Origin of the sequence: Pseudomonas sp. RGM2987, from assembly GCF_022952855.1 — a bacterium.
GTDB lineage: Bacteria > Pseudomonadota > Gammaproteobacteria > Pseudomonadales > Pseudomonadaceae > Aquipseudomonas.
Genome location: NZ_JALJDX010000222.1, coordinates 114,867 through 172,537 on the forward strand (window position 1 = coordinate 114,867; position 57,671 = coordinate 172,537).

Below are 57,671 nucleotides of genomic sequence, written 5' to 3' on the forward strand. Positions count from 1 at the left end.
CTGCAAGGCGCCTTCGCCGGGTACATCGCTCCGGCGCAGGCCTACGGGGTCAGTATTGAAGTCCCTTCACGGCGGGCGCGGTTGTTCGCGATCCTGCAAATTTCCACCAATGTCGGCTCGCTGCTCGGCGCGGTGCTCGGCGGGTTGATCCTCGACTACGCGACCTTTTTCTGGATCAACATCATCGCCTCTGCACTGTGTGCGATTTGCACCGTGGTGGCCGCTGTCACACTGCCGCGGGTGCCGCCAGCGAAGAAGCCCCCGACCGTCAATGCTCGTACGTCGACGGGCCAGGCTGCGAGTGTCTGGCAAACATCACCGCTGCTGTCGTTGCTGTGCGTCATGGGTATCCTGCTGCTGGCGCGGATGCTGCCGCAGACCTCATTTTCGTTATATGTGAGTTCGGTGTTTGACGTCAGCAACTCGGTCGTCGGCCTGTGCTACGGCTTGCTGGCGCTGGGCTTCATTTTGTCCGCCACGGCCTGGTCTCGTTACTTCGAGCACCAGGACCTGCAAGACACACTGCAGCGCATGACCTACGTCGTGCTGGGCTGCATCGCCCTGACCGCCATCGCGGGGTTGACGCGCAACGCCATCGTATTCGTAATCGTCTACTTCGCCTGGGGGGTGTTGCTGGGCGCAACTACGCCAGTGCTGATGGCCCTGATTTCGAAAGCCGCCGACAGCTCGCGCCAGGGTCATGTGTTGGGTATCGCCCAGGGCACCGCACAGTTCGCCTCCATCGCAGGCATTTCAGTCGGTGGGTTGCTCAGCCAGGCCTACGGCTTGCAATACACCTACCTGTTCGTCTGCCTGGCCTATGGGCTGGCGCTGCTTGCGGTGGTCGCCTTGCGCTGCCGGTCGACAAATCTGCGGCCACACCGAGCTCCACCCGAGGCTGATCAAGGCTGAACGAGTTGGCGAATCGCGCTTGCGTCGCGAGAGAGTTGTCAATTAGCATTGGGAATACTTCTCAATTGCAAAAAACTGCAGCCATGAGCGAAACCCTGCCCGCGAACAAAGACCATCATCTGCGCGTGATCGAGGCGCTGTACGCCGGCCATCATGGCTGGCTGTACGCCACGCTGAAGAAAAAACTGGGTAACGCCATGGATGCGGCGGATCTGGCGCAGGACACCTTCACCCGTATCCTGGCGTCCCAGGTCACGGCCATCGAGCAGCCACGGGCCTACCTGAGTTGCGTCGCCAAAGGCATCCTCATCAACTGGTACCAGCGCAAGGCACTGGAGCGCGCCTACCTCGACGCCCTGGCACATGTGCCGGCCCAGGAAGTGCCCTCGCCCGAAACGCGCTTCATGGTCCTGGAAACCCTGCACGAAATCGACGCGATGCTCGATGCCCTGCCACCGCTGGTCAAGCGTGCTTTCCTGCTGTCGCAGATCGGTGGTCTGAAGTACAACGATATCGCCGAACAGCTGGACGTCTCGCTGATCACGGTCAAGCGCTACATGAAGCAGGCGTTCGTGCAATGCCTGTTGCTGGTGGAATGAATGCTGACTCGCCGTCAGGAGCCGCCGCTCGACCCCGAGGTCCTCGAAGAGGCCGCCGAGTGGTTGATGCGTTTGAGTGAGGGCGATCTGAGCAGCACCGAACAGGCCGAGTGGGAGTGCTGGAAAGTCAGCAGCCCCGAACGGGGCCGGGCCTGGTCTCGTGCGCAGCTGCTGCAAAGCAAACTCGGCGGCCTGCCGCCGTCGCTGGCGATGTCGACGCTGGACCGCCCAAGCAACCCCGAACGTCGCATCGCCCTCGGCAAACTGGCGATGCTGCTGGCAGTGGCTCCCGCTGGCTGGGGCAGCTGGAAACTGGTCCAGTCGCAACAATGGTCGGCCGACTACCGCACCGCGGTCGGCCGGCGCCGCGAGTTGACCCTGGCCGACGGATCGCGCCTGACCCTCAATACCGCCACGGCGGTCGACGTACTGTTCGATGCCAACCAACGACTGATCAAACTGCGCGAAGGGGAAATACTGGTGCAGACCGCGCCGGATGTCTCGTCCCAAGCCCGCCCTTTCCTGGTCAGCAGCCAGGACGGCCTCATGCAGGCCATGGGCACCCGCTTTACCGTTCGCCGGACGCAAGCGCGCACCCAACTGGCAGTCCTCGACGGCGCGGTGCGGGTGGCACTGGCTGACAATCGCCAGAGCGCGCCAATCATCGTCAACGCCGGGCAGCGCACCGACTTTTCCGCCCAAGCCTTCGGCCAGTTGAACCCTACTGACCCTAACGTCGGCGCCTGGACCCAAGGCATGCTGATGGCCGACAAGATGCGCCTGGCGGACTTCGTCGCCGAGCTGGCGCGCTATCGCCCAGGCTTCGTGCGTTGCGACCCGGCCATTGCCGAACTGCGCATTTCCGGCGCGTTCCCCATCAGCGACACCCAGCGCAGCCTCAACATGCTGGTGCAAACCTATCCGGTGCTCGTCAGTGGCCGCTTGAACGGATATTGGGTGACGCTCTCTCCCGCCTGACCTGCGGAAAAATAAATGCCTGGGCAGGTGATACTTTTTCCGGTTTCAGCTGGCTAGGAAAGGAATAACCCTTTCATCTTGCCCATAGGGTCACCCATCCATGCTTGTTGCACGGCCCCTGCGTCCGGATCGTCCGCCCAAGCCCGTCATCCGCAGTGTGCTGTTCAGCCTGGCTCTGGGCATGGCCAGCGGGTCGTTCGCCCGGGCCGCCGAACCGTTGAAGCTGGAGGCCGTCGCTGTGCGCACCTACGACATCGCCCCGGGACCGCTGGGCGCCGCCCTGTCGAGCTTTGCCGTGGATGCCGGGATTGCCCTGTCGTTCCAGCCTTCGATCACCGAAGGCCTGCTGAGCCCGGGGCTGTCAGGCACTTACCCGGCCCAGGAAGCCGTCGCCCGACTGCTGGGCGACAGCGGCGTACAAATGGTTGCCCGGGATGACGGCAGCTACACCCTGGTGCTGCGCCAGCTGTCCCTGCCACAGATCACCGTCGCTACCCCCGGCCTGCGGCCAAGCGATCTTCCTCCCACTTACCTCGGCGATCAGGTCGCCCGCGGCGCACGCCTTGGCCTGCTGGGCAACACCGACGTGATGGACGCGCCGTTGAGTATCAATAGCTACACCTCGACGTTGATTAAGGATCAGCAGGCGGTCACCGTTGGCGACGTGCTGGAACGTGACCCTTCAGTGCGTTCCACGGGCCAGACCGGGGGAATTGTCGACTCGTTCTTCATCCGCGGTTTTCCAGTGGGCGAAGGCAACCTCGGTGAACTGACTTTCGACGGGGTGTACGGCGTGGCCTCCAATTACCGAGTGTTCACCGACTACGCCGAGCGGGTCGAACTGGTCAAGGGCCCGGGCGCGCTGCTCTATGGCGTGTCACCCAACAGTGGGGTCGGAGGGGTGATCAACCTGGTCCCCAAGCGGCCCCTCGACGAAGACCTGACCCGATTCAGCACCCGCTATGCCATGAACTCACAATTGGGTGGACATCTCGACCTCAGCCGACGCTTTGGCGAAGAACGTCAGTTCGGTCTGCGGCTCAACACCAGCACCCAACAAGGTGACACCGCGATCGACAAGCAGACCCGTGACGTCGGCATCGGCGCGATTTCTCTCGACTATCAAGGGGAGCGCCTGCGCGCCACCCTGGACCTGATCAACCAGAAGGAAAAGTTCGACGCGGCGTCCCGGCCGTTCCTGATCGAACCCGGTATTCAGATCCCCTCCGCCGCCAACGGGCGCACCAGCGTCAGCCAGGACTGGGGCCGGTCGGAAACCCAGGACAAATCGGCGCTGCTCGGTGGCGAGTACGACCTCAGTGACACCCTGACGGTCTTCGCCCATGCCGGCGGCGGTCAATCCAATGTCGAACGGCTCTCCGACCAGACCCCGACCATCATCAACGAGGCCGGCGACACATCGTCGACGCCCGGTTACTACAAGTTCAAGGTCCAGCGCTACACCGTCGACGCCGGGGCGCGCCTGGCTTTCGACACCGGACTGGTGAGCCACAGCGGCGTCCTGCAAATCACCCGCTATCGCGATGAGCTGTCCCGGGGAATCATTTCCGGGCCTGGCATCCTGTCGAATATCTACCATCCGATCGATCGTCCGCGGCCAACCATCGGCGAGCCGGATACACCGAAGGTCTCCGAGAGCGAGCTGTCGGGCGTGGCGCTCGCCGATACGCTGTCAGTGCTCGACGAACGCTTGAAAGTCACTGTCGGGCTACGCAGGCAAGACATCAAATCGGATAACTACGACGCGGCCGGCGCGGTCACCACGGCCTATGACAAAAGCGCGACCACGCCACTGTTCGGTGTCGTCACCAGGCCCTGGGAACATGTCTCGCTCTACTACAACTACGTCGAAGGCCTGGGCAAGGGCGACATCGCGCCGTCCGCCGCTTCGAATGCCGGCGAGATCTTTTCCCCCTACCGCTCGCGGCAGCAGGAAGTCGGGATCAAGCTCGACTACGGCAGTTTCATGTCCACCCTCGCGCTGTTCCAGATCAAGAAGCCCAGCGGCGAGCTGGCTTCCGGAGTGTTCTCGGTACAAGGCCAGCAGCGTAACCGCGGCGTGGAATGGACGATGTCGGGGGAGCTCGCCCCAGGCACCCGCCTGCTCGGTGGCATCACCTTGCTGGATGGCGAACTGACCAGGTCCGGGGTCGCGGCCAACCGTGGCAACCGACCGGTGGGCGTACCGAAGGTCCAAGCCAACCTCTGGGCCGAGTGGGACGCACCCGGCGTCGATGGCCTGACGCTGACCAGTGGCGTGATCCACACCGCCAGCCAGTACGTCGATCAGGCCAACACTCAAGAGCTGGATGCCTGGACCCGCGTGGACGTCGGCGCGCGCTATGCCACCCGGATAGCAGAGCGGCCCACCACCTTTCGCGCCAGCGTCCAGAACGTGTTCGACCGCGAGTATTGGTCCGGTGTTGCCTCCTATGGCGCGTTCTCCCAAGGCTCGCCGCGTACGTTGTTGTTGTCTGCCACCGTTGATTTCTGAAACGTCCGGTCCGGGTCGGCGCCTGTCGCCAATGCCCGACCTGACCTTTGCAAAGGCCTGAACCATGGTTACCGTTTTTCGCCGTCGACACACCCTCACTGCACTGCTCTGCGCAGCACTGATGTCGCTTCTATGCCTGGCGCCACGCGGTGCGCTTGCCGCTGAAGCGGACCCGGCCCTGGGTACCGTGACCGACCTGCTCGGGCGCAAGGTCAAGGTCCACCTGCCCGTGCGCCGCGTCATCCTCGGTGAGGGCCGCCAGCTGTACCTGGTGGCGGCGCTGGACACGCAAAACCCCATCGAGCGCATCGTCGGCTGGCGCAAGGACTTGATCCAGTCCGATCCGGACACCTACGGCGCGTACCTGCGGGCCTTTCCCGCCGTCGCCAAAATCCCCACGTTCGGCGGCTTTGAAGACGGCACCTTCGACATCGAGCAGGCGATTTCCCAACGCCCCGACGTGATCGTCCTCAATATCGAAGCCCAGCACGCCACCGAGGATGCGCGCTACATCGAGAAGCTCGACGCCTTGGGAATCCCGGTGGTCTACGTCGACTTTCGCAACAACCCGATGCAAAACACCGAGCCGACCATGCGCCTGTTTGGCCAGTTGTTCGGCAAAGAGCAGCGTGCCGAGGACTTCATCGAGTTTCGCAAGCAGCAGATCCGCCGCGTCACCGACGTCATCGAGGCGCGCCACCCGGCCCGCCCGAATGTGTTCATCGAGCGCATTGGCGGCTACACCGACGATTGCTGCCTGAGCTTCGGTAACGAAAACTTTGGCCTGTTTGTCGAAATGGCCGGTGGCAACAACATCGCCAAAAACATCATTCCCACCACCTTCGGCCAACTGAACGCCGAGCAGGTGATCGTCGCCAACCCGGACCAGGTGGTCGTGACCAGCGCCAATTGGGAGGCCTTTGCCCCCGGCGGCCATTGGGTCGGCGTTGGCCCGGGTGCGGACATGGCCCAAGCGAGGAAAAAGCTCGCCTGGTACATCCACCGTCCCGCCTATGCAGGCATCAAGGCCCAGAATGACCAAGCCTTCCACGCTGTCTGGCACCAGTTCTACAACAGCCCCTATCAATTCGTGGCCATTCAGCAGTTGGCGAAATGGTTCCACCCGACGCTGTTCGCCGACCTGGACCCGGATGCCGCGTTCCGTGAGTTGCACGAACGATTCCTGCCGGTGCCCTATGAGCCGGGCTACTTCGTCAGCCTGGACAAGACGCAGGTGAAACAATGACTTCGTTGAACGAGGCACTGGTGGTGCAACGGGACGCCTACCGGCGACTGGTCTTGCGTAAGCGTCTGATCCTGGCGGCCCTGGTGCTGTTGCTGCTATGCAGCGTCCTGCTGGACCTGGCCCTCGGCCCGGCGAGCTACAGCCTCGATGAAGTCCTGGGCGCGCTGTTGTCCCCGCAGAGCGCTTCACCCCAGGTCCGGGTGGTGATGTGGGACATCCGCCTGCCGGTGGCATTGATGGCCGTTGCGGTGGGCGCGGCACTGTCCCTGGCTGGCGCGCAGATGCAGACAATCCTCAATAATCCGCTGGCCAGCCCTTTTACCCTGGGCATTTCCGCCGCCGCCGGTTTTGGCGCTGCCATGGGCCTGGCCTTCGGAGTCGCGCTGTTTCCCTTGGCGGCGCAGTACATGGTGCCGGTGAACGCGTTCATCATGGCGATGCTTTCGGCGCTGCTGATCCACTTCCTGAGCATGCGTCGCGGTGTCACCGCCGAGACCATCGTGTTGCTGGGCATCGCCCTGGTGTTCACCTTCAATGCACTGTTGGCACTGGTGCAGTTTTTCGCCACCGAACAAGCCGTCGCGGCCGTGGTGTTCTGGACGATGGGCAGCCTGACCAAGGCCACCTGGCCCAAGCTCGGGGTGATTTGCCTGGTGATCCTCATCACCCTGCCGATCTTCGCCAGGCGCGCCTGGGCCCTGACCGCCCTGCGCCTGGGCGATGACAAGGCCGCCAGTTTCGGCATCAACGTGCGCAGCCTGCGCTTTCAGACGCTGATCATGGTCAGCCTGCTCGCCTCCTTCCCGGTGGCCTTCGTCGGCACCATCGGCTTCATCGGGCTGGTGGGGCCGCACATCGCCCGGATGCTGATCGGCGAAGACCAACGGTTCTTCCTGCCGGCTTCCCTGCTGACCGGCGCGCTGATCCTGTCCGCCAGTTCGGTGGTCAGCAAAACCCTGATCCCGGGCGCGATTTTTCCCATCGGCGTGGTGACCTCGCTGATCGGCGTACCTTTTTTCATATCTCTGATTCTCGGCGGGAAGAAAAACTCATGGTGAAAATCCAGTTGGAGAATCTCGGTGCCGGCTACGGCCAGCGCACCGTCATCGAGGGCGTCACCACGACCACCTTCCTCGGCGGCCAGGTCGTCGCGGTCGTCGGCCCCAACGCCGCGGGTAAATCCACCTTGTTCAAACGCATGGCCGGGCTGATCGACGGCCCTGGGAAGGTGATCCTGCAAGACTCGCAAAAGGGCCCCGAGGGCATCAGCTACATGCCCCAGGGCCTGAATGCCAGTGCGCGGTTGACGGTCTACGAGTCGGTGCTGTTGGCACGCAAACAACTGACCCCGGGCTGGGTGGTCCACGACGAAGAGCTGCGGCTGGTGGATGAGATCCTCGAGGCGCTCGGCATGACCCCGCTGTCCTTCCGCAACCTCGGCGAGCTCAGCGGCGGCCAGCAGCAATTGGTGTCCATCGCCCAGACCCTGGTGCGCGAACCGGAAATCCTGCTGATGGACGAACCGACCAGCGCCCTGGACATGCATAGGCAGGTCCAGGTGCTGAACTTCATGCGGGCCCTGGCACGCAAACGCGAGGTCATCGTGTTCATTGCCATCCACGACCTGAACCAGGCTCTGCGCTTCGCCGACCAGGTGCTGGTCATCGCCGACGGCACCACCCAGGGCAGTGGCCCGAGCAGCGAAGTGATCAGCGAATCGATGCTGCGCAAGGTCTACAAGGTCGAGGCGCGGATCGAGCGATGCAGTCGCGGGCAGGCGCATATCCTGATTGACGATATTGTGTAACGGCTCAGGTGGCTAACGGCGCGATAAGGCGACACCTGCTCGACACCCAGAGAACCGCCAGATCATCTCACCCGCCGTCGCTCCATCGAGGGACGGTAGCCGAAGTACGCGCTGTAGCACTTGCTGAAATGGCTGGGTGAGACGAAGCCGCACGCCACCAGGACCTCGGTCTGGGACAGCTCGGTATGCTGCAGCAGACGCCGCGCCTCGGTGATCCGCAGCTCCAGGTAATAACGCTGGGGCGGCGTGCCCAATTGTTCCTTGAACAGCCGCTCCAACTGGCGCCGCGAGCGCCCGGCATAGAGCGCCAGTTCATCGATCTCCAACGGCTCTTCCAGGTTCGCTTCCATCAGCGCAATGACCTCGCGCAGCGGCGCGCTGACGCACACCATGGGCGAAACCTTTACGCGACGGTAGCGCGACTCCTCGAACGACAGGATGTCTTCGATGCCTTCCACCAGGGCTTTGCCATGCAGTCCCCCGATCCAACTCAGCGCCATCTGGAAAGCCCCCGCCGGACTCGACGCCGTGAGTCGATCGTTGTCGATCACCAGCGCCTCGCTGGTCACCTGTGTTGCTTTGGCGAGCTCCGCCAGGGCCGGTCGATGCTCGGGGTGAATGGCGCATCGGTAGCCGTCGAGCAACCCGGCGACGCCCAAAAACCATGAACCGTTCCACAAGCCCGCCAGGCTGATACCCCGCGCTGCGGCACCTCGCAGCCATGCAATCAGCTCCTCATCGGCGTTGAGTTCGGTGCGATAGCCGCCGCAAATCACCAACAGGTCCAGCCCCTTCAGCGCATCAGGGCCCAGCACCGCATCGGGACGGATCACCAACCCCAGGTCACTGACGATCTCTGCGCCGTCCAGGCCGAAGGTGGTGGTCGAAAACAGTCCGGGACGCAGCAGGTTCGCGGTGACAAGGGTATCCAGAACCTGCGTGAAGGCCGGCAACGAAAAATGCTCCAACAGCAAAAAGCCTGCGCGAGTCTGTCGCGCAGGTACCGCCTTGTCCGCTTGCAGGAAACGCAGGTTCTTACCCTGCATCACTGCGCTGAACTGACGTCTTGTGTTCACACCCTGCCCCGTCTCATGGCGAGCCCTGTTCAGACCAGCCTACGAGGCGAATGGCGCTGCAACGCGCCGCGCGACAGCCGATCGAGCAGCAACGCCACCGCGACAATCGCCAGGCCGGCGCGCAAGCCCAGCCCCATCTCCATTCGCGTGAGGCCCCGCGTCACTTCGGCGCCCAATCCACCCGCCCCCACCAGCCCCGCCAGTACCACCATTGCCAGCGAAAGCAGGATGCACTGGTTAAGGCCCACCAGAAGGGTCGGCGCAGCCGTTGGCAGTTCGATCTTGAACAGGATGTCTCGCGGCGATGCGCCTGAGGCCTGGCCGAGTTCCAGCAGGTCCTTGGGTAGTTGCTTGAACGCCAGGGTGGTCAACCTGAGCATCGGTGGGATGCCGTAGACAATCGTCGCGATGATCGCCGGCACGCGCCCCAGGCTGAACAACATGACCGCTGGAATCAGGTAGACCCAGGGCGGCACCGTTTGCATGATGTTCAGTACCGGCAGCAGCGCTGCATCGACACGCTTGACCCGCGCCGCCAGAACGCCTAATGGGAAAGCAATGGCGACCGAGATCAGCACTGCCACCGCCACCAGGGCGATGGTCTGCATCGAGGCACTCCAGAGCCCGGAAAACAAACAGAAGGCCAACATCACTGCGGCATAGGCCGCCACTTTTTTGTTGGCGAAAACCACCGCGGCGATCACCACCAGACCAATCAGGACGTAAGGGTGCGGAGCGAGCAACAGGCTTTCCACGGCGCCGAGGACGGTCTCGATGACCTTGCTGATGACCACGAACAGTCCGTGGAAATTGGCGTTGAGCCAGTCGACGGCGGGGGCCAGAAAAGCGCCAGGAGAAAAGTTCATGGTTGCTCCCCTTTGGTGGGTCGAACGGCGCTTTGCGCCAGTCGGTCCAGAATCATGGTCAGGATCACAATAGCGATGGCCGCGTTGATGGACTTGGCGATATCCAGCGTGCGAACCGCACCATAGATCGATTCGCCCAGGCCTCCGGAGCCGACGATGCCGGCAATCACCACCATCCCGAACGCCATCATCAGGCTCTGGTTCACGCCGGCCATGATGCTCGGCAGCGCGAACGGCAGGCGGATCTTGTAGAACATCTGCCACCCGGTCACGCCGCTGGCATCGCCCAGTTCGATGAAGGCCTTGGGCGTCATGCGGATTCCCAGCGACGTCAGGCGCAGCGCCGGCGGCACCGCCACGATGAACGTCGCCAGCAGCGCGGTGGCCGGGCCATACCCCAGCAAGGCAATGGCCGGCAGCAGATAGATATACGGAGGCATCGTCTGGATCAGGTCCAGGCACGGATCGACGACCCGATCGATCGACGGCGCCAGCCCCGCCAACACGCCCAGCGGGATCGCCACCAGCAAGGCCAGGAACGTCGCGGTCAGGACCAGCGCCAGGGTGCTGACCGTTTCCGTCCACAAGCCGATAAAGGCACAGAACAGCAACGCCAGCCCGGACAGCAGTGCGAACCGCCAGCCAACGGCGCGCCAACCAATCAGTGCGATCAGCAGCACGATGACGTAGGACGGTGGTGATGCGATGCACCACAGGACGCCTTTATAAACCCCGGCGAGCGCCGCGTTCACGGCATCGAATACGAACTCACCGTTGTCTGCAAGCCAGCCAAGCCCGGCGTCTACCGCTGAGTCGAACTGGCTGGAAAAGTCGGGCGTGGTCATGGGGAAGTCTCCACCAATGCGCTGCGCGAATGTTCAGTGAATTCATTGGGGATACCCTGGACGCCCCGCAGCAAGTCACGGGGCGTGATAATCCCGACCACCGCGCCGGCATCGACCACGGCCAGTGCATCGCGCTCGGATTTCATCGTCAGGCCGATCAACTCGTTGATGTCGGCGTTGAGCGTGGTCTTGAGCAACCTGGAGGTGTCACAGCCGGGATTTGCCGCCCGGTAAGACTCCACCGGCGTCATCACCGAGTGGGCCTTGACCAGGTGCAGACGTGAGATGCCTGCGACAAATTCGGCGACGTAATCGTCCGCCGGATTGAGGACGATTTCTTCTGCCGTGCCGACCTGAATGATGACGCCATCCTTCATGATCGCGATGCGATCACCAATGCGGATCGCTTCATCCAGGTCGTGAGTAATGAATACTGCGGACTTTCCAAGCTCCTTGGTCAACTGGCGGAACTCGTCCTGCAGTTGCCGACGGATCAACGGATCGAGCGCACTGAACGGCTCGTCCATCAAAATGACTTCGGGGTCCGCCGTAATCGCCCGGGCGAGCCCGACGCGTTGCTGCATGCCGCCTGACAGCTCGCTGGGGTAACGCGAAGCCCAGTCGGTGAGCCCGACCTTGGCCAGGGCACGCTCCGCGACCTTGTAGCGCTCGGCCTTGCCGACACCCTGGACTTCCAGGCCGAAGGCGGTATTTTCCAGCACGGTTCGGTTGGGCAACAACGCCACACTCTGGAAAACCATGCCGATGTTGCGCGCCCGCACATCGCGCAACTGCGCGGGGGTCAACGAGGAAAGATCCTTGCCTTTGACCAGCACCTTCCCGGCGCTGGGTGTGATCAGTTTGTTGAGCAGCCTGATCAGCGTGGATTTGCCACTGCCGGACAACCCCATGATGCAGAAGATCTCTGCACGGCGAACCTGAAGACTGACGTCAGAGACGCCCACCACGCAGCTGTAGTCTTGCAGGACCTGGGTCTTGCTCAGGCCCTGCTCAACCACGGCCTGCATGGCCGCCGGAGCCCTGGGGCCGAAAATCTTCCAGACTGCCTGGCAATCTATCAGTACTTCGTTGGTGTCGATATGAGCCGTTGTCATTTGGTAACCCATCGAGCCAGTGTTGCTGGCTTCTCTCATTGAACGAAAGGCGGCAGTGGCAAACTACTTACGTTTTAATTCTTGATATTGGCCCAACGCTTCATCAGCTCGGCATGGCTGTCGGTCCAACCCTTGACCGCTTCATCCATGGTCTTGCCGTCCTTGACCTCGCTGTTGATCTGGGTGATATCGGCCAGGGGAACATAGACACCCGCCATTACTTCCCGGGCGTGAGGGAAGGCTTCGGAAAAGCCCTTGTGGCCGACCCAGTAGTAACCCTGTGCCGGTGGGAAAACACCTTTCGGATCCTTGAGGAACTTGAGGTCATATTTCTGCGCCATCCACGACGGCTCCCAGACGGTTACCGCTACCCACTCCTTGCGGTCCACCGCCGATTTCAGCGCAGCGGTCATCGCCGCGGTACTGCCTTCGAGCAACTTGAGCTTGAGGCCATAGCTGCCCACCGCCTGGGTGGCATCGCTCATCAGACCCGAACCCGGTTCAATACCGATGATCTTGCTGCTGAACTTGTCGGCGTTGTCGTTAAGCTGGTCGATGGAATCGATGTCCACGTACTTCGGTACCGCAATGCCCTGGTAGAGCCCGAAGGAAACCGGCGAGAGTTTTTCAAGACGGTTCTTGTTCTTGGTCCAGTAGTCGTAGGCCGCATAGTCGGTTTGCGACGCCAGCACCTGGATGTCGCCCTTGGTCAGTGCCGCATAGGCAATGCCCCACTCGGAGAACTCAACGACCTTCACGGTGTAGCCGGAGTTTTCCAGGGCCTTTTTCGTGATGCCGGTGATCGGGGTCAGGTCTTCCCACGACAAGGTCCCCATGGTGATGGTTTTTTCTTCCGCCTGGGCGGACATGCTCATCAAGCCCACCATTGCAATGGCGCACAGTGCCTTCCACATTTTTTTCATGGTCTTCCTCATCTACATGTCAACAGAGAGTGATGGCTTCCAGGGACGAAAGCCGTTGTGGTACAGGGCAGTCAACCTTCTCGACCGGCTCTGAGGGCTTGCCAGCGAATGACCGAGCCGACCCCCAGGCTTGTTATTATTTTGGGCGGCAGCCTGCTGGGTTCAGGGCTGCGGCTGAAGGTTTCGAGAAACCTTGAATCCGTCCCGGTTGCCAGCTCGGCGGCCATGACACCTGCCAACGTGCTTTTCACGGTACCCAGACCGTTTTCGCAGCACGCCGAATACAGGTTTTGCTCCACCTCTCCAAACGCCGGGGCACTGTTGCGGCTCAGACACAGACGGCCGGCCCAACTGAACTCCAGCGGTGTCGATTTCAATTCAGGAAAGCGCACGTCCAGGGAATGCCGCTGCTCCTGGGCCACCTGCGCGACCCGCTTGAGCGAGACCTGGATACTCGGGTCATAAGTGAATCGGGTGCGGATGACGATACGCGAGAGCCCGTTGGCGCTGACTTTTCGCACGGTGGCCCCCATCGGGTCGGCGGGCAACAATGCCCAGCGGGCGTGACCGGTGACTTCACGATTGAACTCAGCATGGCTGTAGGCCGCGGTCATCGAGGCGTAGGTGAACACGTGCAACAGCCGCCCCTGAAAGTGGCCGAAATCCTCGACATGGCCGTTGACCGCGAGGATCACTTTGGCCGCGCTGACGCGACCGCGATGGGACCTGGCCAGCCAACTGCTGCCCTGTCTGGACAGCTCGACCACGGGAGAGCGCTCGAACAGAGTGATTTTGTCAGCCAGGCCCTGGGCCAGGTCCCTGATGTACTGCGCCGGTTGAATCATCACCGCACCCGGCGTGCGGAGCCCACCGTGGTAATAATCCGAGCCGGTGATCTCGCGCATCTGGGCCGCGTCGAGCAGCTCGTACGATTCGCCAATGCCTTGCAGCGACCTGGCGTAGTTGAGGTTGAGCTTCATACCCCGTTCGGTCGCCGCCGCATTGATCTTGCCGGAGGGATCGAACGTTTCGGCGGTCATGCCGTATTCCTGCGCCGCTTGGGCTGCGAATCCAATGGCAAAGCGGTTCTGGGTAATTTCAAGGGCCGTGGCGGACTCACCGGCCACCGAATACTCACCCGATGACAGGCTGTGGGGCACATCGATCATAAAGCCCGAGTTGCGGCCAGCCGGCCCCTTGGCAATCTCCAGGGCATCCACCACCACGATGGAATCCTGGGGGCGCAGCTGCGAGAGCCGGCGAGCGGCCGACAGACCGGCAAACCCGGCGCCGATGATCAACCAGTCCGCCGTGACATCGCCATCAAGCATGCGCACCGGTGTGACACGCGTCGAGATGGCTTCCCACCCGGAAACCCCGGTATCCACCGGCAGGCGCTTGATGGAATGTTGGCTCATTTTACGGTCTCGTCCACTGAGCGATCGGACATGTCGATCCAGATGGTTTTCAGTTCCGTGTACTGGTCATGAGCGAAGACGGATTTATCCCGACCGCCGAAACCGGACGCCTTGTAACCGCCGAACGGCGTGGAGGCATCGCCTTCGCCGAAGCAGTTGACGGTGACGATACCGGCGCGGATTTCCCTCGACAGCCGGATCGCTTTGCGCAGGCTGCCGGTATAGACCGAGGCCGCCAGGCCGTATACCGAGTCGTTCGCCAGGGCAACCGCTTCAGCGATCGAACTGAAAGTCGTGACCGAAAGCACCGGGCCGAAAATCTCTTCTTGGAACAGGCGGCTATCGCGATCGACCCCGACCACCACGGTAGGCTGGACGAACGCATCGCCTTCGGTTTCACCGCCGTAGGCCACTTCAAGATTTGCGGCGGTGGCGTACTCAAGGTACGACTTCACCTTTTCGAAGTGTTCCGGGCTGACCAGAGCGCCAACGCGATTGTGCGGGTCCAGCGGGTCGCCCATCTTCCATTCACGGATGTAAGCGCCCATGCGCTCCAGCAACTCGTCTTTCACCGACTCGTGCACCAGCAGGCGTGAGGTCGCCGAGCAGTTCTCGCCCATGTTCCAGAACGCCCCATTGACCACCTGTTCGGCCACCAGGTCGAGGTCTTCGGCATCGTCCATGACCACCGCAGGGTTCTTGCCACCGCACTCGAGCACGATGCGCTTGAGGTTCGAATCCGCGGCGTAGTGCAGGAAACGCCGGCCGGTGGCAGTCGAGCCGGTGAAGCTGACCATGTCGACATTCTGGTGCAAGCCGATCGGCTCGCCGACTTCCCTTCCGGTGCCGGTGACGATGTTCAATACACCGGCCGGCACGCCGGCTTCGAAGGCCAGCTCGGCAACCCGTAACGTGGTCAGGCTGGTTTGCTCGGCGGGCTTGACGATGACCGAGCAACCGGCGGCCAGCGCCGGGCCGATTTTCCAGGCCAGCATCAGCAATGGGAAATTCCAGGGCAACACGCAACCGACCACGCCGATAGGCTCGCGCACCACCAGGGCCAGCGCGCCACTGCCGACAGGCGCGGTGTTGTCGTAAATCTTGTCGATCAACTCCGCATGCCAGCGCAACGTATGGATGGTGTCCGGCACATCCACCAGCTGGCATTCGCGCACTGGCTTGCCGCTGTCCAGGCTTTCCAGCACCGCCAGTTCATGGCTGTTGATCTCCAATAGCTTGGCAAACTTCAACAGCACGGCTTTGCGCTCACCGGGCGGCAACGACCGCCAGCGCCCATCTTCAAACGCTTCCCTGGCCTTGCTGACGGCCAGGTTCACATCGTCAGCGTTACAGGCGGCGACTTCGGCAAGCACCTCGCCCGTGGCGGGGTTGATGGTGGTAAAGGTATTGCCCGAAATCGCCGGTTTGAACGAGCCATTGATAAATGCGTTCGACGCAAACGTCATCGATTTCGCGATGGCCGCATATTCGGCCGCAGTCAGTAGATCACGCATGGTTGGCTCCCGAGGTGATGTGGGCGACGGTGCGCTTCACATTGGCGATAACGGTCTGAAGGCTGCGCTGGTCGTCTGAATTCAATGGCCGCAGCGGCGCACGTACATCGCCTACTTTGAGCCCATTCAATTCGCAACCGAACTTGATGGACTGCACAAACTTTCCGCCATCCAACGCATTCATCAAAGGCATCATCGCGGACATGATCCGACGGCCCTTATCGAAGTTCTTTTCAACAACGCAGGCCTCGTATAATGCAACATGTTCTTTTGGTAAAAAGTTGGAACCCGCACACACCCAACTTCTCGCCCCCCAGGCAAAGAACTCCAGTGCTTGATCATCCCAACCGCAGGAAAGCGCAATATGTGGAAACTCACGGGCAAGCAAATGCACACGCCCCATATCACCGGAACTTTCCTTGATCGCAACAACGTTCTTCGACTTGCCGACGCGCGCCAGATACTCCTCATTCATCTGTACGCACATACGCCCCGGATAGTTGTACAACATGATCGGCATGTTGGCGGCACGGTCGATGGTCAATGCATGGATCGCGTTTTCCTGATCGGTCGGCAGTGCATAAGGCGGGGTTGTCACCAGGATGGCGTCGGCCTTGATGGCCTTGGCATCCTGGGCAAACAACACGGCGTCTTCGGTTCGGATCGCACCGGTACCGATAATCAGCTGCACACGGTTGTTAATGACGTCTTTGGCGTGAGCGGCAAGTTTCAGACGTTCTTCTGCGGTTTGCGCATAATATTCACCGGTAGAGCCGCCAATAATAATGCCATGCACGTTCGCTTCTACCAGATATTCCAGAACGTCTGAAAATACCTTCCAGTCAATTTCACCACCGGGCGTATGCGGCGTGACGGCGGGTGTGTATATGCCTTCGAATCTCAAGACGATTTCTCCGAATAAAAAATGACCGGAAGTATCAACAATCAGTACGACCTGCGTTTTTTCGCACCTGGGGACCTGGCCCATCATGTAATCGGAACAGTCGCTATCCGCTGGCAAGCGTCTTTCAATGCAGGCAGGATGGGTTCATGCAGCGTTCAGTATTTATCAGACCGTATCTATCCCAATTGGCAGTGACGACGGCTTCTTATTTTAAAACCTAGGACTATGGTAGTCGTAAGTTCCAGATCTTATTTGAACTAATGCCGAAGGGTGCTTGCGGCCTGGATCAAGATTACGTCGCGCACTTGCGCCTCGACAAGAAACCTTTACGCCGATCAATGCATAACAAAATGTTATCGATCGAGCCGGGACGCTGGCCCGTGCGGGTTTATTCACTGAATTGAGAAAGCAGCCAGTCCCTCAGGCGACAGCAGGCATCATCGCTCTGGCGGTCCTCCCTGAAGGTCAGGTAATGCTGGCTTTCCTTGAGCACCATCTCGTCGGCAACCGGACGCACCAGCGTGCCGTTTTCGATCAGGTGCGCCACCAGATGGTCCCAGCCGAGCGCCACGCCCTGATGGGTCAACACCATGCTGATGATGAGGTTGTAGTCATTGGCATTGAGTACGTGCGGGCTGTCATGGGGACGTTCGTCCATGACGATACGGTGGAACGCAAACCAGACCCCCCAGTCAACGTGCTCGGCGACCTGGGCGCGGCCATAGGGGCTCAGGTTCAACAGAACACCATCGCGCAGGGCTTCCAGGCTCGACAGCTCAGGATGATCGGCTTGGTATCGGGGCGTGCATACGGGGTAAATGACGTCGTGAAACAACGGATAGCTACGATAGCCATCCTGGATCCTGGCCATCTTGGTGATGAAAATATCCGGCTTGATCCCAGGCTCCATCGACAGGAAGTTCTGGGTGGTGATGAGATTCAGGTCGATGTCAGGGTTCTGGGAAAAAAACGTCGGTAACCGTGCTGACAACCACAGCGCGGAAAACGCCGGAGAGCAGCAAAGCGTCAGGATCTTCTTGCCGGAGTTTTTCGTCCGGATGCGTTCTGCCGCTTGTGAAATATTGACGAAAGACATCTGGGCCGCATCGAAGAAAATCACGCCGGCCTCGGTCAACTCGACCGCCCTGCCGACCCGTTTGAACAGGTTGACCCCCAGGTATCCCTCCAGCTCACGGATCTGCCGGCTGATGGCGGCCTGGGTGACGCACAAGGCTTCTGCCGCGCGGGTGAAGCTCTGGTATTTGGCAGCCGCTACGAAGGACTTCACCGCTTTGAGTGACGGCATTTTCAGCAGCGTCATGTCTGGATCGATGTGCTTGACCATAACCTGGAGTATTGATTTCCGGCTGGAGGCCCGCGGGCCTGTATGAAAAGGGGCGACTGTTGGCTTGCAGCGCAGGGCCGAGATTAGCGGAAAACGTCCGGCTGGCTATAGCCCAAAATCGGGCGGCGTCCGGACGCCTGGGCCTGCATCAACGGGAAACGGGGCAGCTGGCTCCAGATCCTCTGCCGCGAAAGCGCATCGTTGCGGCGAGCAATGTAGGAATATTCCCCAAGCGTGCCCTCCGCTCATTATCCGCGGCATTACCTCGTTTAATAATGAGCAGTCCAAAAACGGCCTGTAAGACGCTGTATTTGCAACAGCACAGAACCAGGATAATCACAAAGAGAAGTCGATCCGTTTAATTGTCGCAAACATACCAGTACGGACACGTTTAAATACACTCAAGATTACGCCCTAAAGGCTACGAAACCTTGCGCCGTTCCTTACGCGTGCGTCAGAATCCGCCGGCTTGTGCGCTTTGCCCCCGGGCTCTATCGTTTGCCTGCCACTGCCCATCAGTGGTCGGGTTTAGTAGCCCCCAGGTTTGGTAAGGTGCACGAGCACCATAATAGTCAGGTCAGATCCTGCACTTTATGGTGGTTGTGCGCAGGGCGCCCTCGGGCGCGCCGGTTTTTGCCAATTCCTCCGGTCTACTAACCTGCGCACAGCCGCCACCCTTCTTTTAGTAGAGAACGGTTGCAGCTCCACTATAGGAATTGTCATATGTTCAAAGTAACGCCCAACCCCCCGGACATCGGTCCGGTACCCTTCGACGCCTCTCTCGATCCTCGGAAACTAAAAGAGGCGGCAGACCGTGCACTCAACTTCTACCTCAACCCCGGGGCGACGAAAACGCAGATACCGCCCCGCAAACCCAGCGCTATCTTCACCATCGACGCAGCGGTGGATGACGAAACGTTGCTCGTCGAGGCATGCGAATCCCTGGCATCCGCCAGTGTGTTGGTCAACGATCTCGCCGAGTTGACCGACGGTCCACGACGACAAACGATGCTGGTGCTGCAACGGGTCATCATGTTGGGCGAGTTAGCGGTCAATCGCGTACTGGATAACCACAAGCCTGGGTAGTTGTCAGGCGGGTAGCGAGGGCGCTTGCGCCCTCGCTGTTTAGAAGCACCCAAGGACTGCTGTTATTTCTTTGCGGTAATGCTACCAACGTAAGATCGCAGATGCTGGCGCGCGGCGCGCTCCGGGCTCAGGCCACACAGGCCGCTAGCTCGCCCGAACGCTCATCCCTACACCCTTCAACCGGATGAACTCGTCCAGGCCAGCCTTGCCGCCTTCTCGCCCGAAGCCGGACAAGCCCACGCCGCCGAAAGGGGACGCTGCCAGGGAAGCGGGCGTTGCCTGGTTGACGAATACCGTGCCTGCGTTCAACTGGCGCACCATCCGCTGGGCAATGTTCAAATCATTCGTCTGCACGTAGGCCGCGAGCCCATATTCGGTGGCATTGGCAAGCGCCACCGCCTCGGCCTCGTCGCGGAATTTGAAGGCGCACAGGACCGGGCCGAAGACTTCCTTCTGGGCGATGGTGCTGTACGGATCGGCCTCGGAAATCAGCGTTGGCGTGACGAAATTGCCTCGGCCATCGCCGGCCGCTTCACCGCCCGTGAGAAAGTGCCCGATCTGCTGCTCGCGTGCTTCGCCGATCATGCCCTGTACCCGCTCGCATGCGACAGCGTTGACCATGGGCCCCACAATCACGTTCTCGTTGAGCGGATCGCCATAGGGCAACTGCTCCATCGTCGCCTGAACCGCCTGAACGAACGGCTCGTATATCGATTCATGGATCATCATCCGAGTGGGCAAGGCACAACCCTGGCCACTGTTGGAGAGGCCGAACGCAGCGCAATACGCGGCCGTGCCGGGGATGTCGATGTCTGGGAACACCAGGTTCGCCGACTTGCCGCCCAGCTCGAATACGCAAGGCTTCAGCGTTTCGGCAGCGGAGCGCATGATCGAGCGCGCCCCGACCGGGCCACCGGTAAAGGAAATCTTGTCGACACCGCGGTGGCGAACCAACGCCTCCCCGGCGGCTATGCCACCTGGAACCACATTGATCACCCCCGGTGGGACGCCCGCTTCCAACCCTAGTTCGACGAAGAGTTGCGAGCTGAACGGCGTGAACTCGGCCGTGATGACCACCGTATTGCCGGCGGCGAGCGATGGCGGAATCTTCATGGCAAGCGACAGCAACGGCGCGTTCCAGGTGATGATATGGCCGATCACACCGTACGGCTCCGGCACAGTGTATTCGAAGTTGTCGCCGGGATTGATGCCGGTGACGACTCCCTCGATTTTGTCTGCCCATCCCGCGTAGTAGCGCGTCCAGCCGAGGATGCGCGGCGCCATGCCGTGCACCATGGTACTCATTGGAATACCGTTCTCGACCACCGCCATGTTCATGAACCGCTGCATGTTCTGTTCGATCAGGTCGGCGAAGCGATCGAGGATCTGCCGACGGCGAAACGGCTGCATGTCCCGCCACGCTGGAAAGGCCGCGCGTGCGGCGAGTACAGCTGCGTCGACCTCTAGCTGAAGGGCGACATGAGGAACTCAGCGTCCGGCCGCGTCGCTTGTTCGGTAGCCCGAAAAAACGCGCCCACCTCATGCGAACCCCAGCTCAATACCCCGCTGCGCGTCAGCAGATACCGAAGCGACGTGGCAGCCAGCCGCATGCCGTGAAATTGACAATTCTGCGAAGCCGACTGTGGCAACGACAAGCGTTGCCTGAACATGATGCCGCGGTGCTCGCGCTTCTCGAGGCCGGAGCATTGGCGGAAGTCGACCTGACGATCCCCGGCCTGCGAACCGCGCACGGTGCTGGGAGCTGGCGCCAACGGCTACTGGGGGGAACTGCTCTGCATGAAAGGATTGGAGCGTAAGGAGGGCTAAAGCGTAATACCAGTCTGTCAAGCCATAACCCCGTGGGAGCAAAGCTTGCTCGCGATTGGGGTAAGTCAGTCGACACCTGAATAGGCGGGTCCACTGCTATCGCGAGCAAACTTTGCTCCCACCGTTGGGCGGTGTTTGCGACATCTCTTTTCGTATAGAGGCTAGAGCACGAAGCCCCTCATCATTTCACGCAGGTTATGCACCACCTGGTTGAGTTCCTTGGTCGTCGTGAAAGTCTTGCCTGCCACTTCCTGCGACTCGACAGAAAAATCCCTGATGTTCAGCAGGTTGTGATCCACCTCACGCGCGACCACCGCTTGCTGCTGCATCGCACTGGCGATGGTCTGGTTGCGTTCGGAGATCAACTCTACCGCCTGGGCAATCTCATCCAGCGCCCCACCCGCTGAGCGGGCAACGTCCAGCGTGCCGTCGGCTTTCTGGGTGCAACCTTTCATCAGCAGCACCGAATCTTCAATGTCGCCCCGGATGCCGGCGACCATCTCCTCGATTTCGACAGTCGATTGCTGGGTGCGATGCGCCAGTCCCCGCACCTCGTCGGCCACCACCGCGAAACCGCGACCGGCATCGCCTGCGCGAGCGGCTTCAATCGCGGCGTTCAAAGCCAGCAGGTTGGTTTGTTCGGCAATCGAGCGGATCACTTCCAGGACCCGGCCGATGTCCTGGCTTTTGCGGGCGAGCTCGCCGACCTGCGTGGAGGTCTTCTGCACCTCTTCGATCATCTGCTGGATCGCGCTGACAGTCGCGACCACCATCTCCCGTCCTTGCCTGGAAGAACTGCTGGCGGTTCCGGAGGCCTCGGAGGCCAGGAACGCGTTACGCGCCACTTCCTCCACCGCGGCGGTCATTTGCGTCACGGCGCTCGCCGCCTGCTCGATTTCCTGGGTCTGGCGCTGCAACCCCGTCGAGCTCTGCTCGGACAGGTTCTTCATGTCTTCGGAGGTATGGGACAGATGATCGGCGGACACGTAGATACTGTTGATCGTATTGCGCAGGCTGTGTTGCATACGCTCCAACGCCTTGAGCAAACGGGCAGGCTCATCGGTACCATCGGTGTCCTGGCTCGAGGTGAGATTGCCCACCGCGACCGCCTCGGCAACCGCCAGCGCCCGGGTCAGCGGACGCAGGAAGCTGCGAGCCAACAGCCAGGCGACAATGCCGCCCAACAGGATGAGCGCGGCCGTCGAGCCCCACATCAGGCGGCTGAACTCACTGGCCACCGCATACGCTGGGCTGGCGGCCTGTTTGCTCATGCCCTCCTCCAGGTCGATCATCTGGTTGATCGAACGCAGCCATTCCACGAACGCCGGGCGGGCTTGAGACAAGAGCAGGTCGAGGGCTTCGGCATTACGACCCGCCAACCGCAGCTCTGTTACCTTCGCGATCAGCGGCAGGGTCTTGGCCTCGATCTGCTTGATGGTGGCGAGTGCGCTGCGTTCCTCAGCGGTGATGTCATTACGCGTCGCGAACATCTGGTCGAGCTTTTCGGCCGACGCCGCATAGTCCGCAGCGAGTTTCTTGATTTTCTCGAGCTCGGGAGGCAGTTCGGCGTCGTTGGCGATCAGCAACGTGTCGCGCAAGACAATCGCCCGGTCATGCACGCTGCCGCGAAAGTTGATCGCGTAGCGGGACTTGACGTTGTTCACGTCGTTGATGCTGGCCAGGGTGTCCTTGATATAGGTGACCTGGGAGGTCGCCAGCCACGTCAGGACCGTCGACATGACCAGGATAAATGCAAAGCCAAAACCCAACCTTGTACTGACATTCAATTTCATCATAACGATTCCTGAGGCGTGCTCGCGAATAGCTGAACGGGAAGATGCACTGGTAAACCGTCGAAAGTTCACCTGTCCGTGAGGCCTGCTTTCGTTTGATCCAGAATCGCACGCGCATGCAGCCTGACAACATCAGGCTGCCCTGCTTTTCAGGTAGGTTTTCAGGCTGGCCTGGTAGGGGCTTGCTTACCCCGCCAATAGAGCCGGGTCAGAGCAGTTTTTGCGTCATGGCATAGCGCACGATATCGGCCGTGCTGATGAAGCCCATCTTCTCCATCAAGCGCGCCTTGTGGGTGCTGACCGTCTTGTGGCTGATGACCAGCTCGGTCGCGATCCGCGAGACGTTCATGCCGCGGGCCAGCAGGCGCATGACCTGCAGCTCCCGGTCGGTGAGCACATCGTGCTGGCTGCCAGGCCCCAGGCCCGAGGCGGCGAAGGCCATTTGCTCGGCCAATGCTGCGTCAATGTAGCGACCCCCGGCCGCCACCCGGCGGATCGCCGCCAGCAAGGTCTCGGGGTCGCGGTCCTTGGTGAGGTAACCGGACGCCCCGGACTTGAGCGCACGCTGGGCGATCTGCACTTCGTTGTGCATGCTCAGCACCAGGATCGGCAGCTGTGGGTAGTGAGCGCGGATGCGCGCCACCAGGTCGTCGCCACTGATGCCCGGCATGCTCATGTCCAGCAGCAACAGATCAATGCCTCCCCCGCGCAACTGTTCAAGCAGCAGGACCCCGTTTTCCGCTTCAGCCACGACTTGCAAGTCCCCGGCGAGTGCGAACAGTTGCTTGAGACCTTCGCGCATGATGGCGTGGTCGTCAGCGATCATCAATTGGATCATGGCGCCTCTGGATTAATGTGAAAAGGAATGTTTACCCGCACACGTGCCCCTTGCCCCGGGGCGCTGTCCACGGTCACCGTACCGCCGAGCATATGCCCGCGTTCGCGCATGCCGAGCATACCCAGCGTGGCCTTGGACAGACGTTTGGGGTCGAAGCCCTTGCCGTTGTCCCGCACCTCGATCAGCACGTTTTCATCGCCGCATTCCAGGTCGATCTCCACCCTGCTGGCCTGGGCATGCCGGGCGACATTGGTCAGCGATTCCTGGATAACCCGGAAGATCGCCGTGGCCCGTTCGTCGTCGAGCTCCAATCGGTCCGAAGGCGCTCGCAAGCCACAGGGGATACCGGTGTTGTGGGAGAACTCGGAAACCAGCCATTCAAGCGCTGAGGTCAGCCCCATATCCAGCGCCGACGGACGCAGGCTGGTCGCCACGTTGCGAACCACCTGGATGGTTTCGTCGATCCGTCCCATCAGTAGCTGGATGCGTTCCACCAACAACGGCTGACCGTTGCCAAACTGCAGCCGCAGCATCGAAATCCCCATGCGCAGCGCGGTCAGCTGCTGCCCAAGTTCGTCGTGGATCTCCCGGGCGATGCGCTTGCGTTCCTCTTCACGCGCACTTTCGCGATAGCTGGACAACTGGCGCAGTTGCTCATGGGACTCCTTCAGGCGCAGCTCCGCTGCACGCATGGCGCTGACATTACGCCCTACCGCCAGGACGCTGACCAATATGCCGTGCTGGTCACGCTCCGGTACCAGGCGAATCTGGAAGCTGGCAATCCTCCCGCCTTGCGCGGTCGGGATGTCCAGCGACAGTTCCGCCTCGGAGGCGTTTCGAGTCTGGATGACATTTTCAAGCGCATGCTGAAAAAGTCGAGCGATGTTCATGTCCGAGGTCACGTCCCACGACCTTTTCCCCAACAGCGCCTCCAGCGAATAGCCTAACGCGCGTTGTGCCGCGGGATTGGCATACAGGAAGCAGCAATGCAGGTCGAAGCGGGTGATGATATCCGGGGAGTTTTCCACCAGCGCGCGGAACTCCTGTTCGCGGGCATGCAGCACACGTTCGGCATATTTGCGCTGGGTAATGTCCCGGGCAATACCGACGATTCTGCGCACACTCCCACAGGCATCGCGCACCGGGATCAGCGTGGTGTGAAAGGTCAGTCGCCCGCTGACCAGATCCAGTTCATCCTCTTCGTCGATCGGCATGCCGCTTTGTACGCAGCGCCGGAACTTGGCGTTCTCGACGGCGGCGACATAAGGCGGCAGCACTTGCTCGACCGTCTTGCCGATCAGCCTGGCACGGGGCATCCCTACACTGCGCTCGAAGGCCGGGTTGACCTCGATATAGCGCAGACATTCATCGCCTTTCATTTCCAGCAGGAACAACGGATCCAGGGAATTATCGAAGATGTCCCGGTAGCGTTGCTTACTGGCGACCAGCAGGGTCTCGGCGCGCTTGCGCTCGATGGCGATGGCCGCCAGATGGCTGGCCTGGCGCACCAGTTTGAGGTCTTCCTTGGTGGGCTTTGCCCGCTTGCGTAGAAAGATGCAAAAGGTGCCCAGGATCTTGCTGGCAGAGTCCTTGATCGGCTCGGACCAACAGGCGCACAAGCCGACTTTGGTGACCATTTCACGGTAGTGAGTGCAGTAGGGATGCGTCAACATATCTTCGGCAATGACCGTAGTACCGCGCCAGGCGGCGGTCCCGCAAATCCCCATGCCCTCGCCGACCTCGACGCTTTCCAGCGCTTGAAGACATTCAGGCGGCAAGCTGGGTCCGGAGCCCAGGCGCAGGTAGCGACCGTCGTCGTCCGCCAGCATGATACCGGCCAGGAAGTCAGGGTTATCCTGCTCGATATAGTTGATCACCAGCGACAACACGCCCACCAACGGAGCGCCCCGGGCAAGCTGCTCGAAAATAGCCAGCCGGGACTCCTCCTGGCGCTCGTGGCGCTTCAAGGCGGTGATGTTGTGCCCCTTGGCCAGGACGCTGACCACCGAGCCATCCAAGCCTCGCTCGGCAATGAACTGCATGGCGTGGGAACCGGTTTTCCCGGTGACAGGGCATGCCCACTCCAGGAGGGTGTCCAGCGGCTCCCCGGTCTCCATCACCTGCTGCAGCAGCTCCCGGTATCGGCTGACCGGGTTATCGGCGCTCCAACTCTCTTCGAGTGGCAGTTGCAGCGCCTGGGCAGCCGCGATTCCGGTTTCCCGCTCGAACGCCGGGTTGACATAGGTTCGCCGAAAGTTCAGGTCGTAGCGGATGATCATATTCAGCGAGTTTTCCGCCAGGGCCCGGAATTGCTGCTCGCTGGCCAGCAGCCGGGCTTCCATCCGCTTGCGTTCGCTGATGTCGCGGCTGATTCCGACGATGCGGTAGATGTTGCCCTGTTCATCGCGCACAGGGATGAACGTCGACAAGGTGGAGATATTGCCCGCCGGCAGTTCGAGTTCATCTTCACACTCGACCATTTCACCGCTGGCGAGGCACTGTTCGAGCGGGGCGAGGATTTTACGTGCTGTCTCTGGTACGCCGGTCTCACCGACATATTTTCCGATCAGCTTCTGACGCTGGTACCCGGACGAGTGCTCAAACGCGCTATTGATCTCGAGGTAGCGCAAGCGTTTGTCTTCGGTCACTTCCATCAGGTACAGGCAGTCCGAGGAGTTATCGAACACCTCCTGGTAACGCCGCTCGGTGTACCACTGCTGCGCCTGCTGGAGCTTGCGCTCGGTGATGTCCCGTGCCAGCGCCAGGTTGTAGTTCTGCCCATCGAGCCCGATGAAAGAGACGCTGATTTCGACCGCAAACGTGTTGCCGGCCTTGGTTCGGTGACGGGTTTCGATGAGTTCGGATGGAAACGGCGGGGTGTTCAGCGGGTTAAACCAGAAGTCGATGACCCGTTCGTTGCTCCAATCAGGATCAATGTCGCCCACGCTCATGCTCAGCAACTCTTCGCGGCTGTAGCCCAGGGCTCGACAGGCTTCTTCGTTGACATAGCGAAAGCGCGCCTGGCTGTCGACCAGGAAAGCGGCCTCGTGCACATGGCTCAGGGCAAAATCCCGCAAGGAAACACGTCCCTCGGCTTCAAGCAGGCGGCTGAGGTCCTCGATCTGGACGATATAGTACGAAACGCTGCCGTCCTGGCTATGGACCGCACTGGCGGTCAGTTGCACCCTGAAGTACTGGCCGTCGCGATGCCGGTAGCGTTTTTCCAGGCGGATATGAGGCACCGTATTATCGATCAGGCGCTGGAAGTAACCGCGTTCCCTGGACAGATCGTCCGGATGGGTCAGCGAATGGCAGGTCGTCTCCAGTAACTGTTCCTGGTCCCGTCCGAGCATTTCGCAAAGATATGGATTGACCCGTAGCCAACGGCCGCCGGGAGCGATCAAGGCCATGCCGATGGCCGCGGACTCAAAAGCCAGGCGAAAGCGTTCTTCACTTTCCCGCAAAGCCCGCTCGACGACCTTGCGCTCGCTGATGTCATGCAGGAAACCGCACCAGATGATCGAACCGTCCGCCTCCAGCGTCGGCCGGGTGCGGCCCTCGATCCAGACCACGCCCTTTTGCGGGTGGCATATCCGGTATTCGCATTGCCAGATAGACAGGGTCCGAGCAGACTCCTGGATCGATGTCTGGACCAATGTCACATCATCGGGATGGATCCGTTCGAAGAGCACGTTGATGTCACGCTTCAACTCCTCGACCGTTAGTCCGTAATAGGTTTCATAGCCCGGTGAGATCCACGGCATCGAGATCGAGCCGTCGCTTGCCAGGCGAAAGGTGCCGATGACGCCGGGAGCGGTTTCAGTGATCCGTTGCAGCCAGTGATCCTGCTCGAGAAATTTGTCCAGGCTTTGCGGCGCGTCCACCGGCGTGATCTGGACCAGTACGCATGCACCCGCGGTCGCCCGCTTGCTGCGACCCTGCAACCGCCGGCCGTCCTTGTGCCGATAGGACAATTGCACCGGCTGGTCGCCGAGCCCCGGCAAGACTTGCCCGTCCACGGCCAGCCGGACCATCGGCTCGACCGGATGGAGCAGCTCGACGAACGGCGCCTGCGAAACCTCAGCCAGGGTGTAGCCGAGCAACTCGGTAAACGCGGCATTGACCGTGGTTACACGCTCTTGATCGTCAAGAATGACCAGGGCGCATGACACCAGGTCGAAGGTCGCTGCGAACAGTTGCGACTGTGTACTGCGCGTGTTGAACGCGACCGTATCCGTAGAGAGCATCGTATGTACTCGCGCAGTGTTGAGTGGCCAGGCGCTTTTTCCTTGGAGCTTATACCTCTATTCGCCCGATGGCGGCCCTTCCCATCGTTTTTGCGACGAACTCTTCGCTACTGCTGGGTATCCGCCAGCACCACCTGATTGCGGCCTTGCTCCTTGGCGCGATAAAGGGCCAGGTCGGCCTGCCTGAGCAGCTCGTCGGCCGTCCCCTCCTTGGTGAGCGCCATGACAGACAGGCCGACGCTGACGGTCACTACGCCCATCGGCGACATGGCATGGGGCAGCGCCAGCTTCGCCATCGCCTGGCAAGCGGCCTGGGCGTGCTCCAGCGCCTTCTCGGTGCTCGCGGTCGTGGTAATCAGCACAAACTCCTCGCCACCGTAGCGGGCCACCAGATCGCCTGCTCGCTGAGCATAGGCCTTCAGCGTCTGGGCGACGCTTCGCAGGCAATCGTCACCGGCCTGGTGCCCATAATGATCGTTGTATTTCTTGAAGTAATCGACGTCGATCAGCATCAGCGACAGCACCGTTTCCGCACGCAACCCGCGCCGCCACTCATTAACCAGCGCCTCGTCGAAATACCGACGATTGGCGATGCCGGTCAAGCCGTCTGTAGTGCTCAATTCATACAACTGTCGGTTGGCTTTTTCGAGTTCGGCGGTACGGTCCTGCACCTTGAGTTCCAGGTCCTCGTGGGCGTCCTGGACCCGCTCGGCCATATTGGCAAAGGCGCGCGCCAGTTCACCGATCTCGTCGGGAGATTGGGTCGGCAGCTGTTGGGGGCGCAGGCGCTCCTTGCCCGCCCCCAACAGTCGCGTCGCCAGGAGCAAGCGAAACAGCGGCTCGGCGACCTGCTTTTGCAGGATGGAACGCAGGATGAAGATTTCCACCAACAACGTCAGCAACCCGAGGACCACCACAATCACCAGGTTGTCGAAGATCGCCGGGATCATCAGCTTGCGTGGATAGTGGACCGCGAGCACCCACGGCGTGTCGGGAATCAGGCCCAGCGCAACAATATCGTCCTGGGTCTGGACGATCTTCGCCTGCCCCGGGGCCAGCGTGGGAACCACGTCGAGCAGCGGGAAATACTCCTTCATATTGAGCGAGCGGATAGAGGCACTGCCCGCACTGCTTTTGACCTGGTCCATGACGCTGTCGTGATAGATCAGCGTGCCGTCGCCGTCGGCGATGAACAGCGTGCTATAGGCACCATGCATGGCAGGCTTGGCGGTACGCGCCATCAATTGGTCCAGCAGCACATCGACACACGCCAGGATGTGATGCTTGCCGGAAGCATCGGCCACGTCGGGGGTGGCGATGGTGGTCATCCAGGCATTGTTGGAAAAATCCCAGTACATGCGGGTAAACAGCGTCTCATTGCCAGGTGTGCCGAAACCACGCGCATAGAATTCGTAGGTTTCCAGCTTGAGGGCCTCCGGGCCCGAGTAGGTGAAAACCTTGGCGATATCGGCGTCCTGGTAGATCGGGAACCCCTTTTCCGGCACCACCCCGTAGAAATTGAACAGCCGGCCCTTGGTGCTGGACCCGTATTTGTGCGACAGCAGGTACGACAGGGCAAAGCGCGCCCGGATATCGTCGTTGGGCGGCGTGTCAGGCGCATAGGTCGCCGACATCCCGGCAAAACTGCGGCTGTCGGCCAGCGGCTGGCCTTCGAACAACTGCGGACGCTGGGTATACGAGCCGTCTTCGTGGCGGTAGAAAATCTGCTGGAAGTCGTTCACCAGCTTTGTCTGCATGCCGGGGCTGGCCAGGGTCTGCTGGAACTCCTTGAGAAAATTCTGTTGCAGGTCCTTGATCTCCCGAAACGGCAAGGACTCGCGTTGCAGCGTTTGCTCGGTAGACAGCAGCAACTGACCGGTCACCTCCCTTTCGATGGACGTGGAGTTGACGTAGTAGGAAAACGCCCCCGCGCCCAGCGACACCAGGCCAATGCGCAGCACCGCCAGACGCAGGGCACGCGCCGTGAGCGAATGCTTATAGGAGACGACCGGGGGATTGTCTTGCGCCATCTATAGACTCCTCTGCCGCCCGCTCGAACGGGCGCGCCATGACCTGATCAGCGCAGTTGCGCATAGGGTGAAATAGGTTCCACTGGCAAAGGCAGGTTGCCTTGCCAAGGGTCGAAGGTGTACCGCAGGTACAACAGGGCGCGACTCGGCGCGTAGTCTTCGCTGTGCTGCCAGGCCAATCCGCCGCCGAGCACCAGGTGATCCGAGAGACGCCGCTCAACCAGGCCCTGCACGCGTACGTTGACGCCGCTGCTGGAGCCGGCGGCCTTGACCTCGCCGAGGTCGTCGGCGACAAAACCGGCCTGTTGCACGCCGCTCAGCCAATTCGCGCCTGCGCCTTGCAACGGATAGAGTTCGCTGGCCTGGGTCGTCGCGTAGGACCAGCCGAGCGAACCTTCCAGGCGTACCGACCAATCGGCGTTACGCCAGGCGTAATCGAGCGGAACGCCCACCGAGTAATAGTGCTGCGGACTGTAGTAGCCGCCCTGCCCCAGCGTGAACTCGCTGAGGTCCTTGTCATAGCTCCAGTACATCAGGGTCAGGCCGGTGCGCAGGCGCTCGTCGGCCCGTTGGATGAGGCTGTAGTAATAGCCGCCCATCGCCGAGCGGCGGCTGTTGTCGGCGACGTTTTCGCCCCGTAGCCAATGGGCGCCAAGGCTGCCCCAGACACCGTCCACCGCGCTGGTGGCATGGCTGAGATCGAGGGTCAGGCCGTTGGCGGTCACGCCGCCCCAGCGCACACCGCTGATGGGGTCGACGGTCCCGGCACGGGACAGCAGCGAATCGTTGACAGGGCGTCGGGAGGCCGTCAGTTTCCAGCCCAGGGTGTTCCAGTCACTGGCGAAGCTGACCCCACCCAACCAGTTCGGGACCGCGAAGCCTTCGGCGGAATGGCCGATGTCCAGGGCCCAGTGTTCGTCCCGCCAGCCCACCGCCAAGGTGTTGCCGCGTGCCTGTTGCGTATCGCTCGGGCAGCCGTTGGGCAATACCGCGCCGGTCGCCCGGTTGCGCAAGCGGATCGCGCAGGTACCGAATCGTTCGCGGTGCAACCCGTCGGGATCGCTGTCGAACCGCCCGGCATCCAGGTCGACGTTCTCCGCTTGAACAAAGCCCTGCCCTTGCGCGACGGGTGCGTCGATGCGCAGGATGGAAGTCTGCGCGAGCAAATCCGAGAGCCCTGGCGTGGTGTTGTCGCTGCGCCAGGCGACGTCATGGTAGAGATGCACGGTCGGGTTCTGTCGCTGGTACAGATCCGCGACTTCGCTGCGCAGGCTGCGCGGCAGCCAGTCGTCGTTATCCTGCTCGCGACTGGCCAGGGTCATTGCCCGATCATCGCGAGGGTTGGCCTGGGCCGGGGTGAGCAATCCAGCCGCGGCCATGGCGTGGGCGTAGCGATCCAGCGCCCGTTGCGGCTGCTGCACGGCGACGCGGCGTGCCCCATCGCGATACGCCAGCGCGTCGTTCGGCTGGTCGTTATCCGAGTGGGCGTCCAACAGTTGCGCGTACAAGGCGTCGGCTTTCGCCCCTTCACCGACAGCCGCCCAGGCATTGGCCACACGACGCCGGTAATCGGAAGTTGCCGTCGCTGGCATGCTCAGTTGCCCGAGTTTCTCACGCGCCGGCAGGGTTTGACCGTCGGCGATCAGCGTCTCGATCACGCCCAACTGCGTCCAGGCGCGGGCGACCGACTCGCGGCGCTGCATTTGAGCGTCCAGCTCCCGCATCGGCGGGCGCAAGGCCGCTCGCGGGATCGTCGCCAACGCCGCCAACGCCTCGCCGTCCCGCCCGTTAGTGCTCAGGTACAAGGCCTGGGCGTAGAGCGCTTCCGGGTTGTGCGCCTGACGCCGCATCAACTGGCGGAAGGTTTCATCGGCTGCGGTTGTCTGTCCCAGCATTTGCTGGGCCTTGGCCAACCGGAAGGCCAGCCAGGGATCCTCTTCATCGAGCGCCCTGGCCTTGAGCAGCAGGTCATTGGCCTCGGCCCAATCGGCGCGCTGCTCGGCGGCCTCGGCCTGGGCACTCAGGCGTGCCGTTAGCGACCGGGCTTGGGCAGCGCTGGCATCGGTACGAGCCTGAGCGACAGCGGCCAACCCGAGCGAGGCCCGGGCATCTTTGGGTCTGATTTTGCCGGCCTGTCGATACGCTTTCTCGGCGTCGGCCAGCGCGTGGCGCCGCAGCGCCCGGTCACCCTGGCGTAGCAGAATCGCATAATGATCGACGGTCCTCGCGCCGTGCTGCTGGCGCTTGAGTGCGGCTTGCCAGGCCGGATCGGCCAGCCGCTGCTGCTGGAGTTGCAGCTCGGCGGCGGCTTTCTGCCTGAGCGGTGATTCAGGGTAATGAGCGAGAAAACCCTGCCAGCCCTGGACACTGGCGGCGCTGGTCGGCAGGCGGCTCAGGTAGTTGTATTCCTGCTCGGCGGCGTCGAGGCTCGTCAGCGGATTGCTCGCCAGGCGACGGAGGATGGCCAGGCCCTCAGACTCTTTTTTCTCCGCCAGCAGCAGATTCGCCAGCACCACCTGCAACCCGACATTGCCCGGGTACTGACGATCCAGCGTGCGCAAGTGCTCGATGGCTGTCGGCCGTTGCCCGGCCACGGCGCTGCGTGCCCGCCAATATTCCAGGGCGCTGGCAAGGTCCGGCGGCGCATCGCCGAACAGTTTGCGGTAGGCACCGACGGCCTCTTGCGCTTTCCCCGCCGCGGCCAATGTCCGTGCCTGGTCCAAGCCTTTCTGCCCGTCCACGCTGTGCAGCGTCATCAGGCTCTGGGCCTGGAACAGCTGCGCCGAGTCTGGCGCCCGTTGCCGCAAGGTCTCCAGCAGGCGCTCGGCACGCGGTTGATCATGCGCCAGCAGTGCCTGGCGGATCCCGGCGACCAGCGTTTGAGGATCATCAGGCGCAATCAGGTTCAGTCGCGCCAACGCATCGCGGACCATGTCTTCGCGATACAGGGCCTCACCGACGCGCATCTGCTCCAGGACCCGCTGTTGCGGATCAAGCTGGCCGTCCGACTGGCCCAGCACCGGTCCACAGACACACCCCAGCAGCAGCGCCCATCCGGTTATTTTTTGCATGCGCCCGTCCAATTCGGTAGCAGGCGTCCATGCTTGTCAAAACGATAGCGGTGCTCATCCCAGCCTTGGCCGAACAGCATCAGGGAGCGGTTGTAATAGGCATCGGCCGCCGGTGGTTCCTGACGCAACCGTTCACGTTGCGCCTTCAACGCCTCGGCGCCATCGGCCGCGCTGGCGAGCATCGGCAGCAGCGCAGCGGAAAAGCCCACGGGACCCTTGCCGGTATCGGTGCCGGTATCGGTGTCGAGCAGTTCCGGCACCGCCCCCAAGCGAGCGGTCAGCGCCACCATGGGTTGGAAACGGGCGAGCAGTTGCGCCCTCCCCGGCGCGTCCTCAGCCAGCATGCCGAGCCATAGATAGACCCTGATGGCGTCGTAGCTGCCTTTGCTGCCCGTCACGGCATCGGCCATCCAGCCCTGACCGTTGCGCCACACCAGCCAGTCGGGGGCCAGGCCTTTGGGCGAACCTTCCAGCAGCAGGCGCTGGGAATTGTCCGCGAGTTCGGCCCAGAGCGGCGCCACCTGGGCAAAACGCGCCAACAGCTGCGGCGGCAGATAGCTCGGATTCAGGCGCCAGTTGTCAGTGCCGTCGAAGCCCTGCCCGCCCGGCAGCAGCATCACCCCCAGCCCCGGCAGTTGGCGCAGACTCTGCGCGGCGCTGAGCCAGAGGATATTGAGCCCGAGCTTCTCATAGGCCGGTTGACGCCACAGCCGCCCCGCTTCCAACAGGCTGTAGGCGATCCACAGATCGGCATCGCTGGCATTGTTGGCGTCGAGCACTTTCCATTGCCCTTGCGCGTCACGCCCCCACTGCCAGGCCGGCAACCGGCGAGACAGATCGCCGCCGGCCAGATTGTCCTGGGTCCAGTTCAATAGCCGCGCAAAGCTCGCCCGATCATTGGCCAGCAGCGCGAAGAACAAGCCATAGCTCTGCCCTTCCGAAGTGGTGATCTGTTGCGCGGTGGACGGGTCAATGACCCGCCCGTCCGGGCTCACCAGTGCTTGCCGATAACTGTCCCAGGCCGGCCAGCCACACTGGGCCGCGCCCACCGGGCCCGCCAACACCAGCATCAACAGCAGCGCCAGGCACGCTTTCATCCGATTCACTCCTGGCCCAGACGCCGGCGGGCGACCCAACTGAGCGAGCGCCACAACCCGAAAGCGATCAGCAGCACGATCAGCACCACCGTCGCCGCCAGCAGCACCGGGTGCTCGGAAAGCTGGAACCAGAGCATCAACCACCAGGGCAGATGTCCGACAAAGTACTGTTCGCCGACCTGGCTGCTGTCCACGCCGCTGCTGCGCAGCAACGCGACGGAGCCGGCCACGGCGTCCATCTTCCCGCCATCGGCGAGGGTGTCGCGCAGCAACTGGTAGTCGGCGTCATCGTTGGCCAGCAGCGCGACGATGCTGCGCTGCTCGTGGAACGGCGACTTGAGGCCGACGAAGGCGGCAATCGGCGCCTGGGCCGAAACCTCGACCCGTTGGGCCGCCTGGTTGCGTACATCGTTGAGCTGTCCGGCACGCGCCGATGCACCGCTCATGACCTGGCTGGTCGGTTCCAGCAACCAGTCGTGGAGGTGATCGAGCATCAGGTTCAGGTCCGGGTTATCGCCCATGCCGGCGGCCATCCCCCCGATGACCAACAGATCGGCATCCGCCCGGGCCGCCATGCTCCAGTCGGAAGACAGTTGCAAGCCCAGCGCCGGGGCACCGGAACGCGCGCCAATCGCGGCCAGGGATTCGAGCAAAGTGCTGATCTGCACGGCGGTGCCCTGGGCCGGCACCATCACCAGGGTCTGCGACAGGTCGGCCATGCGGCTGAACGGAAAGCCGCTGCGGGCAAAGGCCTTCAAATCCGGCATCGCCATGAAGTGGTGATAGCCAGACAGATCAATGGTCGAGGACTCGTCAATCGCGGCCTGGTTACTCGGTGGCAAAGTCGTCTGGCAGTGATCGCGCTGGGCGCTGCCGAGGGTGCTGGCGAAGTTGAAATCAAAACGCAGATTGTTGCGCTCGCCGACTTTCAGTGCCGGAACCAGAATCTTCTCCAGCGGATTGGCAGGGTCGCTGGACAGCACCGCCAGCCTCAGCCGTTGCAGCTTCGAATCATCCGTGCTGGGCAGCGGCAAGCTGCTGATGAATTGATTATTGAGGTTGATGTTCAGCCGTGACTCATCGGCGACCGCACTGGGGGTGTAGCGATAGTTGACTTCCAGTGGGATCCCCTGGCTGCGCCAGACAAACAGGTCCGGCGGCAGGTTGAGGTCGAGGTTGATCGGTGCCGGGCGCAGGCCACTCGCCTGCAACTGCTCTGGATAGCTGATCAGTTCGGCGAATCGAACCGGTCGATCGGTGCGAATCCAGTTCGGCGCATCATAGGGTTGGCGCGGCAGCAGCTGCTGCACCCTGTTCACTGTTACCCGCGAGCCGCGCAACAGATCGCCGCCCAAGGCCAACGCACGCGCCGCGACCAGCAGATCCTCGTCATCGCGACCCAGCACCAACAGCACCTTGCTATGGGGCGTCCCGGGGTTGTCGAGCATTTGCAGCACCGGCGCCTGGACCTTGGGGAACCGCTCCAGGTCTGCCAGGAACGGCGGACGTCGGTCATTGGTGGCGAATACGATGGCCGACGTCGGTGGGTTATCCCCTTCGGCCACCGGCAGGCGGTCGAACAGCACCGGCAAGCGCATACCACGCCAGCCCGCCCGGCTGCCGAAATAAGACGCCAGCACGCCGGCCGCACGCTGCTCGCCCAACGTCGGCGATGCCGCGAAAACCATGCTCAGGACCGGCTTGTCCTGGCCGCGAGCATCGAAGAACGGCAAGGGAAAATAGGCCAGGTCGTTCTGCAACGACAGCGGCTGTTCCTGAAGCTCGATCTCGCTACGGCCGCCGATGTTGACCCACAGTGTGTTGTTGGCCGGGTCCTCGCAGACATCGGTGTAGTGACCGATGAACTCCAGGCGTACCCGATTGAAGTCGGTGATCAGGCGCGGGTCGAGCGCGACGTTGCGAAAGGTCTTGTGCCCCAGTTGCTCCTTTTCGATGGGCACTACGCTCACCAGCACATCATTGAGATAGACCCGCAGATGCGACAGCACCGGCAACAAGGCCGGCGACGGCGTGTACTCGAGCCGCAAGTTGGCATCGCTGGCGATCCGGTCGCGACGCAACGAGAACTCGATCTGCTGGCTGTCGTGAATCCCCAGCAACAGCGTATCGGCCGCGTGGCCCAACTGACCGAAGTTATAGGTGCTGCTCCAGCCATGGAACGCATCGGGCGCTGGCGTAGCGCTTCCCGGCGAGGTCGCCAGGCCCTGGGCCTGGACGCCACCGACAACCAGCAGCGCCAGTGCGGCAACCAGGGACTTACTGAAATAGCGACTCATGACGGGCTCACCGATCGAGAAGAGGACGAGAAGAACGACGAAGGCATGCGCGGCAGGTAACTCAACAGCCATCCCACCAGCCGCAGGGGCGGACCGGCCACACGACGAACCCACAGCGGCAGGAATTGGTAGAGCTGGAAGTAGCCTTTGGCACCGAGCTTGAAAATGTCGATCAGGCTATGCAGGGGCCTGTCCGGGACGTAGTTGTCGCCCCAGTTCAACCAGGCATCGGCCCGGGCAAAGGTGCATTGCACGAAATCGATTTTCTGTTGGGTCGACAACAGGGCGAAGTTGATACCGACAAATTGTTTGTGGCTGCGACTGACCAGCCCGGGGAACAGGAATTCTCGCGAGTCGCGCTGCATCAACAGCGAAATCCGCCCACCCACCGGTAGCGACAGCGGCACGTCGACCTGCACGCCGACCCCGCCATCGGAGTAATCGAGCAGCGTGCCCGGATAGGAGTGGCCGCTGTCCAGGCGCACCGCCACCGGCAATTGGGTCTGCACCCGATGGGTCTGGCGCACCTGGCGGACTTCGGCCGCCACCGCCACGGCCGCGCCGAGGATCAGCAGGTTGTAGATCACCCACAGCGAGCTGACCAGCACCGTGCCGACTTCATTGGCCGGCCCCGTGGACAGACGCCAGCAGGCAAAACCCAAGCCGGCGATGTTCAATCCGGCCAGCACCAGGTATGGCCGGGCGATTTTCCAGTCGAACCGGTCGTACTCCATCAGGCCGCCCTTGGCGGTGACGTTGAAGCTGCCCTTGTTCGGGCTCAACAACGCGACCGTGGTGGGACGCGCGATGTACCAGGCCAACACGGTCTCGTAGACCTCGCCCCAGAAAGTCTGGCGAAAGCGGCCCTGCATGCGCGAGTTGGTCAGGCTGGCGTGGATCATCGGCGGCAACACATACAACAGGATCATCAGCGCCGGGGCATAGATGATGTAGGCATGCAGCAGCAGGAAAGCCAAGGGCGCGACCAGGAATATCAGCCGCGGTAAACCAGCGAGAAAGTGCATCATCGCGTTTGCGTAGCAGATCCGTTGGAACAGCGTCAGGCCCTTGCCCAGCAGCGGATTGTCGGTACGGAAAATCTGCGCCATGCCCCGGGCCCAGCGAATGCGCTGGCCAATGTGCGCGGACAGGCTTTCGGTGGCGAGGCCGGCGGCCTGGGGAATGCGTACGTACGCCGAGTTCCAGCCCGCGCGGTGCAAGCGCAAGGCGGTGTGAGCGTCCTCGGTCACCGTCTCCACCGCAAAGCCGCCGATCTCATCCAGCGCCGAACGCCGCAGCACCGCGCAGGAGCCGCAGAAGAACGCAGCGTTCCACATGTCGTTACCGTCCTGGATCAGACCGTAGAACAACTCGCCTTCGTTCGGTCGGTTGCGAAACACCGCAAGGTTGCGTTCGAACGGATCCGCCGACAGGAAGTGATGGGGTGTCTGGACCAACGCCAGTTTCGGGTCGCGCAGAAACCAGCCCACCGTCAGCTGCAGGAAGGAGCGCACCGGCATGTGGTCACAATCGAATAACGCAACCAGCTCGCCGCTGATACGGCCCAACGCATGGTTGAGGTTGCCGGCCTTGGCGTGACGATTGTCCGGGCGAATGACGTAGCCCACACCAACGTCGACGGCAAACTGCCTGAAGGCCTCGCGCTTGCCGTCGTCGAGCAGGTAGATCCGCAGCTTGTCTTCCGGCCAGTCAATCGCCAGCGCCGCATACACCGTCCCGCGCACCACCGAAAGGTCTTCGTTGTAGGTAGGAATCAACAGGTCGACCGTCGGCCAGCTGCGGGTATCCTCCGGCATTTGTGCCGGTTGGCGGTTCAGTGGCCAGCAGGTCTGGATGTAGCCGAAGATCAACACGATCCATGAATAGGTCTCGGCCGCCAGCAGCGCCAGGCCACAGGCCAGGTCCAGCGGCTGGTCCCAGTTCAGCGTCGAGGTGTAGCGCCACCACAGGTAACGGCAGGACACGATAGTGGACAGCACCACCATCAGCAGCGTCGCAAAACGCCCGGGAATCCCGCGTACCAGCATGGTCAGGCCCCAGAGCAGGAGCGCGAACACCAGTTGTTCCAGGTAACCGAATGGCTCGGTGATGCACAGCACTGTCAGGAGCATCAACTGGACCAGCAGCAAACTGCCGAGCAACCACTGACGGTGCCGCTCCAGGCCTTTCCACCAATGCACCCCCTGGGTCAGGCGGGCGTTATTCCGGATTCGTTTGCTCTGTCGCTCCAGTGTCTTGCTCAGCCGGGCCCAGACCCTTTGATTCATGGCCATGGCCCGCGTCCACCACGTCAGCGAGCGTGGACGGTGCTGCGGCGCAACCGGTCGAATCAGCATCAGCCAGACGCTTTGCAGCAGGTAACGCAACGGATCGCCCAGGCTCGGCGCTTTATCGGCCAGCTGTGGATACCAGCGTTGCCGCTGCTCCAGGACCTGGCGCCATGCCGGCGATTCCAGGCGCAACACCGCCCAGGCGAGGCTACTCGACAAGGCCAACAGCAGCGCGACCAGGGGCAGGCAATCGTGCTCGCTGCGCAGTTGCCGATAGGGAAACCAGCGGGCGATCATGCCGGCAGCCCTGTTCGGGCCTGGCACCACACCGCCAGGCTGAGCACGTCCTGGGCCACCAGGCTGCCAGGTGCATAACGGCCCACCGGCTGCTTGCAGGCCAACGCCTCGCGCATCGCTTCGTCACTGTGCACCGTCACCGGCAGCAGGCGCGCATCATGGTGCTGGCGCCAGATCAGCATCAGGTCGCGTTGAATCTGGCTGGCCGGATCGAAGCGATTGAGCAACAGGTAGTCGGTGCTCTGCTCCTGTTGTTGCAGCAACGCGTGACACGCGGCATCGGCTTCAATGAGCTGGACCTGCAGGTGGCAGGACACCGCGCTGTCCTGCCAGGGCAAGCGCCGGGGCATATCGAACAGTATCCAGTCGAAATGCTCGGCCAACGCCTTGGCGCGCCGGTCCCAGAGCCCGGGTTGGGCGCTCAACGCTTGCTCCAGGCTCATCCGCTCGGTACCGACGAGTCGACCATAGGGCAGCAGGCTCAGATTCGGCGCGAGGCTCCAGCTCTCGGCTGACCAGTCCTGGCCATCGAGCATCGCCCGCGCCCAGCCGCCAGTCTCCGTGACGGCCAGGTTGAAATGCAGGCGCAGCAGGTTGTCCGCGCACAAGTCCACCAGCAGCACACGCTGTTCAAGGGTGTGCAGGGCGTAGCCGAGCGCGGCCAACAATGAGCTGCTTCCCGCACCACCACGCAATCCGTGCATACCCAGGGAGGTCATGCCGTCACCTGGGGTTCTTCGTGACGCGTCAGCGAGACCCGCACTCCGGGGGCCCGTTGCATCTGATCGAACTCGGCGAACAGCGGCCAGCGCTGCAAGGCACGCCGCAACTCTCGCTGGAGCGAGACGTCGACGTACTTTAATGCAGGCAACTGCAATTCAGCCTTCAATCGAGCGATATCATTGGCCCGCTCTGAGCGTGACAGCAACCGGGCGCTCATTTGGACACCGGCCGGTAAGGCAGCCATGGGGTGTTCTCCTTGATCCGTACATAACGCGCTGCGGCGTAGTCCAGCACAACGCTGCCTTCGCTCTCGGACACCAGCGGGGTTTGCGCCAGCCCTGTCAGCAGGGGTTGCCAGTCCGGCTGCTGCCCGCCGACCTGGGCAGGCGCGCTATACAACCGGTCGATGATTTGTGCCAAGGCCAGGTAACTGCTTGGCTCGCTGACACGCAAAGGTGAGGACCGCGGGTTACGTCCCATGCCGATCAACTTGATGCCGACCGGCACCTGGGTAATCGACGGCGCGGGTATCTCACGCATGCTGGGGAACTGCATGCGGTCGCCACGAAGGGCCGCACCGTGGTCCGGCACGATCACCACCACCACGCGGCGGCCGCTGGCCTCCAACTGATCGAGGAAAACGCTCAAGTCCTCCAGCAGGGCCTGGGCTCGCGCCTTGTAGTCGGCGCGCCGGGTCTGACCTGCGGCCGTGACGATGCGATTACCGTCTTGCAGGGTCAGGGTGTTGTAGAACAGCGCCACGCGAGGATCGGGCTGTTGCAGGCGCTGCTTCCACCACAGGTCCAGCACTTCGCGATCACGCAACACCGGCGAGCCATCCGGTGCCGAGAGGATGGATTGCAAGTGACTCAGATCCATTCGCGGGGCCGGCAGCGCCCCAAGGGTCTGCACTGTATTGAGGAACCCGGCGGCCTGCCCCGTATGGTTGAGCAGGGTTTCACCGACGTAGCCCTGCCTGGCCAGTTCGTCGAACAACAGGCAAGGTTCAGGGGCAGGCACCTGGAGCTGGCTGCGCGGCACCTGGCCGCATCCGGCGCGCAGCAGCCCAAGCGTGGCAGGCACCCGCTCGGAGGCGGCGGAGTTGAAGCGGTCGAACAGCACATCCATCCCTTGCAGCAATGGATGGTCGCGCAGTCCCAACAGATCCAGATCGTCCCAAGCCATCGAGTCGATGTTGATCAGCAACAGGTCAAACGGCTGCGCGGTCGGCAACATAGGCTGGAAGGTGACGCGTCGTTCAGCTTCGTCAGCATAGAATTGCTGCAAGTAGCGTTCGATGTCCGCGTTCGCGCCAGCCGCCCTCTCCTGTGCCGCAACGCCTTGGATAAAGTCCGCCCCATGGCCCGGATAGAGCGCCGGCAGGTTGCCGAGCCCCAGCCAGGCCAGGCCGACCAGGCTCAGTGTGGTCAATCGCAGCCAAGGGTGGATGAACAGATACCCCGCCACCAGCACCAGCAGCCAGCCAAGGACATTCCAGTCGACCAGGCGTTCGGCCAGCGCCAGGGAATGCTCGGAGAACAGATCCACGACCGTGGTCCATTCAGGCCACTGGGTCAAAGGCGGCAGCCAGGTGTCCTGGTAGAGCAATGCCATGGCCAGCGGTACGGCGATCAGTTGCCGCATGACGGGCCTGAAACGGCTGCCCAATGGCACCAGCAAAAAGGCCGCGAACAACAGATTGGGCAGGACCTGAATGTTCAGGTAGCCGGCCCACTGCAAGGCGAACTTCAAAATGAAATACAGGTTCCAGTGCCCCAGGCCGGGCCAGACCCGGGCGGCTTTCAGCACAATTGCCGACTCGAACTTACTCATGAGGTGCTCCCGCTGACTGGCCCTTCACGCTGTCGCGAGGCACGCGGTGCGGCTTCAGATAACGAGGCGGCAACAGGCCTTGGACCCAGGCCCGCCCCTGGCGCCAGAAAATACGCAACAGCTGGATCAGCGCGAACGTCAGCAGGCAGCTTGCGGCAATGACCTGGAGCAACTCGTAGTAGCTCATTTGCAGTAGTCCATGATCGCCAGACGGCTTCGTTGTGGCGTATAGGCGCTCATTTCGGTTCGCACGCGCGCCGCCTCGCTGCGCTCCGGAGCCAGGCGCAACTCACTCGGCAGATTGGTGGCGTCGCGCAAAGCGGCGCACGGCAGCTCTTCCAGCTCGGCAAGGGGTTGGCAATCACTGAACAGATTGCGCCACGGCAAGCGACAGATATTGCCCAACGCCAACTCCAGGCCATCGTTGCGGCAAGCGAACAGGAACAGATAAACCTCGCCGTTGAGCACCGTGGCGATGTCGCCGAACCGACGCAGGCTGATCTGGTGCAGGCAGTGTTCGACCGTCAGCACCGAGCGCACGGACAACCGCAGCAACTGATGCTCGATTTCGCCAGATGCACCGTCATAAATCTGCTCCAGCGCCGACAGGAACTCACGCGGGGTCAACAGACCGCGCACCGTCGGAGCCCGCAGGCGTTCGAGCAGCGACTCCAGGTCACCGCTCGCCTGTCGGCGACGCCAGACTTGCCCCTGCACACTGTCGACCAGGCTGAAAAACCGCGACAACGGGTTGCCAAAGGGCACGACGATGTTTGCCCCGCAGGCCATCAGCAGGCGCTCGTCGCGGTAGCGCAGGCAGGGTTCTATTTCCCGCACGACGATTTTCAGCGCCGTACCGCAACGCTCGCGCAGCGCATACAGCTCGCGAGCCAGCGCTTCTACCTGCTGGTCGTTTTCAATGGCGACCATCACGCTCGCAGCCCGCGCCAGCGCGGCCTGTTGCAGCAGGTCGATGCGCCGGTCGAACACGCTCCACTGCTCGGGCAGGGTCGCTGCGCCTTCAAGCACTGCGCGCTGGGCCAGGTACACGCGCTGGTCGTCAGTGCGTGTCACGACTGGGCTGGCCTGCTCGGCCCGGGCCAGGCCAAAGCCTGAGGCTTGCAGCTCAAGCTCGAATTCCCGGGCGCCGCAGACGCCTTGGTCGTTGTGCCAGAAATGCGACTGGTAGCGAATGCCGCCATCCTGCCGGTACAGCTGGGCCAGGCCGGACAGGTGTTCATTGAGGCGGATCAATTCGCCATGCAGTGGCGAAGCCCGCCCATGGCACAACACCAGGAGCGTGCAGCGCTGTTCACGCAGCCAACGCCTCAGCCCACTACACCACTGCTGAAGTTGCGCGGCGTCAAAGGTGCGCCAGGCGGTTGCCGGCAGCATCAATAGCAACAGGCCGCCCGGAGCGATTGCGGCGCGCCTCAATTCCGACGGCAGCGACTTGAGCGCCGGACGAATCACAGCCTCAGGCACTTCGAACAGACGCAACTCGCCGGGACCGGATCGCGCGTCCAGGGCCTCTGCCAATTGCTCGGGATAAAAGCCACACCACAGCAGGCCGGCCCGATGCTGCCCGGGCAATGCCATCAAGCCTTGCAGCGCCAATGCCTCGGCATCGCGAGTGCGATCGACGGCGACCCAGTACAGTCCTCCTTGACGCATCAACAACTGCTCATCCGCAAACCCACGGATAGCCAAGGAAACCTGACTCAAGCCTGCACCACTCCTCTGCCGCCCCGGTGGGTGTTCCCGTCGACCTCAAACCAATGACCGACAATCGAGTCATGGTTGGATCAGCGAATCAACGACACACGCACAGGTTCCGCACTCGATTATTGCGATATCAAAACAGTGGCTAATGATGCAGGCAGCAGGAGATCACGCCTATCGGCGGATGCTGATTTTGCGTAGGGGCAATGATTAGGAGCGTAGGGGGCCCCCTACCAATTCTACCTATAGCCAATCGGACGAACGATCTTTTAGCCGCACTTGGCGTACAGTTCCACAAGTGGTCGGATCTCTGACAGGTCCAAACACTCATCGGCGCTTGTGAGAGGGTCACCACGGCATGTATTTGCGGAAAGTCGTTTTGATAACGCAAAAACCGCCCTGATGCGGGCGGTTCTGCTTATCGCCTGGACTTAGCTAATCTCTACGCCCAACGCTTTTGCAATGCCTTTCCCGTATGCGGCATCCGCCCTGAAGAAATGTTGCAATTGGCGAGCGACGACATCCTCCGATACACCACCCATTGCACCGGCAATGTTGCTAATCAGAAGAGCCTTCTGCTCGTCGTTCATCAAGCGGAACAACGCACCGGCATGGCTGTAGTAGTCGGTGTCTTCGCGGTGATCATAACGATCCGCCGCCCCATTGAGTGCCAAGGCTGGCTCCGCATAACGCGGGGCTTGCTTCGGCGCTTCTACATAGCTGTTAGGCTCGTAGTTGGGTGCCGCTCCGCCATTGCTGCCAAACGCCATGGCACCGTCACGCTGGTAGGTATTCACCGGACTGCGCGGAGCATTGACCGGCAGTTGCTGGTGATTGGTGCCTACACGGTAGCGATGCGCATCGGCGTAGGCGAATACCCGGCCTTGCAACATACGGTCCGGCGAGAGACCCACGCCTGGCACCATGTTGCTCGGGCCAAACGCAGCCTGCTCGACTTCAGCAAAGTAGTTCAGCGGGTTGCGGTTCAGCTCCAACTCACCGACCTCGATCAACGGAAACTCTTTCTGCGACCAGGTCTTGGTCACGTCGAACGGGTTCTCGTAATGGGCTGCCGCCTGGGCCTCGGTCATGATCTGGATGCAGACACTCCATTTCGGGAAGTCACCACGCTCGATGGCATTGAACAGGTCGCGCTGGGCGTAATCCGGATCGGTACCCGCCAGGCGCGCTGCTTCAGCCGGCGCAAGGTTCTTGATCCCTTGCTTGGTCTTGTAGTGCCACTTCACCCAGTGACGCTCACCTTGGGCGTTGATCAGGCTGTAGGTGTGGCTGCCGAAGCCGTGCATGTGACGGTACCCGTCAGGAATGCCACGATCCGAGAACAGAATGGTGACCTGGTGCAGCGCCTCAGGCGAATGCGACCAGAAATCCCACATCATCTGGGCGCTTTTCAGGTTGCTTTGCGGCAGGCGCTTCTGGGTGTGGATGAAATCGGGGAATTTCAGTGGATCGCGAATGAAGAATACCGGCGTGTTGTTACCGACGATGTCCCAGTTACCTTCCTCGGTGTAGAACTTCAGGGCGAAACCGCGAGGATCACGCTCGGTGTCCGCAGAACCGCGCTCACCGCCCACCGTGGAAAATCGCAAGAAAGTTGGGGTCTGCTTGCCAATCGACTCGAACAACTTGGCGCTGGTGTATTGGGTAATGTCGCGGGTCACGGTGAACATACCGTAGGCACCCGAGCCCTTGGCGTGTACGCGACGCTCAGGAATGTTCTCGCGGTTGAAGTGAGCAAGCTTCTCGATCAGGTGAAAATCGTCGAGCAGCAGCGGGCCGCGCGGGCCGGCGGAGCGAGAGTTCTGGTTATCGGCGACTGGAGCGCCGCTGGCGGTCGTAAGCGTTTTGATCTGGCTCATGCATCCGTTCCTCTGTCAGTCTGTATTCGTTGTACTCCGCGATCCGGTTAGGGTGCAGGTCGTTCATTAAAGGCGGCCATCGGGTGTTGCTGATTTTTGAGTAGGCGTTTTTCAGCGCCCGTGTAGGCAAGGCCCTACGTAAATCGCAACCCGGTGATATCTCATAAAATGAAGCGTGATCGGTGCCCTGGCTGATGCCCGTGGCCCATCACCAGACGCCAGGCACCAATGGCAATGCGCATTCAATCCGTGGTCGATGTCATGAGGCAGTCACCCGGTAGACCCCCCCCTCATTCAGAGCATCCCTAGATGAGCCTTGACATAAAAGAAAGCAAATCCACAAGATGTGACACTTGGTTAGTATTAGTGAAACGGTGTCCAAATCGCGCAAGGGACACGCTTCGTCACGAATTCGAGATTAATGCGGTCGGTCCGCTGGCCACCTGCTTGGCCTCCGCACTGCTCTTCGGCGACAGCGGGGCGGTGCCATTGTCAACATGCACTCGGCCCTGAGTTGGATCAATCTTCCGAACAGGGTGACCTATTCGACGAGCAAAGCGGCCACCTGGTCGCTGACCAACGGTCTGCGCCTGCTGCTAGGATGGGTGTACACATCGCGTTCTTTGACACAGGAATGATCCTTGGCCTGGAGGGCGTGCAAAAAGCTGCCCCCCTCAAGGTCGGCCAGCGCATTCTCGATGGTGTGTCATCAGCCCGAGGTGCTGGCCGACGGAACCGGCCAACAAATCAAGCAGAACCTGAGCAACGGTATCTATCTGCGGTCGATTACGCAGGACTGAGACTTTGGCGGCCGGCTCACAGCAGCCGACCGCTCCATGGCAACTGGCGTGCCGCTGCGGGCGCGAATGAATGGAGTAAGAGCTAATGACCAAAAACGATGATCGTCCCGTGCTGGTGACCGGGGCGGCAGGGGCTGTCGGCGGTATCGGCCGCACAGTGACCGAGACGCTGCTCGCCATAGGGATGAACGTACGCGCCTTGGTTCGACGCGAAGATACCCGCTCCGCCGCTCTACGTCAGCTCGGCGCTGAAGTCGTGGTGGGCGACCTCACCGATCTCACGTCGATGCACCGTGCCATGGAGGGTGTCGCTCGAATCTACTTTGGCATGTCGGTGTCGCCGGCTTATCTGGAGGCCACGGTCAATACAGCTGCGGTGGCGCGGCATCACGGTGTAGAGGCCTTCGTGAACATGTCACAGATGACGATTTCACAGATGAGTATCACAGAGACAACCGACAGCCCCCAGCACAAGCTGCACTGGTTGGCCGAGCAGACGCTCGCATGGTCGGGGTTGCCTGTCGTTACGCTGCGGCCCACCGTGTTCATGGAGGGGTTCTTTCTGCGTTTTGCCGCAGCCAATGTCCGGGAAACGAATACTTTGCTGCTTCCTCTTGGCCTGAGCAGAACCTCGCCCATCTGTGCGGCGGACGTGGCCGACGCCGTGTCGGCCATCCTGGTGGACCCCGCACCTCATATCGGCAAGATCTATAACCTCACCGGTCCGCAGTCCACCGATCTGGAACACTACGCCCGGATATTTTCTGACGCGCTCGGCCGAACCATCACCTATCGGGATCTGCCGGTGGCACCCTGGGCAGACAAGCTGCGCAATGCCGGCGTACCCACGCACGTCGTCGACCACCTCTCGGTCATGGCACAACTGCATCAGCAAGGGCGGTACGACCGTGAAACAGACGAACTGTCAGCCCTGACGGGTAAACCTGCGACAACCATGGCTGAGTTCGTCCGCCGCCATGCAACTGAGTACGCGCCGTAGACAACTCCAGGGTATGGGCCTAGTGCCGCATAGCGTGATGCGAGTATCTTTCGCAATTAGAACATTGTATTTGGATTAGCAGACTTTTCGGGAACATCCTGGATCACATCCCAGTGCTCAACGATTTGACCGTCCTTGACGCGAAAAATGTCCAGCACGGCTCGGCCCAGATCATCCTCGCCATTGGTCGAATGCACCTGTAGCCAAACCAGATCGCCGTCGGCCGCACTGCGCATGATGCGGGCGCGCGACTGAGGATTGCTCTTGAAGAAACCAGTGAAGTAATCGACGAGTGGCGCCTTGCCATCCGGCACACCGGGATTGTGCTGGCGATAGTCATCGGCAACGACCTTCGCCGCTTGCACAGTATCGTGGCGATTGAAGAAGCCGTCGTAAAACGTCAGTACCAGTTGGCGATTGGCCTCCTCGACAGCGGTGTCACGGGCTTGGATAACAGGCTCCGCCGTTGCGCCCCCCGCCAGTACCAAGCTGACCGTAAGAATGAGACGTTTCAGATATTGCGTCATCGGCCCCTCTCAGTCGGATGTTTCTCCATGATTCGCTTCCTTAGTTGTTTAAACTGCTGCTTGCCGGCAGTTCGTCAGAGCGTCTCCAGCGCACGTTCGACACTGAGAGCAAGCGGTGTGGTTGGCCTCCCGATGAGTTCAGCCAAGGCGCGCTCGTTGCCGTAGAGAGCCCCCTGGGAGGCGCTCACGTCATAGGAAGCCAATGCTGCGGCAAGCCCCTTCGGTAAGCCAACACCTTCGAGCGCGGCGGCGTAGTCGGCTTCTGGGAGGTCGTGGTAAGGGATGTTCCTGCCGGTCTGCTTCGAGATTTCAGCCGCCAGATCAGCCAGCGTCCAAGAGGTATCGCCGACCAGTTCGTAGGTAGTGTTTTCATGGCCGTCGGCAGTCAACACCACTGCAGCGGCTTCGGCCAGATCCTCGCGTGTCGCTGACGAAATCCGGCCTTCGCCTGCACTACCGAATAGCACGCCATTAGCCAGCGCCACACCAGCGAAACCTGTGTAGTTTTCTGTGTACCAACCATTGCGCAACAGCGTGTAGGAAAGTCCGGACGCCTTGAGGGCAGCCTCAGTTGCGCGGTGTTCGTCGGCAAGTGCCAGCACGGACGAGTCAGCGTGTAACACGCTGGTATAGACAATGCGCTTGATGCCCGCCCTCTTCGCCGCCGCAATGACGTTGGCGTGCTGCGCGACGCGCTGACCGATTTCGCTGGAAGAGATCAACAGCAAGGTTTCCACCCCAGACAACGCCGCATCCAGCGTCTCGGTCTTGGAATAGTCGAACGTTCTTGCCGAAACGCCCAGCGCTTCTGCCTGTTCCGGCTTGCGTACCAGGGCAAGAATGCCGCTTGTGGATGTTCGCTGTTTGAGATACTCGATGACGATGCGGCCCAGTTGGCCGGTGGCTCCAGTAACGGCAATGCTCAAGAGGTTACTCCTTGGTGAACGGGAGGTTGAAGAAATAGCCATGAACAAATGTAGAATGTGAAATTACTTTAAGTAAGTACGCACAAAAAGGTAAGTGTATGAATACAAGCGCTTCTTCGAAATCATCCGAACAGCCTTCATCAGTGCCTTTGTCCGAGCGCCTAAGGCGGGGTGACGTGATGGCTCCGAAGTGCCCGTCGCGCGAAATCCTGAACCATCTGACCAGCCGATGGGGAGTGTTGGTGCTTATTGGCCTGCTGCCCGGCACGCTGAGGTTCAGCCAGCTACGACGAAAGATAGGCGGCGTCAGCGAACGAATGTTGGCGCAGACACTACAGTTGTTGGAGGGCGATGCAATGGTGGAGCGTCGCGCCTATGACATCGTGCCGCCACACGTGGAATACACGCTGACGTCCATGGGTAGGGAAGCTGCCGTAAGGGTGCGAGAACTGGCCGATTGGGTGGAGATACACTGTGCAGCCGTGCTGCGTGAACAAGAGGCTTTGGCCGTAAAGAGAGGCCGTTAGGCCACCCCGCGCAAACAAGGTCACGAACCAGCGCATAGGCATCTTCACAGGGCCGCGCAATACTGATCTCTTTCGCGTCAATGCTCTGCTGAACACCATAAACAAGCGCTTAGATCTGGCGTCACTCCAGCCAAGAGACTCCCTTCGATCTGAGTCGGACAGTGATGGCTAAGAGGCAGGGCTCAGACGTTCAGCTCGGAATGCAACTCTGACAACGCGGCAGAAAGTTGCTCATCGTTGCGCTTGTAGTACGTCCATTTTCCAACTTTTGTTGCTGTCACGAAATCCATGTCTTGAAGAACCTTCAGGCAAAGGGATGTTGCAGGTTGCGACATCCCCGCTTTGTCTTGGATCAAGCTTGCGCATACACCGTATACGCTAAAGTCGTAGAGCTGGCTGTAGCTCTTGAAAGACTTGTGCGGGTTTGCCAGCCACGCGAGTACAGCTCGTCGGGTCGGATGAGACAAGACCTTAAGTGCTTCGCCTAGCTCCATAAACCTTGAACCTTGACTTTAATGTGGGGCTGCGCCCATTTGGGTGACCGCGCACGCTGTCAGGTGCTGTGCGGATAGTCGATATATCCCCGCTCCCCACCGCCATACAGAGTTGAAGTATCTACGGGGTTAAGGGGGTGGTTTTCTTTGAAACGTCGTGGTAAGTCCGGATTGGCGATGAACGTGCGTCCGAAGCCGAAAAAATCACCGTAACCAGTCGAGAGAATGCGTTTGGCTTTCTCATGAGTGTAGTTACCGGCATACATGATCGGGCCCGAGAACGTATTACGCAATGCCTGCCGGAATGAGTCTGGAAGATCAGGGCTATTGTCCCAATCTGCTTCTGCAATTGAAAGGTACCCGATGCGCAGGCCTTCCAGCATTTTTGTCGCTTCGACGTAGGTCTCGTGCGGATCTTTTTCGACCAGCCCCAAATAGACTCGTTCTTCATCCGTCGACTCAAACAACGGCGCGAAGCGTACACCAACGCGCTCGCTTCCGAATACACCGATGACTGCTTCAGTCACTTCACGTAGGAACCGCAGCCGGTTTTCGAGTGGTCCTCCGTACTCGTCAGTTCTGAGATTAGTGTGCTCTGAAATGAATTGGTTGATGAGGTATCCATTCGCGGAGTGCAGCTCAACGCCATCGAATCCCGCACGCTTCGCATTTTGAGCCGCTTGGCGATAAAGCTCTACCAGCTCCTTAACCTGGGTAGTAGTCAATTCTTGCGGCATGCTCGGATCTGCCAACTGCCCTTCGTTAGGGCCAGTTTCAATGAATACTTTAACGTTGGTCGCGCGGATAGCTGAAGGTGCAATAGGAGGCTGATTATCTGGTTGCAAACTGACGTGGGAAACGCGACCAACGTGCCAGAGCTGGCAGAAGATGGTGCCTCCCTCGGCATGAACTGCTGCGGTCACCTGGCGCCAACCTTCGACCTGTTCGTCACTGTAAATACCGGGCGTCCAAGCATAGCCTTGGCCGCGTGGCTCGATTTGAGAGCCTTCTGTAACCATGAAGCCAGCCGTAGCGCGTTGACGGTAGTACGCTGCCATGAGCGAGTTCGGTACGTTACCTGGCTGCGAGCTTCTGGAGCGAGTGAGTGGGGGTAAGACGATACGATTTCGAAGCACCAAGCTGCCAAGGTTCATAGCGGCAAAAAGATTGCGAGAGGACATTATTGAGCTCATATGGGTAGCTGTGTGTGCAAACACATTAACACATAAGAATATACTTATGTGTAGTGACGACACCCTCATTCGTATTTTCCCAATCACGTGAATTTTCATCATGTATTTTTGCACGTCAATCAGGCGTTTCTGTCGATTTTTATTGTAAAAAAGCCAACCTATACTCGCGCTCAGGCTGGCTTGACCAGCTCCGTTTCCAAGCCAGCAAGCCCCCCACAATAATAATCAGGGCGAACAGCATGAGCGCATGGGTTAACGTCGGCGTGTACGCCGGATACAAGCAGTTGCGCAGCAGCGCAATCAACACCATCGTCACTGTGCAGCGCTGGCCCGTACCAGTGCTCTTGACGCATGGGCGCGACACCCACTTTCCACATCGCCCTCCCATCCCCGGACGTTCAGTCCACCGGCAATAGGCCCTGCACCGCATTCAGGTGACGCCTCGCACAGGCTTCGCCCGGGTACCCGTGTGCCTGTGAAAGGGCGCAAACAACAAAAATAACCACACTGGAGCCTCACTATGACGACTGACCATCCGACCCATGCCCATACCTGCGCGCAGGTCAGGGCCAATCCCAAGTTCAAACGCCTCACCCGCCAGCGCGCGTTGCTTGCATGGTCACTGAGCGGCGTGGTCCTGGCGATCTATTACAGCTTCATCATGGTGGTGGCTTTTGCCCCTGCCTGGTTACACCTGCCGTTGTACGACGGCAGCCACGTGAGCCTCGGTATGCCAATCGGCGTAACGATCATCCTGCTGTCCTGGGCCCTCACCGCCTGGTACGTGCACCGTGCCAACACTCGTTTCGACGTGCTCAGCGCCCAGATCCTGGAGGAGTCCCTCGTATGAAACGCCTGCTCGCTGTACTCGCCCTCAGTCCCCTGCTGGTCAACGCCGCCCCCCTCACGGCGGAAAAACAACCGCTCAACCTGCACGCCATCGGCATGTTTTTCGTCTTCGTCCTCGCCACTTTGCTGATTACCTGGTGGGCGTCACGCCGCACACGCTCGGCCGCTGACTTCTACAGCGCCGGTGGCGGCATCACCGGGTTCCAGAATGGCCTGGCGATCGCTGGCGACTACATGTCGGCAGCCACCTTGCTGGGGTTGTCGAGCATGGTCTTCGCCAAAGGCTACGACGGTTTCGTCTACATCATTGGCTTCTTCGTCGGCTGGCCCGTCGTCACGTTCCTGATGGCTGAACGCTTGCGCAACCTGGGCCGCTACACGTTCGCCGACATCGTTTCCTATCGACTCGATCAGATCCAGGTGCGCAGTTTCGCCGCCCTCGGATCATTGACGGTGGTGTGCTGCTACCTGGTGGTGCAGATGGTCGGTGCCGGCCAACTGATCAAGCTGTTGTTCGGCCTCGATTACCGCACGGCGGTGGTGGTCGTCGGCGTGTTGATGTTGGTCTACGTGATCTTCGGCGGCATGCTCGCCACCACCTGGGTGCAGATTACCAAGGCGGTCTTGTTGCTGGCCGGCGGCACGACCCTGGTGCTGATGGCCCTGAGTCGCTTCGGCTTCAGCTTCGAAACCCTGGCTGCCCAGGCCGTGTCGGTGCATGCCAGCGGGGTACAGATCATGGGGCCGGGCACCTTGCTGGCCGACCCGATCAATGCCGTGTCGCTGTCCCTTGGCCTGGTCTTCGGCATCGCCGGCCTGCCGCACATCCTGATGCGTTTCTTTACTGTGCCCAATGCCAAGGAAGCACGTAAATCGGTGCTGTTCGCCACGATGTTCATCGGCTTCTTTTTCCTGGTGGTGTGCGTGCTGGGCTATACCGCCATCGTCATCGTTGGTACCGATCCGCAGTTCTATGTCGACGGCAAGCTGGGCGGGGCCATGATCGGCGGCGGCAACATGGTTGCCATGCACTTGGCCAAGGCGGTGGGCGGCAATCTGTTTCTCGGCTTCCTCTCGGCCGTGGCGTTCGCCACCATTCTGGCAGTGGTGTCCGGTCTGGCCCTGGCCGGTGCCTCCGCCATTTCCCATGACCTTTATGCTTCGGTGTTCAGGAAGGGCCGCGCCGACGAGAAAAAGGAAATGCAAGTGTCGCGCATCGCCACCGTGTGTCTGGGCATCGTTGCGATTTCCCTGGGTATTCTGTTCGAAGGCCAAAACATTGCCTTCCTGGTGGGCCTGACGTTCGGCATCGCCGCTTCTGCAAATTTCCCGGTATTGATCATGTCCATGTACTGGCGCGGCCTGACCACCCGTGGCGCCCTGTACGGCGGGCTGACCGGTCTGGTCAGCGCATTGGTCATGGTGGTCGGCTCGCCGTCGGTGTGGGTCGGCGTGCTGGGCCATGCCCAGGCGCTCTTCCCCTACGACCAGCCGGCGCTGTTCTCCATGCCGCTGGCCTTCCTTGTCATCGTCGTTGCCTCCAGGCTGGACCGTAGCGAACGGGCCGACCGCGAGCGTGCCGCCTACGACGATCAGTTCGTCCGTGCCCAAACGGGCCTGGGCGCTTCCATGGCAAGCAGTCACTGAGCCTGCAAAGCCAACGATCCTGAGGTGCGATTCAGCGGCGCTGTTCGCACCTCTAACCTGCCCTGCGCCATAGGGCATCTCCAAAAGTCTTCCCTCCATCGGCCGTGACCGGTGTGGGAAAGGCTTGCCTATAACAATAAGAGGTCAGCCATGAAAAACACCCTTTTCCCGCTGTTCCTGGCAGGCAGCAGCCTCGCCACCCAGGCCCACGCGGACTTCATCGAAGACAGCAAAGCCAGACTGGAATTGCGCAACTTCTACTTCAACCGCGATTTCCGTCAGACCGCAGCGGCCCAATCCAAGCAAGAAGAGTGGGCCCAAGGCTTCCTGCTGCGTTATGAATCCGGTTACACGGATGGCACCATCGGCGTGGGCATCGATGCGCTCGGCCTGCTTGGCGTCAAGCTTGATTCCAGCCCCGATCGCGCCGGTTCCGGCCTGCTCAAACGTGATGCCAGCGCGCCCAGGCGGGCCAAGGATGAGTACGGTGAGCTGGGCCTGACCGCCAAGTTCAAGGCCTCCAACAGCGTACTCAAGGTGGGAACCCTGACGCCCAAGCTTCCGGTGTTGGTGGCCAACGATTCACGCCTGCTACCACAGACCTTTCGCGGCGGCCAGTTAAACGTCCAGGAGATCAAAGGCCTGGTTATCGATGCGGGGCACCTGGATCGCGTCAACCAGCGCGACTCCTCGGACTACGAGAAATTCAGCATCACCACCACCGGAGCCAAGGGCATCGCCAACAGCCAGGTGCGCAGCAACGCCTTCGACTTCGCCAGCCTGGCCTACCAATGGAACGGCCAACTGAACTCCAGCTACAGCTACGGTGGCCTGGATAACTTCTATCACCAGCACCAATTCAATCTGGTTCATGTGCTACCGCTCGGCGAAGGGCAGTCGCTTAAAAGCGACTTGCGTTATGCCCGTTCGACCGACGATGGCCACAGCAACATCGACAACAACGCTTTGGGCGCGATGTTCACCTATGCCCTTGGCGGCCATGCCTTTGGCCTGGGCTATCAACGCATGAGCGGCGACACCGGTTTCGCCTACATCAACGGCACCGATGCGTTCCTGGTCAACTTCGTGCAGATCGGCGATTTTGCCAACACGGACGAGCGCTCCTGGCAAGCGCGCTACGACTACAACTTCGCCGCGCTTGGGGTTCCCGGCCTGACCTTCATGACCCGCTACCTGTCCGGCGACAGCATTGACCTGGGCGCCGGCAACGCTAAGGGTCGCGAGTGGGAACGCGACACCGATATCGGCTACGTGGTGCAGGAAGGACCGCTAAAAAACGTGGGGCTGAAATGGCGTAACGCGACTGTGCGCACCGCCCATTTCGGCAGTGACCTCAATGAGAACCGGCTGATCCTCAGCTACACCCTGGCGCTCTGGTAAAAACATCCGTGAGGCCGGATCCAATCCCCCGCGCCTGAAAGGTGCAGGAGGCATCCGGCCCCACGGCACTGGGCCCGAAATCGGTGAAGAACCCACCCATGCATTTTTGCACAACATACTGGCCTTTTTAGTTGTTCTTGTTTGTTTTATGCATGCATATACTCAATTCAAATCTGGTCGTGAGCCAGGTCCGTCCCGACAAAAATAAACAAGGGAACCCACCGTGAAACCATCCTTGCTGGCCGCCTCCCCATCATCAGATCCGAGCACCTGTCCCGTACGCCCAGCGACACGCAGCCATGCCGCTCTTGCTGCCTGACTTTCGTACTCGCTACCTGCGCCGATCGGCACCTTGATTGATGGAGAGAACAATGAATAACAACAGCCAACCCTTCCTCGCCGCTCGCGACTTCCTGCTGGCCCACCGTACCGATTACGCCACGGCCGTGCGGGATTTCCGCTGGCCGCAACTGAGCGAATTCAATTGGGCGCTGGATTACTTCGATGCCATGGCCCAGGGCAATCATGCCAACGCCCTGTGGATCGTCGAAGAAGACGGCAGCGAGCAATGCTACAGCTTCCAGCAGCTGGCCTTACGCTCCAACCAAGTGGCTAACCACCTGCGCGCCCTCGGCGTGCGGCGGGGCGAGCGCATCCTGTTGATGCTCGGCAACGATATCGCCCTGTGGGAAACCATGCTGGCCGCGTTCAAGCTCGGCGCCGTGGTCATCCCTGCCACCGCCCTGCTCACTCCTGATGACCTGAGCGACCGTATCGACCGCGGTCAGGTTCGCCATCTGGTGGTCGGCAGCGCCCATGTCGATAAGTTTGTCGGACTGGGCGACGGCTGTAGCCGCATCTGCGTGGGTTCATCCTGCGCCGGCTGGGTCTCCCACAGTGCTGCCAACGAATACCCGGAGCACTTCGAGGCCGAGGGCAGCACCCTGGCCACCGACCCGATGCTGCTGTACTTCACCTCCGGCACCACCTCCAAGCCAAAAATGGTGCTGCACAGCCACCAGAGCTACCCAGTCGGCCACCTGTCGACCATGTACTGGATCGGCCTGAAGCCCGGTGACCTGCACCTGAACATTTCCTCCCCGGGCTGGGCCAAGCATGCCTGGAGCTGCCTGTTCGCGCCGTGGAACGCCGGCGCCTGCATCTTCATTCACAACGTCGCGCGCTTCAGTGCCCCGGTCCTGCTTACCACCCTGGAGCGCTACGGCGTCACCAGCCTGTGCGCCCCGCCCACCGTGTGGCGCATGTTGATCCAGGAGGACCTGGCCGGAATCAAGGACCGTCTGCGCCTGCGGGAACTGGTGGGCGCCGGTGAGCCGCTCAACCCGGAAATCATCGAGCAGATCCAGCACGCCTGGGGCCTGCCGCTGCGGGACGGATTCGGTCAGTCGGAAACCACCGCCCTGGTTGGCAACACGCCCGGCCAGGTGCTCAAGCCTGGCTCCATGGGGCGCCCGTTGCCGGGCTACCGGGTGACCATGCTCGACCCCGATGGCGTACCGGGCAGCGAGGGTGAAGTGGCCCTGCCGCTCGATGTGCGTCCCCTTGGCCTGATGCTCTGCTACGAGGACAGTCCGGAAAAAACCGCCGAAGTGATGCGCGACGGTTACTACCGTACCGGTGACACCGCGCAGATTGACCAGGACGGCTACATCACCTTTGTCGGCCGCGCCGACGACGTGTTCAAGGCTTCCGACTATCGCATCAGCCCGTTTGAACTGGAGAGCGCGCTGATCGAGCATCCGGCGGTGATGGAAGTGGCCGTGGTACCCAGCCCCGACCCGGTACGTCTGGCCGTGCCCAAGGCGTTCCTGATCCTGGCCCACGGCGAACCCGGCAATGCGGAACTGGCCGGCAACATCCTCGCCTTCGCCCGTGAACACCTGGCGCCTTACAAGCGGGTGCGCCGCATCGAGTTCGTCACCGAACTGCCCAAGACCATATCCGGAAAAATCCGCCGGGTGGAACTGCGGCAGATGGAAGTGCAACGCCGCCAGAGCGAGACACGCGGCGCGCAAGAGCACTTCGAAGAAGACTTCCCACAGCTCAAGGGCTGAACCCGGGTCGGTCCGCCGGCCCTCATGAAGACCAACGAGACCGCTCGGCCAAACCAGGCCGAGGGGCCTCACTCAACCTCAAAAAAGCAGGCAGGCCCCACCATGACTTCTTCCAGCGTTCCAAGCGTCAAGCTGCTCATCAACGGCGAATTCGTTGAGTCGCGCACCGAGCAGTGGCGCGACGTGATCAACCCGGCAACCCAGCAAGTGTTGGCCCGTGTGCCCTTCGCCACCACCGAGGAAATGAACGCCGCAGTGGCCAGCGCCAAACAAGCGTTCAAGACCTGGCGCAAGACGCCGATCGGCGTGCGCTCGCGGATCTTCTTCAAGTACCAGCAACTGATCCGGGAGAACATCAAGGAACTGGCGGCCCTGCTCACCGCTGAACAGGGCAAGACCCTGCCGGATGCGGAAGGCGATGTGTTCCGCGGGCTGGAAGTCGTCGAGCACGCAACCGCCATCGGCAACCTGCAGATGGGCGAACTGGCCAACAACGTTGCCAATGGCGTCGATACCTACACCTTGATGCAACCGCTGGGCGTGTGCGCCGGAATCACCCCCTTCAATTTCCCAGCGATGATCCCTTTGTGGATGTTCCCCATGGCGATCGCCACCGGTAATACCTTCATCCTCAAGCCGTCCGAACAGGATCCGCTGGTGACCATGCGCCTAGTCGAACTGGCCCTGGAAGCCGGTGTACCCAAAGGCGTGCTCAACGTGATCCACGGCGGCGTCGACGCGGTGAACCTGATCTGCGACCACCCGGACATCAAGGCCGTGTCCTTCGTCGGCTCGACCAAGGTCGGTACCCACGTTTATAACCGTGCCACCCAGAACGGCAAGCGCGCGCAGTGCATGATGGGCGCGAAAAACCACGCCATCGTCCTGCCTGACGCCAACAAGCGTCAGACCCTGAACAACCTGCTGGGCGCCTCGTTTGGCGCCGCAGGCCAGCGATGCATGGCCCTGCCGGTGGTGATCCTGGTGGGTGAAGCCCAGGCCTGGTTGCCGGACCTGATCGAGCGCACCAAGACCCTGAAGGTCAACGGCGGCACCGAGCCTGGCACCGACATTGGCCCAGTGATTTCCTGCGCGGCCCTGGACCGGGTCAACGGCCTGATCGCCAGCGGCATCGCA

At 61.3% G+C, this 57,671-nt stretch carries 43 protein-coding genes and 1 pseudogene (2 of these 44 cut by a window edge); 16 read left to right on the forward strand and 28 right to left on the reverse strand.

Translation table 11 applies throughout. From position 1 onward, the window contains the following. From RGM2987_RS26770 to RGM2987_RS26800, 7 genes are all read left to right on the forward strand, one after another. Positions 1–912 carry the 3' portion of an MFS transporter gene (locus RGM2987_RS26770; protein WP_245145872.1) on the forward strand. 342 nt of this gene lie to the left of the window's left edge, so 912 of the gene's 1,254 nt are visible here — the last part of the coding sequence; the start codon falls outside the window, past its left edge; it ends in the stop codon at positions 910–912. 83 nt (positions 913–995) lie between these two features. Next, positions 996–1,511, forward strand: coding sequence for a sigma-70 family RNA polymerase sigma factor (locus RGM2987_RS26775; protein ID WP_245145874.1), 516 nt, complete (start codon positions 996–998; stop codon positions 1,509–1,511). Further along, entirely contained in the window at positions 1,512–2,489 is a 978-nt protein-coding gene (locus RGM2987_RS26780; RefSeq protein ID WP_245145876.1) for a FecR family protein, read from the forward strand. A 100-nt stretch (positions 2,490–2,589) separates the two neighbouring features. Beyond that, positions 2,590–5,004, forward strand: a complete 2,415-nt coding sequence (locus RGM2987_RS26785) for a TonB-dependent receptor (RefSeq protein ID WP_245145878.1) — start codon at positions 2,590–2,592, stop codon at positions 5,002–5,004. Positions 5,005–5,068: 64 nt separating this feature from the next. Next, positions 5,069–6,250 (forward strand): ABC transporter substrate-binding protein, encoded by a 1,182-nt coding sequence (locus RGM2987_RS26790; protein ID WP_245145879.1) that lies wholly within the window; start codon positions 5,069–5,071, stop codon positions 6,248–6,250. Beyond that, entirely contained in the window at positions 6,247–7,308 is a 1,062-nt protein-coding gene (locus tag RGM2987_RS26795) for an iron ABC transporter permease (RefSeq protein WP_245145880.1), read from the forward strand. Before RGM2987_RS26790 ends, RGM2987_RS26795 begins: the two co-directional genes overlap by 4 nt. Then, the gene (locus RGM2987_RS26800) at positions 7,302–8,057 is read left to right on the forward strand and encodes an ABC transporter ATP-binding protein (RefSeq protein WP_245145882.1); all 756 of its coding nucleotides are present in this window, start codon (positions 7,302–7,304) and stop codon (positions 8,055–8,057) included. The genes RGM2987_RS26795 and RGM2987_RS26800 overlap by 7 nt, the downstream gene beginning before the upstream one ends. A 62-nt stretch (positions 8,058–8,119) precedes the next feature. On the opposite strand, the gene RGM2987_RS26805 is transcribed toward RGM2987_RS26800, so the two are convergent. The 9 genes from RGM2987_RS26805 to RGM2987_RS26845 form a co-directional block, all read right to left on the reverse strand. Continuing rightward, complete coding sequence (locus tag RGM2987_RS26805; protein ID WP_245146162.1) at positions 8,120–9,103, reverse strand: GlxA family transcriptional regulator; 984 nt, start codon at positions 9,101–9,103, stop codon at positions 8,120–8,122. Between the two features lie 59 nt (positions 9,104–9,162). Beyond that, on the reverse strand, positions 9,163–9,999 hold the full coding sequence (locus RGM2987_RS26810; protein ID WP_245145883.1) for an ABC transporter permease subunit: 837 nt from the start codon (positions 9,997–9,999) through the stop codon (positions 9,163–9,165). Continuing rightward, positions 9,996–10,844: an ABC transporter permease subunit gene (locus RGM2987_RS26815; RefSeq protein ID WP_245145886.1), complete on the reverse strand. Its 849-nt coding sequence runs from the start codon at positions 10,842–10,844 to the stop codon at positions 9,996–9,998. The genes RGM2987_RS26810 and RGM2987_RS26815 overlap by 4 nt, the downstream gene beginning before the upstream one ends. Continuing rightward, positions 10,841–11,959: a glycine betaine/L-proline ABC transporter ATP-binding protein gene (locus tag RGM2987_RS26820; RefSeq protein WP_245145888.1), complete on the reverse strand. Its 1,119-nt coding sequence runs from the start codon at positions 11,957–11,959 to the stop codon at positions 10,841–10,843. The genes RGM2987_RS26815 and RGM2987_RS26820 overlap by 4 nt, the downstream gene beginning before the upstream one ends. 74 nt (positions 11,960–12,033) lie before the next feature. Then, positions 12,034–12,882 (reverse strand): glycine betaine ABC transporter substrate-binding protein, encoded by an 849-nt coding sequence (locus tag RGM2987_RS26825; RefSeq protein ID WP_245145889.1) that lies wholly within the window; start codon positions 12,880–12,882, stop codon positions 12,034–12,036. A gap of 71 nt (positions 12,883–12,953) precedes the next feature. Further along, positions 12,954–14,300: an FAD-binding oxidoreductase gene (locus RGM2987_RS26830; RefSeq protein ID WP_245145895.1), complete on the reverse strand. Its 1,347-nt coding sequence runs from the start codon at positions 14,298–14,300 to the stop codon at positions 12,954–12,956. Next, positions 14,297–15,814: an aldehyde dehydrogenase gene (locus tag RGM2987_RS26835; protein ID WP_245145898.1), complete on the reverse strand. Its 1,518-nt coding sequence runs from the start codon at positions 15,812–15,814 to the stop codon at positions 14,297–14,299. Before RGM2987_RS26835 ends, RGM2987_RS26830 begins: the two co-directional genes overlap by 4 nt. Next, positions 15,807–16,718, reverse strand: coding sequence for a dihydrodipicolinate synthase family protein (locus tag RGM2987_RS26840; protein ID WP_245146164.1), 912 nt, complete (start codon positions 16,716–16,718; stop codon positions 15,807–15,809). Before RGM2987_RS26840 ends, RGM2987_RS26835 begins: the two co-directional genes overlap by 8 nt. Before the next feature lie 388 nt (positions 16,719–17,106). Then, complete coding sequence (locus RGM2987_RS26845; RefSeq protein ID WP_245145900.1) at positions 17,107–18,063, reverse strand: LysR family transcriptional regulator; 957 nt, start codon at positions 18,061–18,063, stop codon at positions 17,107–17,109. 723 nt (positions 18,064–18,786) lie between these two features. On the opposite strand from RGM2987_RS26845, the gene RGM2987_RS26850 reads away from it, so the two are divergent. Further along, entirely contained in the window at positions 18,787–19,149 is a 363-nt protein-coding gene (locus RGM2987_RS26850) for a DUF6124 family protein (RefSeq protein ID WP_245145901.1), read from the forward strand. A gap of 144 nt (positions 19,150–19,293) precedes the next feature. Here RGM2987_RS26850 and RGM2987_RS26855 read toward each other — a convergent pair. From RGM2987_RS26855 to RGM2987_RS26925, 15 genes and pseudogenes are all read right to left on the reverse strand, one after another. Beyond that, positions 19,294–20,604, reverse strand: a pseudogene (locus RGM2987_RS26855) (aldehyde dehydrogenase family protein); the annotation flags it as partial. Positions 20,605–21,137: 533 nt separating this feature from the next. Beyond that, positions 21,138–22,772: a methyl-accepting chemotaxis protein gene (locus RGM2987_RS26860; protein ID WP_245145904.1), complete on the reverse strand. Its 1,635-nt coding sequence runs from the start codon at positions 22,770–22,772 to the stop codon at positions 21,138–21,140. A gap of 205 nt (positions 22,773–22,977) precedes the next feature. Beyond that, the gene (locus RGM2987_RS26865) at positions 22,978–23,607 is read right to left on the reverse strand and encodes a response regulator transcription factor (RefSeq protein ID WP_245145906.1); all 630 of its coding nucleotides are present in this window, start codon (positions 23,605–23,607) and stop codon (positions 22,978–22,980) included. After that, positions 23,604–27,854 (reverse strand): PAS domain S-box protein, encoded by a 4,251-nt coding sequence (locus tag RGM2987_RS26870; RefSeq protein WP_245145907.1) that lies wholly within the window; start codon positions 27,852–27,854, stop codon positions 23,604–23,606. Before RGM2987_RS26870 ends, RGM2987_RS26865 begins: the two co-directional genes overlap by 4 nt. A gap of 107 nt (positions 27,855–27,961) precedes the next feature. Beyond that, a complete protein-coding gene (locus tag RGM2987_RS26875) occupies positions 27,962–29,884 on the reverse strand; it encodes a diguanylate cyclase (protein ID WP_245145909.1) in 1,923 nt (640 codons plus the stop codon). Between the two features lie 47 nt (positions 29,885–29,931). Further along, positions 29,932–32,955, reverse strand: coding sequence for a cellulose synthase subunit BcsC-related outer membrane protein (locus RGM2987_RS26880; RefSeq protein WP_245145910.1), 3,024 nt, complete (start codon positions 32,953–32,955; stop codon positions 29,932–29,934). Continuing rightward, the gene (gene bcsZ, locus RGM2987_RS26885) at positions 32,943–34,052 is read right to left on the reverse strand and encodes a cellulose synthase complex periplasmic endoglucanase BcsZ (protein ID WP_245145913.1); all 1,110 of its coding nucleotides are present in this window, start codon (positions 34,050–34,052) and stop codon (positions 32,943–32,945) included. The genes RGM2987_RS26880 and bcsZ overlap by 13 nt, the downstream gene beginning before the upstream one ends. A gap of 5 nt (positions 34,053–34,057) precedes the next feature. Further along, positions 34,058–36,349: a cellulose biosynthesis cyclic di-GMP-binding regulatory protein BcsB gene (gene bcsB, locus RGM2987_RS26890; protein ID WP_245145915.1), complete on the reverse strand. Its 2,292-nt coding sequence runs from the start codon at positions 36,347–36,349 to the stop codon at positions 34,058–34,060. After that, on the reverse strand, positions 36,346–38,937 hold the full coding sequence (gene bcsA, locus RGM2987_RS26895; RefSeq protein WP_245145916.1) for a UDP-forming cellulose synthase catalytic subunit: 2,592 nt from the start codon (positions 38,935–38,937) through the stop codon (positions 36,346–36,348). Before bcsA ends, bcsB begins: the two co-directional genes overlap by 4 nt. Next, positions 38,934–39,656, reverse strand: coding sequence for a cellulose biosynthesis protein BcsQ (gene bcsQ / locus RGM2987_RS26900; protein WP_245145918.1), 723 nt, complete (start codon positions 39,654–39,656; stop codon positions 38,934–38,936). The genes bcsA and bcsQ overlap by 4 nt, the downstream gene beginning before the upstream one ends. After that, a complete protein-coding gene (bcsR, locus tag RGM2987_RS26905; protein WP_245145920.1) occupies positions 39,653–39,904 on the reverse strand; it encodes a cellulose biosynthesis protein BcsR in 252 nt (83 codons plus the stop codon). The genes bcsQ and bcsR overlap by 4 nt, the downstream gene beginning before the upstream one ends. After that, complete coding sequence (gene bcsG / locus RGM2987_RS26910) at positions 39,874–41,493, reverse strand: cellulose biosynthesis protein BcsG (RefSeq protein WP_245145927.1); 1,620 nt, start codon at positions 41,491–41,493, stop codon at positions 39,874–39,876. Before bcsG ends, bcsR begins: the two co-directional genes overlap by 31 nt. Then, positions 41,486–41,680, reverse strand: a complete 195-nt coding sequence (bcsF, locus tag RGM2987_RS26915) for a cellulose biosynthesis protein BcsF (RefSeq protein ID WP_245145928.1) — start codon at positions 41,678–41,680, stop codon at positions 41,486–41,488. Before bcsF ends, bcsG begins: the two co-directional genes overlap by 8 nt. Continuing rightward, complete coding sequence (bcsE, locus tag RGM2987_RS26920; RefSeq protein ID WP_245145929.1) at positions 41,677–43,218, reverse strand: cellulose biosynthesis protein BcsE; 1,542 nt, start codon at positions 43,216–43,218, stop codon at positions 41,677–41,679. The genes bcsF and bcsE overlap by 4 nt, the downstream gene beginning before the upstream one ends. 428 nt (positions 43,219–43,646) lie before the next feature. Further along, a complete protein-coding gene (locus RGM2987_RS26925) occupies positions 43,647–45,095 on the reverse strand; it encodes a catalase (protein ID WP_245145930.1) in 1,449 nt (482 codons plus the stop codon). A 497-nt stretch (positions 45,096–45,592) separates the two neighbouring features. Here RGM2987_RS26925 and RGM2987_RS26930 point away from each other — a divergent pair, with 497 nt between their 5' ends. Together RGM2987_RS26930 and RGM2987_RS26935 are read left to right on the forward strand one after the other, a co-directional pair. Then, entirely contained in the window at positions 45,593–45,733 is a 141-nt protein-coding gene (locus RGM2987_RS26930; RefSeq protein WP_245145931.1) for a hypothetical protein, read from the forward strand. Between the two features lie 247 nt (positions 45,734–45,980). Continuing rightward, complete coding sequence (locus RGM2987_RS26935; protein WP_245145932.1) at positions 45,981–46,895, forward strand: SDR family NAD(P)-dependent oxidoreductase; 915 nt, start codon at positions 45,981–45,983, stop codon at positions 46,893–46,895. Positions 46,896–46,951: 56 nt separating this feature from the next. On the opposite strand, the gene RGM2987_RS26940 is transcribed toward RGM2987_RS26935, so the two are convergent. Next, positions 46,952–47,422, reverse strand: coding sequence for a nuclear transport factor 2 family protein (locus tag RGM2987_RS26940; RefSeq protein WP_245145935.1), 471 nt, complete (start codon positions 47,420–47,422; stop codon positions 46,952–46,954). Between the two features lie 74 nt (positions 47,423–47,496). Further along, complete coding sequence (locus RGM2987_RS26945; RefSeq protein WP_245145938.1) at positions 47,497–48,348, reverse strand: SDR family oxidoreductase; 852 nt, start codon at positions 48,346–48,348, stop codon at positions 47,497–47,499. A gap of 98 nt (positions 48,349–48,446) precedes the next feature. Here RGM2987_RS26945 and RGM2987_RS26950 point away from each other — a divergent pair, with 98 nt between their 5' ends. Beyond that, a complete protein-coding gene (locus tag RGM2987_RS26950) occupies positions 48,447–48,875 on the forward strand; it encodes a helix-turn-helix domain-containing protein (protein WP_280640066.1) in 429 nt (142 codons plus the stop codon). Positions 48,876–49,057: 182 nt separating this feature from the next. Here RGM2987_RS26950 and RGM2987_RS26955 read toward each other — a convergent pair whose 3' ends face one another. Both RGM2987_RS26955 and RGM2987_RS26960 read right to left on the reverse strand, forming a co-directional pair. Next, positions 49,058–49,369 (reverse strand): transcriptional regulator, encoded by a 312-nt coding sequence (locus RGM2987_RS26955; RefSeq protein WP_245145940.1) that lies wholly within the window; start codon positions 49,367–49,369, stop codon positions 49,058–49,060. Between the two features lie 59 nt (positions 49,370–49,428). Then, the gene (locus RGM2987_RS26960; protein ID WP_245145942.1) at positions 49,429–50,550 is read right to left on the reverse strand and encodes an alkene reductase; all 1,122 of its coding nucleotides are present in this window, start codon (positions 50,548–50,550) and stop codon (positions 49,429–49,431) included. Between the two features lie 532 nt (positions 50,551–51,082). Between RGM2987_RS26960 and RGM2987_RS26965 the strand changes: the two genes are divergently transcribed. The 5 genes from RGM2987_RS26965 to RGM2987_RS26985 form a co-directional block, all read left to right on the forward strand. Further along, positions 51,083–51,412 (forward strand): DUF485 domain-containing protein, encoded by a 330-nt coding sequence (locus RGM2987_RS26965; RefSeq protein ID WP_245145943.1) that lies wholly within the window; start codon positions 51,083–51,085, stop codon positions 51,410–51,412. Further along, positions 51,409–53,058 carry a cation acetate symporter gene (locus RGM2987_RS26970; RefSeq protein ID WP_245145945.1) on the forward strand — a complete coding sequence of 550 codons (1,650 nt, stop codon included), beginning with the start codon at positions 51,409–51,411 and terminating at the stop codon, positions 53,056–53,058. Before RGM2987_RS26965 ends, RGM2987_RS26970 begins: the two co-directional genes overlap by 4 nt. Positions 53,059–53,208: 150 nt before the next feature. Continuing rightward, complete coding sequence (locus tag RGM2987_RS26975) at positions 53,209–54,459, forward strand: OprD family porin (RefSeq protein WP_245145947.1); 1,251 nt, start codon at positions 53,209–53,211, stop codon at positions 54,457–54,459. A gap of 371 nt (positions 54,460–54,830) precedes the next feature. After that, positions 54,831–56,534, forward strand: coding sequence for an AMP-binding protein (locus tag RGM2987_RS26980; protein WP_245145949.1), 1,704 nt, complete (start codon positions 54,831–54,833; stop codon positions 56,532–56,534). A gap of 102 nt (positions 56,535–56,636) precedes the next feature. After that, positions 56,637–57,671: the 5' portion of a CoA-acylating methylmalonate-semialdehyde dehydrogenase gene (locus tag RGM2987_RS26985; RefSeq protein WP_245145950.1), read on the forward strand. It continues 474 nt past the right edge of the window; only the first 1,035 of its 1,509 coding nucleotides appear in the window; it begins with the start codon at positions 56,637–56,639; the stop codon falls past the right edge of the window.

What these genes read in the sequence shown, in the direction of transcription:
- bcsQ (WP_245145918.1), bottom strand. Translation starts at nt 39,656, where the DNA reads ATGACCTCCCTGGGTATGCACGGATTGCGTGGTGGTGCGGGAAGCAGC.
- bcsR (WP_245145920.1), bottom strand. Translation starts at nt 39,904, where the DNA reads ATGGCTGCCTTACCGGCCGGTGTCCAAATGAGCGCCCGGTTGCTGTCA.
- RGM2987_RS26980 (WP_245145949.1), top strand. Translation starts at nt 54,831, where the DNA reads ATGAATAACAACAGCCAACCCTTCCTCGCCGCTCGCGACTTCCTGCTG.
- RGM2987_RS26835 (WP_245145898.1), bottom strand. Translation starts at nt 15,814, where the DNA reads ATGCGTGATCTACTGACTGCGGCCGAATATGCGGCCATCGCGAAATCG.
- bcsB (WP_245145915.1), bottom strand. Translation starts at nt 36,349, where the DNA reads ATGAGTCGCTATTTCAGTAAGTCCCTGGTTGCCGCACTGGCGCTGCTG.
- RGM2987_RS26775 (WP_245145874.1), top strand. Translation starts at nt 996, where the DNA reads ATGAGCGAAACCCTGCCCGCGAACAAAGACCATCATCTGCGCGTGATC.
- RGM2987_RS26780 (WP_245145876.1), top strand. Translation starts at nt 1,512, where the DNA reads ATGCTGACTCGCCGTCAGGAGCCGCCGCTCGACCCCGAGGTCCTCGAA.
- RGM2987_RS26825 (WP_245145889.1), bottom strand. Translation starts at nt 12,882, where the DNA reads ATGAAAAAAATGTGGAAGGCACTGTGCGCCATTGCAATGGTGGGCTTG.
- RGM2987_RS26955 (WP_245145940.1), bottom strand. Translation starts at nt 49,369, where the DNA reads ATGGAGCTAGGCGAAGCACTTAAGGTCTTGTCTCATCCGACCCGACGA.
- RGM2987_RS26800 (WP_245145882.1), top strand. Translation starts at nt 7,302, where the DNA reads ATGGTGAAAATCCAGTTGGAGAATCTCGGTGCCGGCTACGGCCAGCGC.
- RGM2987_RS26865 (WP_245145906.1), bottom strand. Translation starts at nt 23,607, where the DNA reads ATGATCCAATTGATGATCGCTGACGACCACGCCATCATGCGCGAAGGT.
- RGM2987_RS26810 (WP_245145883.1), bottom strand. Translation starts at nt 9,999, where the DNA reads ATGAACTTTTCTCCTGGCGCTTTTCTGGCCCCCGCCGTCGACTGGCTC.
- RGM2987_RS26790 (WP_245145879.1), top strand. Translation starts at nt 5,069, where the DNA reads ATGGTTACCGTTTTTCGCCGTCGACACACCCTCACTGCACTGCTCTGC.
- RGM2987_RS26795 (WP_245145880.1), top strand. Translation starts at nt 6,247, where the DNA reads ATGACTTCGTTGAACGAGGCACTGGTGGTGCAACGGGACGCCTACCGG.
- RGM2987_RS26815 (WP_245145886.1), bottom strand. Translation starts at nt 10,844, where the DNA reads ATGACCACGCCCGACTTTTCCAGCCAGTTCGACTCAGCGGTAGACGCC.
- RGM2987_RS26960 (WP_245145942.1), bottom strand. Translation starts at nt 50,550, where the DNA reads ATGTCCTCTCGCAATCTTTTTGCCGCTATGAACCTTGGCAGCTTGGTG.
- bcsG (WP_245145927.1), bottom strand. Translation starts at nt 41,493, where the DNA reads ATGAGTAAGTTCGAGTCGGCAATTGTGCTGAAAGCCGCCCGGGTCTGG.
- RGM2987_RS26925 (WP_245145930.1), bottom strand. Translation starts at nt 45,095, where the DNA reads ATGAGCCAGATCAAAACGCTTACGACCGCCAGCGGCGCTCCAGTCGCC.
- RGM2987_RS26940 (WP_245145935.1), bottom strand. Translation starts at nt 47,422, where the DNA reads ATGACGCAATATCTGAAACGTCTCATTCTTACGGTCAGCTTGGTACTG.
- bcsZ (WP_245145913.1), bottom strand. Translation starts at nt 34,052, where the DNA reads ATGAAAGCGTGCCTGGCGCTGCTGTTGATGCTGGTGTTGGCGGGCCCG.
- RGM2987_RS26785 (WP_245145878.1), top strand. Translation starts at nt 2,590, where the DNA reads ATGCTTGTTGCACGGCCCCTGCGTCCGGATCGTCCGCCCAAGCCCGTC.
- RGM2987_RS26870 (WP_245145907.1), bottom strand. Translation starts at nt 27,854, where the DNA reads ATGCTCTCTACGGATACGGTCGCGTTCAACACGCGCAGTACACAGTCG.
- RGM2987_RS26965 (WP_245145943.1), top strand. Translation starts at nt 51,083, where the DNA reads ATGACGACTGACCATCCGACCCATGCCCATACCTGCGCGCAGGTCAGG.
- RGM2987_RS26850 (WP_245145901.1), top strand. Translation starts at nt 18,787, where the DNA reads ATGTTCAAAGTAACGCCCAACCCCCCGGACATCGGTCCGGTACCCTTC.
- RGM2987_RS26970 (WP_245145945.1), top strand. Translation starts at nt 51,409, where the DNA reads ATGAAACGCCTGCTCGCTGTACTCGCCCTCAGTCCCCTGCTGGTCAAC.
- RGM2987_RS26875 (WP_245145909.1), bottom strand. Translation starts at nt 29,884, where the DNA reads ATGGCGCAAGACAATCCCCCGGTCGTCTCCTATAAGCATTCGCTCACG.
- RGM2987_RS26805 (WP_245146162.1), bottom strand. Translation starts at nt 9,103, where the DNA reads ATGCAGGGTAAGAACCTGCGTTTCCTGCAAGCGGACAAGGCGGTACCT.
- RGM2987_RS26845 (WP_245145900.1), bottom strand. Translation starts at nt 18,063, where the DNA reads ATGGTCAAGCACATCGATCCAGACATGACGCTGCTGAAAATGCCGTCA.
- RGM2987_RS26950 (WP_280640066.1), top strand. Translation starts at nt 48,447, where the DNA reads ATGAATACAAGCGCTTCTTCGAAATCATCCGAACAGCCTTCATCAGTG.
- RGM2987_RS26935 (WP_245145932.1), top strand. Translation starts at nt 45,981, where the DNA reads ATGACCAAAAACGATGATCGTCCCGTGCTGGTGACCGGGGCGGCAGGG.
- bcsF (WP_245145928.1), bottom strand. Translation starts at nt 41,680, where the DNA reads ATGAGCTACTACGAGTTGCTCCAGGTCATTGCCGCAAGCTGCCTGCTG.
- RGM2987_RS26880 (WP_245145910.1), bottom strand. Translation starts at nt 32,955, where the DNA reads ATGCAAAAAATAACCGGATGGGCGCTGCTGCTGGGGTGTGTCTGTGGA.
- RGM2987_RS26830 (WP_245145895.1), bottom strand. Translation starts at nt 14,300, where the DNA reads ATGAGCCAACATTCCATCAAGCGCCTGCCGGTGGATACCGGGGTTTCC.
- RGM2987_RS26930 (WP_245145931.1), top strand. Translation starts at nt 45,593, where the DNA reads ATGCACTCGGCCCTGAGTTGGATCAATCTTCCGAACAGGGTGACCTAT.
- RGM2987_RS26860 (WP_245145904.1), bottom strand. Translation starts at nt 22,772, where the DNA reads ATGATGAAATTGAATGTCAGTACAAGGTTGGGTTTTGGCTTTGCATTT.
- RGM2987_RS26820 (WP_245145888.1), bottom strand. Translation starts at nt 11,959, where the DNA reads ATGACAACGGCTCATATCGACACCAACGAAGTACTGATAGATTGCCAG.
- RGM2987_RS26975 (WP_245145947.1), top strand. Translation starts at nt 53,209, where the DNA reads ATGAAAAACACCCTTTTCCCGCTGTTCCTGGCAGGCAGCAGCCTCGCC.
- bcsA (WP_245145916.1), bottom strand. Translation starts at nt 38,937, where the DNA reads ATGATCGCCCGCTGGTTTCCCTATCGGCAACTGCGCAGCGAGCACGAT.